Source organism: Burkholderia sp. JKS000303, from assembly GCF_002563755.1.
GTDB classification, from domain to species: Bacteria; Pseudomonadota; Gammaproteobacteria; order Burkholderiales; family Burkholderiaceae; genus Burkholderia; species Burkholderia anthina_B.
Map to the genome: position 1 here is coordinate 1093573 of NZ_PDBZ01000001.1, position 57184 is coordinate 1150756.

The 57184-nt window shown below is 66.3% G+C and carries 53 protein-coding genes (1 of these 53 cut by a window edge); 27 read left to right on the plus strand and 26 right to left on the minus strand.

The window, feature by feature from the left end; translation table 11 throughout:
• Positions 1-125: 125 nt before the first annotated feature.
• Positions 126-302, minus strand: coding sequence for a hypothetical protein (locus tag BX604_RS39335; protein ID WP_218926863.1), 177 nt, complete (start codon positions 300-302; stop codon positions 126-128).
• On the opposite strand from BX604_RS39335, the gene trpE reads away from it, so the two are divergent.
• From trpE to BX604_RS05235, 6 genes are read left to right on the plus strand one after another with little or no spacing between them, the layout of a single operon-like run.
• Positions 301-1794: an anthranilate synthase component I gene (gene trpE, locus BX604_RS05210; protein WP_098549869.1), complete on the plus strand. Its 1494-nt coding sequence runs from the start codon at positions 301-303 to the stop codon at positions 1792-1794. The genes BX604_RS39335 and trpE overlap by 2 nt on opposite strands.
• 12 nt (positions 1795-1806) lie before the next feature.
• A complete protein-coding gene (locus tag BX604_RS05215; RefSeq protein ID WP_098549870.1) occupies positions 1807-2406 on the plus strand; it encodes an aminodeoxychorismate/anthranilate synthase component II in 600 nt (199 codons plus the stop codon).
• Between the two features lie 13 nt (positions 2407-2419).
• Positions 2420-3451, plus strand: coding sequence for an anthranilate phosphoribosyltransferase (gene trpD, locus BX604_RS05220; protein WP_098552705.1), 1032 nt, complete (start codon positions 2420-2422; stop codon positions 3449-3451).
• Positions 3452-3480: 29 nt separating this feature from the next.
• Positions 3481-4266 (plus strand): indole-3-glycerol phosphate synthase TrpC, encoded by a 786-nt coding sequence (gene trpC, locus BX604_RS05225; protein WP_098549871.1) that lies wholly within the window; start codon positions 3481-3483, stop codon positions 4264-4266.
• Positions 4266-4892 carry a CYTH domain-containing protein gene (locus tag BX604_RS05230; protein ID WP_098549872.1) on the plus strand — a complete coding sequence of 209 codons (627 nt, stop codon included), beginning with the start codon at positions 4266-4268 and terminating at the stop codon, positions 4890-4892. The genes trpC and BX604_RS05230 overlap by 1 nt, the downstream gene beginning before the upstream one ends.
• Before the next feature lie 13 nt (positions 4893-4905).
• Positions 4906-5808, plus strand: a complete 903-nt coding sequence (locus BX604_RS05235; RefSeq protein ID WP_098549873.1) for a uracil-DNA glycosylase — start codon at positions 4906-4908, stop codon at positions 5806-5808.
• A 107-nt stretch (positions 5809-5915) separates the two neighbouring features.
• Here BX604_RS05235 and BX604_RS05240 read toward each other — a convergent pair whose 3' ends face one another.
• The 4 genes from BX604_RS05240 to BX604_RS05255 all read right to left on the minus strand — a co-directional run bounded on the left by BX604_RS05240 (position 5916) and on the right by BX604_RS05255 (position 10571).
• A complete protein-coding gene (locus BX604_RS05240) occupies positions 5916-6512 on the minus strand; it encodes an FMN-dependent NADH-azoreductase (protein ID WP_098549874.1) in 597 nt (198 codons plus the stop codon).
• 146 nt (positions 6513-6658) lie between these two features.
• Positions 6659-8458 carry a M61 family metallopeptidase gene (locus tag BX604_RS05245; protein ID WP_098549875.1) on the minus strand — a complete coding sequence of 600 codons (1800 nt, stop codon included), beginning with the start codon at positions 8456-8458 and terminating at the stop codon, positions 6659-6661.
• Between the two features lie 115 nt (positions 8459-8573).
• On the minus strand, positions 8574-9302 hold the full coding sequence (locus BX604_RS05250; protein WP_098549876.1) for a DsbC family protein: 729 nt from the start codon (positions 9300-9302) through the stop codon (positions 8574-8576).
• A gap of 90 nt (positions 9303-9392) precedes the next feature.
• Positions 9393-10571, minus strand: a complete 1179-nt coding sequence (locus BX604_RS05255; RefSeq protein WP_098549877.1) for a UbiH/UbiF family hydroxylase — start codon at positions 10569-10571, stop codon at positions 9393-9395.
• A 247-nt stretch (positions 10572-10818) separates the two neighbouring features.
• Here BX604_RS05255 and ychF point away from each other — a divergent pair, with 247 nt between their 5' ends.
• The gene (ychF, locus tag BX604_RS05260) at positions 10819-11913 is read left to right on the plus strand and encodes a redox-regulated ATPase YchF (protein ID WP_098549878.1); all 1095 of its coding nucleotides are present in this window, start codon (positions 10819-10821) and stop codon (positions 11911-11913) included.
• An 87-nt stretch (positions 11914-12000) separates the two neighbouring features.
• Here ychF and BX604_RS05265 read toward each other — a convergent pair whose 3' ends face one another.
• The 6 genes from BX604_RS05265 to BX604_RS05300 all read right to left on the minus strand — a co-directional run bounded on the left by BX604_RS05265 (position 12001) and on the right by BX604_RS05300 (position 18376).
• Positions 12001-12210: a lysozyme inhibitor LprI family protein gene (locus BX604_RS05265; protein WP_257146276.1), complete on the minus strand. Its 210-nt coding sequence runs from the start codon at positions 12208-12210 to the stop codon at positions 12001-12003.
• A gap of 255 nt (positions 12211-12465) precedes the next feature.
• Positions 12466-13527 (minus strand): radical SAM protein, encoded by a 1062-nt coding sequence (locus BX604_RS05275; protein ID WP_098552707.1) that lies wholly within the window; start codon positions 13525-13527, stop codon positions 12466-12468.
• Positions 13528-13566: 39 nt separating this feature from the next.
• Positions 13567-14436 (minus strand): alpha/beta hydrolase family protein, encoded by an 870-nt coding sequence (locus tag BX604_RS05280; RefSeq protein ID WP_098549879.1) that lies wholly within the window; start codon positions 14434-14436, stop codon positions 13567-13569.
• A gap of 391 nt (positions 14437-14827) precedes the next feature.
• Positions 14828-16219 (minus strand): GABA permease, encoded by a 1392-nt coding sequence (gabP, locus tag BX604_RS05285; protein WP_098549880.1) that lies wholly within the window; start codon positions 16217-16219, stop codon positions 14828-14830.
• A 460-nt stretch (positions 16220-16679) separates the two neighbouring features.
• Positions 16680-17024 carry an MmcQ/YjbR family DNA-binding protein gene (locus tag BX604_RS05295; protein WP_098552709.1) on the minus strand — a complete coding sequence of 115 codons (345 nt, stop codon included), beginning with the start codon at positions 17022-17024 and terminating at the stop codon, positions 16680-16682.
• An 89-nt stretch (positions 17025-17113) separates the two neighbouring features.
• Complete coding sequence (locus tag BX604_RS05300) at positions 17114-18376, minus strand: MFS transporter (protein WP_098549881.1); 1263 nt, start codon at positions 18374-18376, stop codon at positions 17114-17116.
• Positions 18377-18569: 193 nt separating this feature from the next.
• Between BX604_RS05300 and gcvA the strand changes: the two genes are divergently transcribed.
• The 3 genes from gcvA to ettA all read left to right on the plus strand — a co-directional run bounded on the left by gcvA (position 18570) and on the right by ettA (position 21753).
• Positions 18570-19487 carry a transcriptional regulator GcvA gene (gcvA, locus tag BX604_RS05305; RefSeq protein ID WP_098549882.1) on the plus strand — a complete coding sequence of 306 codons (918 nt, stop codon included), beginning with the start codon at positions 18570-18572 and terminating at the stop codon, positions 19485-19487.
• Positions 19488-19589: 102 nt separating this feature from the next.
• On the plus strand, positions 19590-19898 hold the full coding sequence (locus BX604_RS05310; RefSeq protein WP_098549883.1) for a DUF3761 domain-containing protein: 309 nt from the start codon (positions 19590-19592) through the stop codon (positions 19896-19898).
• Between the two features lie 187 nt (positions 19899-20085).
• The gene (gene ettA, locus BX604_RS05315; RefSeq protein ID WP_098549884.1) at positions 20086-21753 is read left to right on the plus strand and encodes an energy-dependent translational throttle protein EttA; all 1668 of its coding nucleotides are present in this window, start codon (positions 20086-20088) and stop codon (positions 21751-21753) included.
• 138 nt (positions 21754-21891) lie between these two features.
• Here the strand turns inward: ettA and BX604_RS05320 are convergent, their stop codons facing one another.
• From BX604_RS05320 to BX604_RS05335, 4 genes are read right to left on the minus strand one after another with little or no spacing between them, the layout of a single operon-like run.
• Positions 21892-22515 (minus strand): HAD family hydrolase, encoded by a 624-nt coding sequence (locus tag BX604_RS05320; protein WP_098549885.1) that lies wholly within the window; start codon positions 22513-22515, stop codon positions 21892-21894.
• A complete protein-coding gene (locus BX604_RS05325; RefSeq protein ID WP_098549886.1) occupies positions 22512-23063 on the minus strand; it encodes a cysteine hydrolase family protein in 552 nt (183 codons plus the stop codon). Before BX604_RS05325 ends, BX604_RS05320 begins: the two co-directional genes overlap by 4 nt.
• A 53-nt stretch (positions 23064-23116) precedes the next feature.
• Positions 23117-24931 (minus strand): aminopeptidase P family protein, encoded by a 1815-nt coding sequence (locus tag BX604_RS05330; RefSeq protein ID WP_098549887.1) that lies wholly within the window; start codon positions 24929-24931, stop codon positions 23117-23119.
• 18 nt (positions 24932-24949) lie between these two features.
• Positions 24950-25204: a hypothetical protein gene (locus BX604_RS05335; protein ID WP_098549888.1), complete on the minus strand. Its 255-nt coding sequence runs from the start codon at positions 25202-25204 to the stop codon at positions 24950-24952.
• 171 nt (positions 25205-25375) lie between these two features.
• Here BX604_RS05335 and BX604_RS05340 point away from each other — a divergent pair, with 171 nt between their 5' ends.
• From BX604_RS05340 to BX604_RS05370, 7 genes are all read left to right on the plus strand, one after another.
• Positions 25376-26137, plus strand: coding sequence for a response regulator transcription factor (locus tag BX604_RS05340; RefSeq protein ID WP_098549889.1), 762 nt, complete (start codon positions 25376-25378; stop codon positions 26135-26137).
• A gap of 26 nt (positions 26138-26163) precedes the next feature.
• Positions 26164-27462 carry a glutamyl-tRNA reductase gene (hemA, locus tag BX604_RS05345; protein ID WP_098549890.1) on the plus strand — a complete coding sequence of 433 codons (1299 nt, stop codon included), beginning with the start codon at positions 26164-26166 and terminating at the stop codon, positions 27460-27462.
• A 91-nt stretch (positions 27463-27553) separates the two neighbouring features.
• Entirely contained in the window at positions 27554-28636 is a 1083-nt protein-coding gene (prfA, locus tag BX604_RS05350; protein WP_098549891.1) for a peptide chain release factor 1, read from the plus strand.
• A 7-nt stretch (positions 28637-28643) separates the two neighbouring features.
• On the plus strand, positions 28644-29486 hold the full coding sequence (prmC, locus tag BX604_RS05355) for a peptide chain release factor N(5)-glutamine methyltransferase (RefSeq protein ID WP_098549892.1): 843 nt from the start codon (positions 28644-28646) through the stop codon (positions 29484-29486).
• Between the two features lie 67 nt (positions 29487-29553).
• Entirely contained in the window at positions 29554-29865 is a 312-nt protein-coding gene (grxD, locus tag BX604_RS05360; RefSeq protein ID WP_027783412.1) for a Grx4 family monothiol glutaredoxin, read from the plus strand.
• A gap of 13 nt (positions 29866-29878) precedes the next feature.
• Positions 29879-30475 (plus strand): UbiX family flavin prenyltransferase, encoded by a 597-nt coding sequence (locus tag BX604_RS05365; RefSeq protein ID WP_098549893.1) that lies wholly within the window; start codon positions 29879-29881, stop codon positions 30473-30475.
• A 220-nt stretch (positions 30476-30695) separates the two neighbouring features.
• Positions 30696-31487, plus strand: coding sequence for a DODA-type extradiol aromatic ring-opening family dioxygenase (locus BX604_RS05370; RefSeq protein WP_098549894.1), 792 nt, complete (start codon positions 30696-30698; stop codon positions 31485-31487).
• Between the two features lie 46 nt (positions 31488-31533).
• On the opposite strand, the gene BX604_RS05375 is transcribed toward BX604_RS05370, so the two are convergent.
• Both BX604_RS05375 and BX604_RS05380 read right to left on the minus strand, forming a co-directional pair.
• Positions 31534-32418 carry a bifunctional helix-turn-helix transcriptional regulator/GNAT family N-acetyltransferase gene (locus tag BX604_RS05375; protein ID WP_098549895.1) on the minus strand — a complete coding sequence of 295 codons (885 nt, stop codon included), beginning with the start codon at positions 32416-32418 and terminating at the stop codon, positions 31534-31536.
• 164 nt (positions 32419-32582) lie between these two features.
• Complete coding sequence (locus BX604_RS05380) at positions 32583-34181, minus strand: APC family permease (protein WP_098549896.1); 1599 nt, start codon at positions 34179-34181, stop codon at positions 32583-32585.
• A gap of 421 nt (positions 34182-34602) precedes the next feature.
• Between BX604_RS05380 and BX604_RS05385 the strand changes: the two genes are divergently transcribed.
• Positions 34603-34806: a cold-shock protein gene (locus tag BX604_RS05385; RefSeq protein WP_006477070.1), complete on the plus strand. Its 204-nt coding sequence runs from the start codon at positions 34603-34605 to the stop codon at positions 34804-34806.
• A 124-nt stretch (positions 34807-34930) separates the two neighbouring features.
• On the opposite strand, the gene BX604_RS05390 is transcribed toward BX604_RS05385, so the two are convergent.
• The 3 genes from BX604_RS05390 to BX604_RS05400 form a co-directional block, all read right to left on the minus strand.
• Positions 34931-36181 (minus strand): Hsp70 family protein, encoded by a 1251-nt coding sequence (locus tag BX604_RS05390; RefSeq protein ID WP_098549897.1) that lies wholly within the window; start codon positions 36179-36181, stop codon positions 34931-34933.
• A gap of 196 nt (positions 36182-36377) precedes the next feature.
• Positions 36378-36983 carry a nitroreductase family protein gene (locus BX604_RS05395; RefSeq protein WP_098549898.1) on the minus strand — a complete coding sequence of 202 codons (606 nt, stop codon included), beginning with the start codon at positions 36981-36983 and terminating at the stop codon, positions 36378-36380.
• A 157-nt stretch (positions 36984-37140) separates the two neighbouring features.
• The gene (locus BX604_RS05400; RefSeq protein WP_098549899.1) at positions 37141-38424 is read right to left on the minus strand and encodes an MFS transporter; all 1284 of its coding nucleotides are present in this window, start codon (positions 38422-38424) and stop codon (positions 37141-37143) included.
• A gap of 219 nt (positions 38425-38643) precedes the next feature.
• Here BX604_RS05400 and BX604_RS05410 point away from each other — a divergent pair, with 219 nt between their 5' ends.
• Positions 38644-39267, plus strand: coding sequence for a TetR/AcrR family transcriptional regulator (locus BX604_RS05410; protein ID WP_098549900.1), 624 nt, complete (start codon positions 38644-38646; stop codon positions 39265-39267).
• Between the two features lie 76 nt (positions 39268-39343).
• A complete protein-coding gene (locus BX604_RS05415; RefSeq protein WP_098549901.1) occupies positions 39344-39916 on the plus strand; it encodes a DUF1415 domain-containing protein in 573 nt (190 codons plus the stop codon).
• Positions 39917-39971: 55 nt separating this feature from the next.
• On the opposite strand, the gene BX604_RS05420 is transcribed toward BX604_RS05415, so the two are convergent.
• From BX604_RS05420 to BX604_RS05430, 3 genes are all read right to left on the minus strand, one after another.
• Positions 39972-40862, minus strand: a complete 891-nt coding sequence (locus BX604_RS05420; protein ID WP_098549902.1) for a class I SAM-dependent methyltransferase — start codon at positions 40860-40862, stop codon at positions 39972-39974.
• A gap of 89 nt (positions 40863-40951) precedes the next feature.
• Positions 40952-42085 carry a methyltransferase gene (locus BX604_RS05425; protein ID WP_098549903.1) on the minus strand — a complete coding sequence of 378 codons (1134 nt, stop codon included), beginning with the start codon at positions 42083-42085 and terminating at the stop codon, positions 40952-40954.
• Positions 42086-42214: 129 nt separating this feature from the next.
• On the minus strand, positions 42215-42709 hold the full coding sequence (locus BX604_RS05430) for an LEA type 2 family protein (RefSeq protein ID WP_098549904.1): 495 nt from the start codon (positions 42707-42709) through the stop codon (positions 42215-42217).
• A 641-nt stretch (positions 42710-43350) separates the two neighbouring features.
• Here BX604_RS05430 and BX604_RS05440 point away from each other — a divergent pair.
• Entirely contained in the window at positions 43351-45528 is a 2178-nt protein-coding gene (locus BX604_RS05440) for a M1 family metallopeptidase (RefSeq protein ID WP_098549905.1), read from the plus strand.
• A 115-nt stretch (positions 45529-45643) separates the two neighbouring features.
• Here BX604_RS05440 and BX604_RS05445 read toward each other — a convergent pair whose 3' ends face one another.
• Positions 45644-46564 carry a LysR family transcriptional regulator gene (locus BX604_RS05445; RefSeq protein ID WP_098549906.1) on the minus strand — a complete coding sequence of 307 codons (921 nt, stop codon included), beginning with the start codon at positions 46562-46564 and terminating at the stop codon, positions 45644-45646.
• A 159-nt stretch (positions 46565-46723) separates the two neighbouring features.
• Here BX604_RS05445 and BX604_RS05450 point away from each other — a divergent pair, with 159 nt between their 5' ends.
• Positions 46724-47701: a quinone oxidoreductase family protein gene (locus BX604_RS05450; protein WP_098549907.1), complete on the plus strand. Its 978-nt coding sequence runs from the start codon at positions 46724-46726 to the stop codon at positions 47699-47701.
• A gap of 23 nt (positions 47702-47724) precedes the next feature.
• Positions 47725-47877 (plus strand): DUF1427 family protein, encoded by a 153-nt coding sequence (locus tag BX604_RS05455; RefSeq protein WP_098552711.1) that lies wholly within the window; start codon positions 47725-47727, stop codon positions 47875-47877.
• A 23-nt stretch (positions 47878-47900) separates the two neighbouring features.
• On the opposite strand, the gene BX604_RS05460 is transcribed toward BX604_RS05455, so the two are convergent.
• Positions 47901-48929, minus strand: coding sequence for a transporter (locus BX604_RS05460; RefSeq protein ID WP_098552713.1), 1029 nt, complete (start codon positions 48927-48929; stop codon positions 47901-47903).
• 205 nt (positions 48930-49134) lie between these two features.
• On the minus strand, positions 49135-50094 hold the full coding sequence (locus BX604_RS05465; RefSeq protein ID WP_098549908.1) for a phage tail protein: 960 nt from the start codon (positions 50092-50094) through the stop codon (positions 49135-49137).
• Positions 50095-50215: 121 nt separating this feature from the next.
• Here BX604_RS05465 and BX604_RS05470 point away from each other — a divergent pair, with 121 nt between their 5' ends.
• From BX604_RS05470 to BX604_RS05485, 4 genes are all read left to right on the plus strand, one after another.
• Positions 50216-51061, plus strand: a complete 846-nt coding sequence (locus tag BX604_RS05470; protein WP_098549909.1) for a M15 family metallopeptidase — start codon at positions 50216-50218, stop codon at positions 51059-51061.
• Between the two features lie 301 nt (positions 51062-51362).
• Positions 51363-55313, plus strand: a complete 3951-nt coding sequence (gene tssM / locus BX604_RS05475) for a type VI secretion system membrane subunit TssM (protein WP_098549910.1) — start codon at positions 51363-51365, stop codon at positions 55311-55313.
• Positions 55310-56299: a type VI secretion system-associated protein TagF gene (tagF, locus tag BX604_RS05480; protein ID WP_098549911.1), complete on the plus strand. Its 990-nt coding sequence runs from the start codon at positions 55310-55312 to the stop codon at positions 56297-56299. Before tssM ends, tagF begins: the two co-directional genes overlap by 4 nt.
• Before the next feature lie 4 nt (positions 56300-56303).
• Positions 56304-57184: the 5' portion of an OmpA family protein gene (locus BX604_RS05485; protein ID WP_098549912.1), read on the plus strand. 70 nt of this gene lie beyond the right edge of the window; the window shows 881 of its 951 coding nt (coding positions 1-881); its start codon is at positions 56304-56306; its stop codon lies off the right edge, out of view.

The window sequence follows — 57184 nt, forward strand, 5'->3', positions numbered from 1 at the left end:
GGGAGCCTGGCCCTGGCGTCGCTGGTCGCGCTAACCTCTTCGATGAGGTACGCTGAAGCACGTCTTCAGCGCCGTTTTTTATCTCGCTGCGCATCCGCGCGCCGACCGTCGCACCACCTCGAGTTCTACCGCACCCGAACGCTTGCGTTCAGGATCGGCCGCAGGCTCGCGACGTTCACGCCCGGAATGCCGGCCGGCAACAGGCACTTCTCGATCGACCGCCCTTTCGCCGACGGCAGCCCGCACAGCGTCAAGTGATCCCTGGCGCACTCCGCCGCTCGTCCCGAACAGGACTGGAACATGACCGAACTCGAATTCCAATCGCTTGCGAACGAAGGCTACAACCGCATCCCGCTGATCGCGGAAGCGCTCGCCGACCTCGAAACGCCGCTGTCCCTCTACCTGAAGCTGGCCCAGCCCGAACGCACGGGCGCCAACTCGTTCCTGCTCGAATCGGTGGTCGGCGGCGAACGCTTCGGCCGCTATTCGTTCATCGGCCTGCCCGCACGCACGCTCCTGCGCACCCGCAACGGCGTGTCCGAAGTGGTACGCGACGGTCAGGTCGTGGAAACGCACGACGGCGATCCGTTCGAATTCATCGAGTCGTTCCAGGCGCGCTTCAAGGTGGCGCAGCGCCCTGGTCTGCCGCGTTTCTGCGGCGGCCTCGCAGGCTATTTCGGCTACGACGCGGTGCGCTATATCGAGAAGAAGCTCGCGAACACCGCGCCGCGCGACGATCTCGGCCTGCCCGACATCCAGCTGCTGCTGACCGAGGAAGTCGCGGTGATCGACAACCTCGCCGGCAAGCTCTATCTGATCATCTACGCAGACCCGGCCCAGCCTGAAGCCTATACGAAGGCGAAGCAGCGCCTGCGCGAGCTCAAGCAACGCCTGCGCACGACCGTGCAGCCGCCGGTGACGTCGGCGAGCGTGCGCACCGAGACGTTCCGCGAGTTCAAGAAGGAAGACTATCTGGCCGCGGTACGCCAGGCGAAGGAATACGTCGCGGCCGGCGAGCTGATGCAGATCCAGGTCGGCCAGCGACTGACGAAACCGTACCGCGACAATCCGCTGTCGCTGTATCGCGCGCTGCGTTCGCTGAACCCGTCGCCGTACATGTACTACTACAACTTCGGCGACTTCCACGTGGTCGGCGCGTCGCCGGAAATCCTGGTGCGCCAGGAAAAGCGCGGCGACGACCAGATCGTCACGATCCGTCCGCTCGCCGGCACGCGTCCGCGCGGCAACACACCCGAGCGCGATGCGGAACTCGCGACCGAGCTGCTCAACGATCCGAAGGAGATTGCCGAGCACGTGATGCTGATCGACCTCGCGCGCAACGACGTCGGCCGCATCGCCGAAATCGGTTCGGTGCAGGTGACCGACAAGATGGTGATCGAGAAGTACTCGCACGTGCAGCACATCGTCAGCTCGGTGGAAGGCAAGCTGAAGCCCGGCATGACGAACTACGACGTGCTGCGCGCGACGTTCCCGGCCGGCACGCTGTCCGGCGCGCCGAAGGTGCGCGCGATGGAGCTGATCGACGAGCTCGAGCCGATCAAGCGCGGGCTGTACGGCGGTGCCGTCGGCTACCTGTCGTTCTCCGGCGAGATGGATCTCGCGATCGCGATCCGCACGGGCCTGATCCACAACGGCAACCTGTACGTGCAAGCGGCAGCCGGCATCGTCGCCGACTCGGTACCCGAATCCGAATGGCAAGAGACCGAGAACAAGGCGCGCGCGGTGCTGCGTGCGGCGGAACAGGTCCAAGACGGCCTCGATAGCGACTTCTGACGGAGACTGACCATGCTGCTCATGATCGACAACTACGACTCGTTCACCTACAACCTGGTCCAGTACTTCGGCGAACTGGGCGAGGACGTGCATACGTACCGCAACGACGAAATCACGCTCGACGACATCGCGCGCCTGAATCCCGACACCATCTGCCTGTCGCCGGGCCCGAGCAACCCGCAGCATGCGGGCATCACGCTCGACGTGCTGCGCGAATTCGCGGGCAAGAAGCCGATCCTCGGCGTCTGTCTCGGCCATCAGGCGATCGGCGAGGCATTCGGCGGCCGCGTCGTGCGCGCGAAGACCATCATGCATGGCAAGGTGAGCCGGATCGAAACGGATTGCCGTGGCGTGTTCGCGGATCTGCCGAAGCATTTCGACGTCACGCGCTATCACTCGCTCGCGGTCGAACGCGAATCGCTGCCCGACTGCCTCGAGGTATCCGCGTGGACCGACGACGGCGAAATCATGGGCGTGCGTCACAAGACGCTGCCGATCGAAGGCGTGCAGTTCCACCCGGAATCGATTCTCTCCGAGCACGGCCATGCGCTGCTCGAGAATTTCCTGAAGCAGCATCGTGCAGCGGCCCACGCGGCCGCGCCGGCCGCCTGACGGGAGACGCACGATGACGATTACCCCGCAGGAAGCGCTGCAACGCACGATCGAACACCGCGAAATCTTCCACGACGAGATGCTGCACCTGATGCGGCTCATCATGCGCGGCGACATGTCGCCCGTGATGGCGGCCGCGATCATCACCGGGCTGCGCGTGAAGAAGGAGACGATCGGCGAGATCGCCGCCGCCGCGACCGTGATGCGCGAATTCGCGCACCACGTCGAGGTGCAGGACAACTCGAACTTCGTCGACATCGTCGGCACGGGCGGCGACGGTTCGCACACGTTCAACATCTCGACCGCGTCGATGTTCATCACCGCAGCGGCCGGCGCGAAGGTCGCGAAGCACGGCAACCGCGGTGTGTCGAGCAAGTCCGGCAGCGCCGACGTGCTCGAGGCGCTCGGCGTGAACATCGACCTGCAGCCCGACCAGGTGGCCGCGTCGATCGCCGAAACCGGCATGGGCTTCATGTTCGCGCCGAACCATCATCCGGCGATGAAGAACATCGCGGCCGTGCGCCGCGAGCTCGGTGTGCGGACGATCTTCAACATCCTCGGCCCACTGACCAATCCGGCCGGCGCGCCGAACCAGCTGATGGGCGTGTTCCACGCCGACCTCGTCGGCATCCAGGTGCGCGTGATGCAGCGTCTGGGCGCGCAGCACGTGCTGGTCGTGTACGGCAAGGACGGGATGGATGAAGTGTCGCTCGGCGCCGCGACGCTGGTCGGCGAACTGCGCGACGGCAAGGTGCACGAATACGAGATCCATCCGGAAGACTTCGGGCTGCAGATGGTGTCGAACCGCACGCTGAAGGTCGAAAATGCCGAGGAATCGCGCACGATGCTGCTCGGCGCGCTGGACAACCAGCCGGGCGTCGCACGCGAGATCGTCATGCTGAACGCGGGCACCGCGCTCTATGCGGCCAACATCGCGGAATCGATCGCGGACGGCATCCAGCTCGCCCGCGAAGCGATCGCGAGCGGCAAGGCGCGCGCGAAGGTCGACGAACTCGTGCGCTTCACGCAGCAGTTCAAGCGCTGACTCCCCTTACGAATCAAGCAGGAACCCACATGAGCGACATTCTCGACCGAATCATCGCCGTCAAGCGCGAAGAAGTCGCGGCGGCCATGCGCAGCACGCCGCTCGAGGCACTGAAACTGGAAGCATCGTCGCGCGACCTGCGCGACTTCGTCGGCGCGCTGCGCGCAAAGCAGGCAGCCGGCAACGCGGCGGTGATCGCCGAAGTGAAGAAGGCCAGCCCGTCGAAAGGCGTGCTGCGCGAGCATTTCGTGCCGGCCGATATCGCGCGCTCGTATGCGGCCCACGGCGCCGCGTGCCTGTCGGTGCTGACCGACGAACAGTTCTTCCAGGGCAGCGTCCGCTATCTGCAGGAAGCACGTGCGGCCTGCTCGCTGCCGGTGCTGCGCAAGGACTTCATCGTCGACGCATACCAGATCCTCGAAGCGCGCGCGATGGGCGCCGACGCGATCCTGCTGATCGCGGCCGCGCTCGACACGCCGCTGATGCAGGAACTCGAAGCGTACGCGCACTCGCTCGGCCTCGCGGTGCTGGTGGAAGTACACGACCGCAACGAGATGGAACAGGCGCTGACGCTGAAGACGCCGCTGCTCGGCATCAACAACCGCAACCTGCGCACGTTCGAAACGACGATCCAGACCACGCTCGACATGCTCGACATGATTCCGGCGGACCGGATGGTCGTGACCGAGTCGGGCATCCTGTCGCGCACCGACGTCGACACGATGCGCGCGGCGAACGTCAACGCGTTCCTCGTCGGCGAAGCGTTCATGCGCGCCGAGCAGCCGGGCGAAGAGCTCGCGCGGATGTTCTTCTGATGGCGATCGAACAGGAAATCAAGCTCGCGCTGCCGGCCGGCCAGGCCGACGCGGCGCGCCGCTTTTTCGAGACGCTGACCGGCGAACCCGGCGACGTCGTCGCACTCGCGAACGTCTACTACGACACGCCCGAGCTCGCCCTCGCCCGCTCGAAGAGCGCGGTGCGCGTGCGCCGCACGCCGCACGGCTGGCTGCAGACGTTCAAGACGGTCGGCAGCGCGCAAGCCGGCCTGCATCGCCGCCATGAATGGGAACTGCCGGTCGCCGGCGACGCGCTCGAAATCGACGCGCTCGTCGCCGCGTGCGACGTGCCGGAGGCCGCCACCGCGCTGCGCGACGCGGCACCCGCACTGCACGCGCTGTTCCGGACGGATTTTTCGCGTACGCTGTGGCGTATCGCAATCGCCGGCGCAACCGTCGAAGCCGCGGTGGACGTCGGCGAGATCGTCGTCCAGGCGGACCACGACACGCGCCGCGAACCGATCAGTGAAATCGAACTCGAACTGATCGACGGCCCGGAAGCGGCGCTCGCGACGCTCGCCGCCGAACTGCAGCAAGCGCTGCCGGGCCTCGCCCCCGAAAACATCAGCAAGGCGCAACGCGGCTACCGGCTGCGCGCGCAATAAACACGCATCACGCATGGCAACCCGCAAGACTCTCCGCACGCCGCAGCAGGCGTCGCTGTTCGACGATCTCGTGCCGGAAACGGCGCGCGACGATGTTCCCGCTCCGGCGTCCGAGCCGCCGTCAACCGCGCGCAAGCCGGTGAAGAAAGCCGCGGCAGCCGCCCCGACTCCCGCTGCGCCCCCCGCCGCCGCGGACGTCCCGCACCTCGCCGCCCAATTCGACGCGCTGCCGGCCGTCTGGCGCGACGTGCTGAAACCCTTCACCGACAGCGACGCGTACGCGCCGCTGTGCCGCTTCGTCGACGACGAGCGCGCGGCCGGCAAGACCGTCTACCCGACCGACGTGTTCCGCGCACTGCGCCTGACGAGCCCGGACGACGTGAAGATCGTGATCCTCGGCCAGGACCCGTACCACGGCGACGACCGCGGCACGCCGCAGGCGCATGGCCTTGCGTTCTCGGTGCCGCCGGCGGTCCGCACACCGCCGTCGCTGCGCAACATCTTCAAGGAAATCGCCGCGAATTTCGGCCACGACACCCCGCGCCACGGTTGCCTCGACACCTGGGCGCGCCAGGGCGTGCTGCTGCTCAACACCGTGCTGACGGTCGAGCGCGGCGCGGCCGCGAGCCACGCGAAGCGCGGCTGGGAGCAATGCACGGACACGCTGATCCGCGAGCTCGCCGGCCGTCATCGCGGGCTCGTGTTCATGCTGTGGGGCGCGCATGCGCAGGCGAAACGCGCACTGTTCGATGTGAGCGCGCATTGCGTGCTCGAAGCGCCCCATCCGTCGCCGCTGTCCGCGCACCGCGGCTTCCTCGGTTGCCGCCACTTCGCGCTCGCGAACGACTATCTCGTCGATGCCGGCCGCCCGCCGATCGACTGGCGCCTGCCGGAAGTCGCCGAAACGCTCGCGTAACGGTTTCCCCGGCTTTCGCCGCACCATGCAAAAACGCCGCGCCCCTTTCGGAGCGCGGCGTTTTTTTCACCGGGCGACTCAACGGGTGCGACGCACCCGCATCGACCTCACACGGCAGCGATCGCTTCGCGTGCGCTGGCAAGCGCGGCGCTCTGCGCATCCGGCCCGAGGTTCAGGCCTTCGGCGTGGATGAAGTTCACGTCGGTCAGGCCGATGAAGCCGAGGAACGAGCGCAGGTACGGCGTCTGGCTGTCGTTCGGCGTACCCAGGTACTTGCCGCCACGTGCCGTCACCACGTGAACCTTCTTGCCCTTGATCAGGCCTTCCGGGCCGTTCTCGGTGTAGCGGAAGGTGACGCCGGCACGTGCGATCCAGTCGAAATACGTCTTCAGTTGCGACGACACGCCGAAGTTGTACATCGGTGCGCCGATCACGATGATGTCGGCAGCTTGCAGTTCGGCGATCAGCGCATCGCTCTTCGCGACGATCGCATTCTGTTCCGCGCTACGCTGGTCAGCCGGCGTGAAGAATGCGCCGAGCACCGATTCGTCGAGGTGCGGCAGCGCGTCGGTCAGCAGGTCGCGAACCACGACCTTCGAACCGGGGTTCGATTGTTGCAGCTTTGCCGTCAGTTCGTTGGACAGCAGCGTGGATTGCGCGCCTTGCGAGCGTGCGGCGGAATTGATTTGCAGGATGGTCGTCATGTCAGGCTCCAGTTAGGTTGCGCTTCGGTAGCGCGAGTGACGCCATTGTGCGTGGCCGCCCGATCTCGAAAAAGCGGGTTGCGGGCGACGGATTGTTGCAGCAGCAGAACAATCCATGATCCCGCCCCCAACCCGCTCTTGCGCGTTCAGCCCTTCAGCCAGGCTTCCCGGGCCTTGTGCGCGACAGCCGGCTTCGCGGCCGCCGTGAGCCGGTAGCGCGTGACTTCCGGCCCGTCCAGCTTCAGTTTCGCGGTCCGCAGCTCGTCGCGGCGGAATGCGTGGATCTCGACCTTGTCGCCCGGCCGGTAGCGCGCCAGCAGCGTGTCGAGGTTCGCGCCGGTGACGCGCAGCCCATCGAGCGCGATCAGCGTATCGCCGGCCGACAGCCCGGCGCGATGCGCGGCGCCGCCTTCATAGACAGCCGCCAGCGTGCAGTCCGCGCCGCCGCGCAGGCGCGCGCCGATAGTCGGCTTCGCGGCTGCGCCGTGCGCAAGCTCGGGCGCGAGCGTCACGCCGAACGGCGCAAGCAGGTCGCCGAGCGGCAGGTCGCGCGTGCCGTGCACGGCGTCGGCGAACAGGCGGCCGAGCGCGACGCCCGTCGCTTCCTCGATCAGCGCCTCGACTTCGTGTTCCTCGACGCCCGCCTGCTTGCCGCGGTAGAAATCGCGGCCGTAGCGTTGCCACAGCAGACGCATCACGTCGTCGAGCGACTTGCGGTTGCGGGTCTGCGCGCGAATCGCGAGATCGAACGCAAGCGCAACCAGCGAGCCCTTCGTGTAGTAGCTGACGATCGCGTTGGTCGCGTTTTCGTCCTGGCGGTAATACTTGATCCACGCGTCGAACGAGCTGTCCGCCACACTCTGCTTCAGGCGCCCGGTACCGCGCAGCACGCCGCCGACCGTACGGCCGAGCGCCGCGAAATATTCGTCCTGCGACATCAGCCCGCTCCGCACGAGCATCAGGTCGTCGTAATACGACGTGAAGCCCTCGAACAGCCACAGCAGCGACGTGTAGTTTTCCCGTGCGAGGTCGTACGGCACGAACGCGGCCGGCTTGATGCGCTTCACGTTCCACGTATGGAAGTACTCGTGGCTGCAGAGGCCGAGATACGTGCGGTAGCCTTCCGTCGTTTCAGGCCGCCCCTTCACAGGCAGATCGGTGCGGTTGCAGATCAGCGCGGTCGATGCGCGATGCTCGAGGCCGCCGTAACCGTCGCTGACCGCGAGCGTCATGAACACGTAGCGCTCCATCGGCGCTTTCTTCGATTTCGGCTCGAACAGTGCGATCTGCGCTTCGCACACCCGCTTCAGGTCGGTGCGCAGCCGCTCCATGTCGAGTTGCGTCACGCGCCCGGCGATCACGATGTCGTGCGGCACGCCGTGCGCGTCGAACGTCGCCAGCGCGAATTCGCCGATCGTCACCGGATGGTCGGTGAGCTCGTCATAGTTCGATGCGCGATACGTGCCGAAACCGTAACGCCTGGTGCCGCGCGCCTCGGGCAGCGAGGTGCCGACGCGCCACGCGCGGAACGCCGTCCCGGCCGGCTTCGCGATGTCGACTTCGCATGGCGCATCCTCGCGGCCGGCGACGCTCAGGAACACGGCCGTCGCATTGAAGAAGCCGCCCGATTCGTCGAGATAGGCGGAACGCACCGACAGGTCCCACGCGTACACGTCGTAGCGCAGCGTCAGCGCGCCGTTCACCGGCGCGGCTTGCCACGTGTTCTTGTCGGTCTTCGCGATCCGCACCTTGCGGCCGGCGTCGTTGAACGCGGCGAGCGTCACGATGTTGCGCGCGAACTCGCGCACGAGATAGCTGCCCGGAATCCACACCGGCAGCGAGAAGCGCTGGCCCTCGGGATCGGGATCGGCAACCGTCACCGACACTTCGAACAGGTGCGCGGCAAGATCTTTCGGGACAATCGAATAGCGGATCGGCTGGGTCATCGTGGCAATCGGTCGAAAATCGAACGGAATACGGCGGCGGAAACGAAGAGAGGCGCCGGCAGGTACCGCGGGCGCCCCTCGCTGGCCGGGCCATGCGGCCCGGTTTGTCGGTCGGTTACTTGCTCGACGCGAGCGCCTGGTTGAGCTGCTCGGCCGACACCGCGCCCGGCAGGCGACGGCCATCGGGCAGGAAAATCGTCGGCGTGCCCGTGACGTTCATCCCGCGACCGAGCGCGAGGTTCTTGTCGAGCGCGCTGGTATCGCAGGTGCCGGCACCGGACGGCGCGCGGTGGTCGAGCATCCAGCTCTGCCAGGTTTTCGCGCGATCGGTCGCGCACCAGATCGCCTTCGACTTCACGGTCGAATCCGGCGACAGCACCGGATACAGGAACGTGTAGACGGTCACGTTGTCGATCGACTGCAGCGTCGTCTCGAGCCGCTTGCAGTACGGGCAGTTCGGATCGGAGAACACCGCGATCTTGCGCGCGCCGTTGCCCTTGACGACCTTGATCGCGTTCGCGAACGGCAGGCTCGCGAAGTCGATCTTGTTGAGATCGGACAGGCGCGCGTCGGTCAGGTTCTTGTGCGTCTTGGTGTCGACGAGATCGCCGAGCAGCACGTAGTCGCCGGCTGCATCGCTATAGATGATTTGCGAGCCGAGGTTCACTTCGTACAGCCCCGCGACCGGCGATTTCGACACGCTCTTGATCGGCGCGTCGCTGCCCAGACGCGCTTGCAGCGTCGCTTTCAGCTTGTCGGTGGTTTGGTCGGCCTGCGCGGTACAGCCAAGCGTCGCCATCGTGACGGCCAGCGCCAGCGACGCGATGCGGATCGTTTTTTTCATCCAGTTGTTCCTTCAGCTCAATCGGAGTGCACGGCACAGTGTACGCCGTAACGGAACCCTGTCCGACCGGCAACGCGCGCGAAGGTTCGCTCAACCGAGCGCGGCCGACACGAGCCAGCGCTTCACGAGCGGTTGTGCACCGACGAACGCCATGCCAGCGTTGCGCACCGCCTTCGCGAACGAACCCGGCACCGCGAACAGCCGCTGCAGCCCGTCGGTCGCGACCATCAGCGCGCGGATGTCCTCGCGGCGCGAGCGCTCGTAGCGGCGCAACAGCACCGTATCGCCGAGGTTGCGGAAGCTTTCCTTGTTCGCGATCGCATCGGCGAGCGCCGCGACGTCGCGCAGCCCCAGGTTCATCCCTTGCCCGGCGAGTGGGTGGATCAGGTGCGCGGCATCGCCGACGAGCGCGACGCGTGGAGCGATCAGCTTGTCGACGGTCTGCAGCGCAAGCGGGAAACCGGCGGCCGGCGTCACGCATTCGAGCGTGCCGACCTGGCCGTGCGACACGCGCTCGACTTCGGCGGCGAGCTGCGCGGGATCGAGCGCGAGCAGTTCATCGGCGTGCGCCGTGTGCGCGGACCACACGAGCGACACATGGCCGTCCGGCAACGGCAGCAGCGCAATGATCTCGCCTTCATGAAACCACTGGTAGGCCGTCTCGCGGTGCGGCAGCGATGCCTTGAAGTTCGCGACGATGCCCGTCTGCCGGTAATCGCGCCGCTCGATCTTGGCCCCCATTTGGGAACGCACCCATGAATGCGCACCGTCCGCGCCGACCACGAGGTCCGCTTCGAGCACGTGCCCCGACGACAGCGTAAGCACGGCCGCGTCGTCGCGCACGTCGAAGCCCTGCGCACGCGCATCGAACCACGTGAGGTTCGGCTGGAATCGCAGCGCGGCGTCGAGCGACGCCTCGATCAGCGACGATTCGGTGATCCACGCGAGTTGCGGCACGGACGCCTGGTACGCGGAGAAATGCAGTTCCGCATGTGCATCGCCGTACACGCGCATGTCGTACACCGGCGCGAGCCGGCCGTGGTCCAGCGCCTGCCAGACCCGCAGCCGCTCCAGCAATGCCTGCGAGCTGGACGACAGTGCATAGATGCGCGTGTCGAACGCGAGATCCGCGGGGCGCGGCGTGACCGGCTGTGCCAGCAAGGCGGTCTTGTAGCCGGACTGGGTCAGCGCGAGCGCGGCCGTCTTGCCGACGAGCCCGCCGCCGACCACGGCGACGTCGAAGATAGGGTGGGCAGTCATGGCGGGCATTATAGCTGCGGGGCCAATCCCTTACGCGGCCGGACTTTGCGGGAAATCAGCAGAATCGCGGGCGCGGCCGGCAGCGCGGCGTGCCGTCGCATCGGGCGTTCGGGGGCGCGCCGGAAACCGGGGCGTCGGCACGGTACAATAGCGCCTTTGATCGTCGGCCCGCCGCGCTCCGAGCGCCGGCCGTCCCTATTTTCCCGCGCCGCCGCGCTTCGTCCGGCCGCGCCGCCCTACCCGTTCGAAGGATTCCATGAGTCTCAAATGCGGCATCGTCGGCTTGCCCAACGTCGGCAAGTCCACCCTGTTCAATGCGCTGACCAAGGCCGGCATCGCCGCCGAGAACTACCCGTTCTGCACGATCGAGCCGAACGTCGGCATCGTCGAGGTGCCCGACACGCGCCTGAAGGCGCTGTCCGAAATCGTGAAGCCCGAGCGCGTCGTGCCGGCCGTCGTCGAATTCGTCGACATCGCGGGCCTCGTCGCGGGTGCGAGCAAGGGTGAAGGCCTCGGCAACCAGTTCCTCGCGAACATCCGCGAAACCGATGCGATCACGCACGTCGTGCGCTGCTTCGAGGACGACAACGTCATCCACGTCGCCGGCAAGGTCAGCCCGATCGACGACATCGAAGTGATCAACACCGAACTCGCGCTCGCCGATCTCGCCACCGTCGAAAAGGCGCTCGCGCGTTACTCGAAGGCTGCGAAGTCGGGCAACGACAAGGAAGCGGGGAAACTCGTCGCGGTGCTCGAGAAGGTGCGTGCACAGCTTGACCAGGGCAAGGCCGTGCGCAGCCTGTCGCTGTCGGACGACGAACAGGCGGTGATCAAGCCGTTCTGCCTGATCACCGCGAAGCCGGCGATGTACGTCGCGAACGTCAAGGATGACGGCTTCGAGAACAACCCGCACCTCGACGTGGTGCGCAAGTACGCGGAAAGCGAGAATTCGCCGGTCGTCGCGGTATGCGCGGCCATCGAGGCGGAAATCGCCGATCTCGACGATGCCGACAAGGAAGCCTTCCTCGCCGACATGGGTATGGAAGAGCCGGGCCTCGACCGCGTGATCCGCGCGGGCTTCAAGCTGCTCGGCCTGCAGACCTACTTCACCGCCGGCGTGAAGGAAGTGCGCGCGTGGACGATCCACATCGGCGACACCGCACCGCAAGCGGCAGGCGTGATCCACACGGACTTCGAGCGTGGCTTCATTCGCGCGCAGACGATCGCGTTCGACGACTTCGTCACGTACAAGGGCGAACAGGGTGCGAAGGAAGCCGGCAAGATGCGCGCCGAAGGGAAGGAATACGTCGTGCACGACGGGGACGTGATGAACTTCCTGTTCAACGTCTGATGCATCGACAGACACCGCTTCTCGCAGTGTCACGGCAAACCGGAAAGGCCCGCAGAAGTAGCGGGCCTTTTTTCATTCCGGATTGGTTCATGAAGGTTGGCGGGATGCGCTCGCGGACAATCTTTTCGTCATTTCCTTCGTCGCCTCCGTTGCACAGATCGCCCGTGCTGCAGGACGCATTGACCCGTCACCCCATGCGTTACGCGCCGATTTTTCGCATGATGCGTCGCGCGCCCTCTTCCACTTCGCAATCTGCGCGTCGAGCGCATTCCTGCGCCGTGGTTGCTCGCTACGCAATCAATGATTCCCGCCGCTCTCAAACGGCTTCTTGAGCATCTCAAACTGCTCATCAACGTAAAACGGTCGAAGCGCAAATGCGATCGGGCCGGCAAATCCCGTCCAGTTCATTATGCCGTTCGATATCTTTGGAAAACCTTGACTGGACGGCATTCGCCTCCGGGGCCTTGGTGTGTCCGTCTCGCTACAGCGGATTCCGCAAGCTCGAATGCGATCAAGTTGCGCTTGTGGGCTGCCACCTGTTCGATACCAAATTCATTCCATTGCGCAAATCGATACGCCCTCGGTACGATTGCGCGGATGGTATTTCGACCAGACAAACTGACTGAAATAGGTCTCCGCAACCTCCGTCCATGTCCGGAGCCCGTCGTCCTCCTGCAGCACGTGCCTGGCGTTGACCAGCAACCAAGAAATCACCGCCTGGCTGTCACGGCATTTCGCACACTCCCCTGATGTACAGCAGCGCGCCAGCGAAACGAAGTCGGCGCGATACGCGTTGAACTTGGGCAGTACTGGCCAACCAGAAGCGAGCCGATCCGCGTTCCGCGGATGATCCTCACTTACGCTCGGGCAACTCGCGCCATCGAATACTCCCCAAGAGGTCGCCCCGCGCATCAGAGCGGCCAGATAGTAGGGATGGCTTGCGATGGTTTCAGGGTATCTCTGCTTCAAATCGAGCAACACGTTCAACAGCCGCTCCTCGCCATGTCGGCGAAGTGGGCCGTCGACGTCGTATGGGCTGTAGTAATTGAACAGCAGCCGATTTCCGTTGTCCCGAATCTTGCGTACCGTTTCCTCGATATACGCAAGACCGTCCATCGTCACTGCGTAGACGAAACCCGCCCGCTCGTCGCCCCGGTAGTTTGCCAGCGCTTTGTCAAATAAGCCCGTGAACCGCTTGCCGTTCGGACCGATCGCGCGCAACTCGTCGTCGAGCGGCCCACCACCAAATACAGAAATAGCGATGGTGATGTCTTCGAAGCCTTCATACGGGATTTTTCGAAGGCCATTCGTCGACACGGACACTTTCGGCATGTATTTCCGAAACATCCGTATCCGATCGAGATGCAATGCAGGCTCGCCACCAATCAATAACGGCGCGTTGATCCCGCGCTCCGCCTCTTCCCTCACACGCTGCTCGATACGAAGTGCATCGTTCAGTTCACGCGACGCCGTATCGAACTCATTCTCGAAGAACCAGCAGCCCTTGCAGCGCAGGTTGCATTGATTCGTGAGGTGGTAAAGCGAAGCGCGCGTCTCCTTCGCCTCGTTTCTGACTGCCTTGAAACGTGCCTTCATGTCGATTGAATCATCCATCGTGGTCTCCTGATGCGAGGATGCGAGCGACACGTACTGTCAGCGCAGCAATCCTCTGGTGAGTTCCGGCCACAACGACGAATGCTCGCGGCGGAACATGCCGACGTGTCCGACTGCTCGACCGTCGGAGTTTTCTGGATGAATCACGTGAACGCGACGCTCTGCTTTCGGCAACAGGCGCAGCCAGTCTTCGACATTGGCCGGCGTGGCGAGCGGGTCGTCAGCTGCGACCACAACGGTGACGGGCGCTGCAAACTCGTCGTAGTAGTGACGCATCACTCCTGCTCCGAATTCGTTTGCCACATATCCCGGTCGACGACACCACCGGGCCCATTGAAGTCCCACGTATGGCGGCAAGTCATCGCCCCAGCCAAGCACCCGGGCCGGAACGTAGCCGAGCAATCGCGCGGAAATAGGCACATACGCATTCGCAAGCACCAATGCCGCGAAACGCTGTGGCCAAAGGATGTTGCCGATATATCCGGACGACGCGGAGACAGCGCACAAAGAACGAACCGATGCGTGATTCGGCATTAAGCCGACTAGTTGCGCACCTGCGCTATGCCCGATCAAATGTGCGTCGCTCGCGCCGGTTTTTCCGAGGAGCCAATCAAGCGCTGCAGGCATATCGCGCTCCCCCCAGTCCTGTTTCCGCGCGCATGACTGTCGAACATGACGCGCATCGAGCGACTCACCGATTCCTCGATAGTCGAATACGAACGTGGAATAGCCGTCGCGACGTAGCCAATCCGCGAACGGGAAATAAAAAGATTGTCGAATCCCGGTGGCGGGACAGATGAGTACAGGGGAACGATCACCGTCAACTGCCGGGAAATACGTTCCACTCAATTGGTATCCGTCGTGGGCAAAGAAGGCGATGCGGACGCGAATTGTCGAGCGCTGACTCATCACCTTGACTTCAACACAGTCGATGAACGCACAGGAGTATCGATCGCCCAATCGAACGAGAAGTGCTTCCTGTTAATACAGAGCATCAACAAAGGAATCCAAATCGATTTATCCATCGACTCACCTCGGTAGCCGGAGTGATCAATGTAAGAGCAAATCGTTGCCTATGAAATCAGACGAGTTCGAATTTTGTGAGTCCAGATGTCGATGACGCGCCATGTTGCGAAACGGCCTGCATCGCCAGGGGCAAGCGCATCTGCTTACTCGTAAAAGACAAATGGCCCGATCGGCACATACCGATCGGGCCATTTTCACGACGGGAATCCCCCCGCCAGCCGGCAGCGAACGCTCAGCACAGCCGCCGCTCCATCACGTCCCCATCACGTCCCCATCACATCGCCGACACCCGCCGCCCCGCGCCCGCTTGCGCATCACGGCCGCGCTTGTTCAGCCACGAAGCAAACAGCACGATCAGCGCGAGCACGGCCGTCGCCCCCACTTCCATCCGGTGCTCCTCGCTGACGAACATCACGGTCAGCGTGCCGCAGATGAACAGGATGACCGCCCACGTGAGCCACGGGAACAGCCACATCCGCAGCGTCAGGTCGGCGCCGCTCGATTCGAGCGTCTTGCGCATCCTCAGCTGCGAGATCGCGATCACGAGATACACGAGCAGCGCAATCGCACCCGACGTCGCCAGCAGGAAGCCGAACACCTGCTCCGGCATCAGGTAGTTCGCGATCACGGTCAGGAAACCGAACGCGGTCGATGCCAGCACGGCCGCACGCGGCGTGCCGGTCGCATCGGTGCGATGCAGGAAGGCGGGCGCGTCCTTGCGCTTGGACAGCGAGAACAGCATCCGCGACGCGGTGTACAGCGCCGAATTCAGGCAGCTCGCGACCGAGACGAGCACGATCACGTCGATGATCGCCTTCGCGTTCGGAATGCCGATCAGCTCCATCGCGCGCTGATACGAGCCGTGCGTCGGCAGCAGCGGATCGTTCCACGGCACGATGGCCGCGACGACGAGAATCGAGCCGAGATAGAACAGCGTGATACGCCAGATGACCGAATTCGTCGCGCGCACGATCTGGCGTTGCGGGTTGTCCGATTCGGCGGCCGCGATCGTCACGATCTCGGTGCCGAGGAACGAGAACATCGTCGTCAGCATCGCCGCAAGCACGGCGTTCGCGCCGTTCGGCATGAAGCCGTGGTGCGCAAAGAGGTTCGACACGCCCGACACGGCCGGTGCGGGCACGATGCCAACGATCGCCGCCCCGCCGATGCAAAGGAACACGACGATCGCGACGACCTTGATCAGCGCGAACCAGAACTCGAATTCGCCGTAATTCTTGACCGAGAAGAGGTTGGTGATCGTCAGCAGCAGCGTGATGCCGAGCGCGAAGATCCAGGTCGCGACACTCGGGAACCACGCGTTGAGAATGGTCGCGGCGGCCGTCGCCTCGATCGGGATCACGAGCACCCAGAACCACCAGTACAGCCAGCCGATCGAGAAGCCGGCCCAGTGGCCGATCGCGCGATCGGCATAGGTCGAGAACGAACCGCTGTCCGGATGCGCGACGGCCATCTCGCCGAGCATGCGCATCACCAGCACGACCAGTACGCCCGCGATCGCATACGCGAGGATCGAAGCCGGGCCGGCTTCCGCGATCGCGTGGCCGGAGCCGACGAACAAGCCCGCGCCGATGACGCCGGCAATCGACATCATCGTCACGTGACGCTGCTTCAGACCCGTGCCGAGGCCTGTCTTGCTTCCACTCATGTGTCTCTCTCCAAAAAACGGTTCCGGTACGACCGGTAGTCGCTGAAGGCGGCGCGGGGAGTTGTCGTTGTTGAATCCGGCTGCCCGCCGCGCGTGCGCGGCATACGGGCATGGAGCCGGATCAAGCCTGTTCCGGTAGGCGCGCGACGCAGTCTGCGAAGCTGCGGATGCGATGCGGCGCACGGGGCGCCGGCGCATCGCGTGCGCCCTTTCCGTCGGCTGTGTCGTTCAGCCGCCTTCGAAGCGATGGAGTGTAAGCATCAAACGGTTCTTCACTAAGAACCAATTGAAGAATTTCGATGGAACCACTTGTTGCATCGATGCGAAACGATGCAACGCTTGGTCCACTCCGGCCCCCGATCGCGAGCCGCCGGAGCAAGCGATTGCCGTCGGTCGGCATCGCCGCGATCGCGTCGCGCCAATGACGCTCGCGGGTCCCGCAGCGCGCTGCACCGCGCGCTCAGTTCGCGCCGCCCGCCCCGTCGTCCTGCCACTTGGCCGGCACGATTGCGCGCCATTCTCGCAGAAGCAGGTTTTTCACGGCGTCGGGATGCGCAGCCGACAGGCGCACCAGCACGATCGGCCAGCCCGCATAGTGATCGGTCACGTAATACACGTCGGGCTCCGATTCGATCAGCCACGCGCGCTCGTCGGAGCCGACGCCCTTCACGACGAGCGTGTCGCCGTCCTCGCGCAGGCGCGCGAGCATCTTGCCCTTCACCCTGAGTGCGGGCGTGCCGTACGACGTGCCTTCCTCGACACCCCGCCACGCCAGCGCGATCCGCCGGACTTCGTCGAATGTCACGATGCGCCTCCGTGCGTCGATGATCGACGCCCCGGCCACCGTAGCGGAAATCGCGGGCAGTGCCTAGCCGACGAGCGCGCCTGATTTGCCTAGCGACCGGCCGCGCGCGCGGCGACCGATGCGCGTCCGGTAGTGGCAACGATCGCGAACGCAATCGCATTCGCGGCGGCGCTCGCCAGGATCGGCACGAGGTAGCCGCCGCCTGCGTCGTAGATGAAACCGGCCGCTGCCGGCCCGATCAGCGTGCCGAACGCGACGCTCGTGTAGAGGATGCCGATGATCGCGCTGACGTTGCGACCGCCGAAGTAGTCCATCACGACGGCGGGCAGCACCGCGACCCAGCCGCCGTAGAACACGCCGAATACGAGGGCGAACGCGGCGAGCGTCGCGACGGTGCCGGCACCCGCCCATGCGACGAGCGCGACGGCCATGCCGGCGAACATCGCGAGCAGCGACGCGCGGCGGCCGAAGCGATCGGCCAGGCCGCCGAGGAAAAAGCGCCCTGCCGTGCTGCCGACGCCGATCGCACCGAGCAGCAACACCGCCGTGGACGGCGCAACGCCGTGATCGAGCGCGTACGGCACGAGGTGCACGAACGGCACGAAGACGCCGAACGAACATACGAGGCACGCCGCGTAGAGGCTCGCGAACGGCCGCGACGTGATGGCCTCGCGCACGGTCGCGCCGGCGGACATCGCCGCGGCGGCACCGCGCCGATCCTCGCCCGCCTGCGCAAACGCCGCATCGCCATCGGGTGACAAACCCCGTCCGCGCGGGTCGTTCTCGATCAACAGCGACATGCCCGCGCCCGCCACAACGGCGATCACGGCCAGCGCGACATACGCGCCACGCCAGCCGACGTGCGCAATCAGCACGGACGCGAGCGGCGGCATCACGAGCGTACCGACGCCGATCCCTGCAACCGCGAGCCCCGACGCGAAGCCACGCCGGCGCACGAACCAGCGCTGCACTGCGCCGACGGCCGGCACGTAAGCGCAGCCGACGCCGAGGCCGACCCCCAGCCCGTACGCGACATAGACCTGCAGCAGCGTATGCGCAGCACCGGCCGCCGCAAGCCCTGCGGCCGTCAGCAGCATTCCGACGACGGCGAGCCGCCGCGAGCCGAAGCGATCGGCGAGCGGGCCGCTGACGATGCCGAAACCGAAATACAGAAAGCCGGCCAGCGAGAACACGAGCGAGATCTGCCCGCGCGACGCGGCGAAATCCCGTTGCAGCGACTCGACGAACGCGCTGAACGAGTACGCGCTGCCGAATCCGACGAACGTGACGGCGAACGCGGCCGCCACCACATACCAGCCGTAGAAAACGCGCGAGGCGCGCGGGCGGTTCATGACGTTGCTCCTGTCGGTGACGCATCGGCCGCCGGGCGGTGTCCATTTGCGTCGTGGATATAGTTCAACTATGTTGATCGCATCGGCGGCGCGAAACCTCTCCGCGGCAATACGATCTTCAGCGACAACGGTACTCGCGCATACGCATCGTCTCAAACGATATTTCGTCGGTCTTTCGATTTAGAAAAACTCAATGAAACGTTCCCGCTTGCCGCCGCTGAATGCGCTGCGCGCGTTCGAAGCGGCCGCCCGCCACCTGTCGGTGAAATCCGCGGCCGAGGAGCTGTCGGTCACGCCCGGCGCGGTGAGCCAGCTGATCCGCACGCTCGAGACGCATCTCGGCGTGGAGCTGTTCGAGCGCGTGAACCGCGGCATCCTGCTGACGGCCGCGGGCCGCGATTACCTGCCGCCCGTGCGCAACGCGTTCCGGCAGATCGCCGACGCATCGCAACGCGTGTCGGGCGCCGCCGACAGCGGCGTGCTGACGGTGAGCGTCACGCCGTTTTTCGCGTCCGCGTGGCTCGTGCCGCGCCTCGCGCAGTTCCGCGACGCGTGCCCGGACGTCGATCTGCAGATCGTCACGAGCCACGCACTCGCGGATTTCTCGCGCGACGGCGTCGACGTCGCGATCCGCCACGGCCTCGGCCGTTACGTCGGACTGTGCAGCGAACGTCTGCTGACGGTGGAGATCGTCGCGCTCGCGGCGCCCGAACTCGTCGCGCGGCTGGGCATGCCGGCGACGCCCGCCGACCTGACCGGTTGGCCGCACCTGCACGACGCCGAGCGCAAGGGCTGGCACATCTGGTTCGACGCACAGCGGATCGACGATTTCGGTCCGCCGCGCGGCCCCGCGTTCGACGATTCCGGCCTGCTGCTGCAGGCGATCCTCGCCGGCCAGGGCGCCGGGCTGCTGCCTGCGGCGATGGTGCGCAACGAGCTCGCGAGCGGCCGGCTCGTGCAGCTTGCCGATATCGCATGGCTCGACGATTTCGCTTACTACCTCGTCTATCCGCCGCATCACGCGGAACGCACGAAGGTCGCCGCGTTCCGCCGGTGGATTCTCGACGCCGCGCAGGCCGACGGCGCCGCCTCGATGACGGACACGGCGTAGCGGCACTGCACCGCACGGCGGCGGCAACGACAGGCTGCCGATCGGCTAACATGCGGCGCGGGCCGCCGGCCCGCAATCGACAAGAACATGCGGAGAGAGACCATGCCTGCCCTGCTGCGCCGCGCGACGCACATCGCGACCCTGGCGGCCGCGCTGTTCGTCGCATGCGCCGCGCTGCCGACGTCGGCACACGCGTATCGCGCGTCGCCCGGCTACGGCAACGAGGCCGACCTCGACCGGCACGACACGTATCGCAATCGCGACGGCGACACCGTGCATGCGCCGGCCCATTCGAAATCGGGACGCGTGCCCGACGGCGCGAGCGCGCGCTGCCGCGACGGCACGTACAGCTTCAGCCGCCATCGGCGCGGCACCTGTTCGGGGCACGGCGGCGTCGCCACGTGGCTGTGAACGCGGGCCGGCCGAATGGCCAGTGCGGTGTCAGCGGCAGCCGGCGGCGAAGTACAATACGCGCTCGCGTCGCCGTACGCGGCGATGACGCCGCGCCCTGCGCGGCACGCTCCGTATCGAATCACCCGATGCCGCCACGCCCGCGCGCTGCGCGGCAGCCTCAACCATTTCTGACTTTCATATCCAAATGGCCCAATACGTTTTCACGATGAACCGGGTCGGCAAGATCGTGCCGCCCAAGCGCCAGATCCTGAAGGACATCTCGCTGTCGTTCTTTCCCGGCGCGAAGATCGGCGTGCTCGGCCTGAACGGCTCGGGCAAGTCGACGCTGATCCGCATCATGGCGGGCGTCGACAAGGACATCGAAGGCGAAGCGACGCCGATGCCGAACCTGAACATCGGCTACCTGCCGCAGGAGCCGCAGCTCGATCCGACGAAGACGGTGCGCGAAGCCGTCGAGGAAGGCCTCGGCGACCTGTTCCAGGCGAACAAGAAGCTCGAAGAGATCTACGCCGCGTATGCGGAGCCGGACGCCGACTTCGACGCGCTCGCGGCCGAGCAGGCGAAATACGAAGCGATCCTCGCATCGAGCGACGGCGGCAGCCCCGAGCAGCAGCTCGAAGTGGCGGCCGACGCACTGCGCCTGCCGGCATGGGACGCGAAGATCGAGCACCTGTCGGGCGGCGAAAAGCGTCGCGTCGCACTGTGCAAGCTGCTGCTCGAGAAGCCCGACATGCTGCTGCTCGACGAACCGACCAACCACCTCGACGCCGAATCCGTCGACTGGCTCGAACAGTTCCTGGTGCGCTTCCCGGGCACGGTCGTCGCCGTCACCCACGATCGCTACTTCCTCGACAACGCAGCCGAGTGGATTCTCGAACTCGACCGCGGCCACGGCATTCCGTGGAAGGGCAACTACAGCAGCTGGCTCGACCAGAAGGAAGAGCGCCTGAAGCAGGAAGAAGCGTCGGAATCCGCACGCCAGAAGGCGATCAAGAAGGAACTGGAGTGGGTGCGCCAGAACCCGAAGGGCCGTCAGGCGAAGTCGAAGGCGCGTATCGCGCGCTTCGAGGAGCTGAGCAGCCAGGAATACCAGAAGCGCAACGAAACGCAGGAAATCTTCATTCCGGTCGGCGACCGCCTCGGCAATGAAGTTATCGAGTTCAAGAACGTCAGCAAGGCGTTCGGCGATCGCCTGCTGATCGACAACCTGAACCTGAAGATTCCGGCCGGCGCGATCGTCGGCATCATCGGCCCGAACGGCGCCGGCAAGTCGACGCTGTTCCGGATGCTGACCGGCAAGGAACAGCCGGATTCGGGCGAAGTCGTGATGGGCCCGACCGTGAAGCTCGCATACGTCGACCAGAGCCGCGACGCGCTCGACGGCACGAAGACGGTGTTCGAGGAAATCTCGGGCGGCGCCGACGTGCTGACGGTCGGCAAGTACGAAACGCCGTCGCGTGCGTACATCGGCCGCTTCAACTTCAAGGGCGGCGACCAGCAGAAGATCGTCGGGAACCTGTCCGGCGGTGAGCGCGGCCGCCTGCACCTCGCGAAGACGCTGATCTCCGGCGGCAACGTGCTGCTGCTCGACGAACCGTCGAACGACCTCGACGTCGAAACGCTGCGCGCGCTGGAAGACGCGCTGCTCGAATTCGCGGGCTCGGTGATGGTGATCTCGCACGATCGCTGGTTCCTCGACCGGATCGCAACGCACATCCTCGCGTTCGAAGGCGATTCGCAGGTCACGTTCTTCGACGGCAACTACCAGGAATACGAAGCCGACAAGCGTGCGCGCCTCGGCGAGGAAGCCGCGAAGCCGAAGCGTCTGCGCTACAAGCCGATCAGCCGCTAAACGGCGCGGCCCGCGCATCCGGCGCCGCGATCACGCGGCGCCGGATGCCGAAAGCGGTCGCTTCCGGATCGGCAAAACAAAAAGCGGGCCCAGTTCACGGGCCCGCTTTTTTTCATCCTGCAATCGTTCGGCCGCCGCCTATGCGAGCGCGCCCAGTTCGCGCAAGCGCGCCTCGGTCGTCGCCGCGCTCGTGTGATGAATGCCGTGCCAGCCGAGCGCCGTCGCGGCTGCGGCGTTCTTCGCGTTGTCGTCGATGAACACGAGTTCGTGCGGCGCGATGCCCGGCAGGTGCGGATCGATCCGCGCCTGCATCGCGTGATAGATCGCCGGATCGGGTTTCACGAGCTTCACGCGCCCCGATACGACGATGTCCTTGAAGCGCCGCAGGATCGGGAAGTTGTCCCACGCATACGGAAAGGTCTGCGCGGACCAGTTCGTCAGCCCGAACAGCGGCATCCCCTGCCCGTCGAGCCGCTCGACGAGCGCGGCGCCGTCGTCGAGCACGCCGCCGATCATCTCGTGCCAGCGCGCGTAGAACGCGCGAATCAGTGCCTCGTGCTCGGGAAACTTCGCGACGAGTTCATTCGTCCCTTCGTCGATCGTCTGGCCGCCGTCCTGACGGACCACCCAGTCCATCGCGCACACGTGCGTCAGAAACCAGCGACGCTCGGCTTCGTCCGGAATCAGCTGCCGATACAGGTACTCGGGGCTCCAGTCGATCAGCACGCCACCGAAATCGAACACTACCGCCTTGATTGTCATGCGAACTCCGTGGCGAGCACGTCGGCGAGCGGACGCGGCGTCACCGCGTTGCCCGACAGCGAATTGTTTTCCCAGATGAAGTGATGATGCGCGACGATCTGCGCGGCCGACAGATGCCCGCGCTCGTTCGTCGTATGCAGATCGGACACGACGGTCGTCCGGTAGCCGAGCAGCGCCGCGCGACGTGCGGCCGAGTCGACGCAGAATTCGGTCGCATAGCCGCAGATCAGTACCGACCGGATCCCGCGGCCGTCGAGTTGCGCGGCCAGCGGCGTGTCGTGGAACGAATCGCTCACCCGCTTGCGGATGCGCCAGTCGCCGTGGTCGACGAGCAGCCCGTCGTGCAGGTCCCAGCCACGCGTGCCGGGCACGATGTCGTCATCCGCGTCGCCGTCGTGCTGCACGAAGCACACGGGCGCGTTCACCGCGCGCGCCGCCACCGTCAGCCGGTTGATCCCCGACACGACATCGTCGAGCCGGTACGTGGGCCGCGCCCGCTGCACCAGCCCGCGCTGCATGTCAACCACGATCACCGCGGTGTCCGCCATCGGTTGCCCTCTCTGCCAGGCCGACCGTCGTCCGGCCGGCGTTGCGCGTTGCGTCAGATCGGCTGCGTGCGTGCGTCGAGCCACGCCTTCGCGTCGCCGCTCACGTGCCGGCCAACGCGCTCGCGCACCGTCGCGTGATACGCGTTCAGCCACGCGCGTTCTTCTTCATGCAGCATCTCGACCAGCACACAGCGCGTGTCGATCGGGCACAGCGTCAACGTCTCGAACGCGAGGAAGTCGCCGAACTCGGTCTGCCCGCCCGCGCGGTTCACGACCAGGTTCTCGATCCGGATGCCCCACTTGCCGGGCCGGTACACGCCCGGCTCGATCGACGTGATCATCCCCTCTTCCATCGCCGTGTACGGTTCGGCCGGCGCGTAGTGCGAGATGACCTGCGGACCTTCGTGCACGTTCAGGAAATAGCCGACGCCGTGCCCGGTGCCGTGGCCGTAGTCGAGCCCGGCGGCCCACATCGGCGCACGCGCGATTGCGTCGAGCATCGGCGAGCGGATGCCGCGCGGGAACCGTGCGCGCGACAACGCCATCATCGACTTCAGCACGATCGTGAAATCGCGGCGCTGCAGGTCGCTGACGGTGCCGACCGGCACCACGCGCGTGATGTCGGTCGTGCCGGTCGTGTACTGGCCGCCCGAATCGACGAGCAGCAGCCCGTCGCCGGCGATCGTCGCGTGCGACTCGGCCGTCGCGCGGTAGTGCGGCATCGCGCCGTTCGCGTTGAAGCCGGCGATCGTCGCAAAGCTCGGCGACACGTAGCCGGGGCGGCGGGCGCGCGCGGCCGTGAGTTGCTCGTCGATCGTCAGCTCGGTGATCGTCTCGCGGGTCACGGCCTGCTCGAACCACGCGAAGAATTCGGCGAGCGCGGCGCCGTCGTGCTCCATCGTCACGCGGACGTGCTCGATCTCGGCGGACGTCTTGCGCGACTTCGCGAACGTCGACGGATTCACGGCCTCGACCAGCTTCACGCCGGCCGGCACTGCCTCGAGCGTGCCGAACGTCACGCGGCGCGGATCGATCAGCAGCGTCGCGCCGTCGGGCAGCGCTGCGAGCGACGCGCGAGCCGCATCGTATGCATGGACCTCGACGCCATCCTGCGCGAGCGACGCGGCGAGCGCCGGCGACACCTTGCCGTCGGCGACGAACAGCGTCGCGCGATCGGGACCGATCATCGCGTGCGCGACGAACACAGGGTTGAAGTTGACGTCGGCGCCGCGCAAGTTGAACAGCCATGCGAGATCGTCGAGCGTCGACACGAAATGCCATTGCGCACCCTGCGCGTGCATCGCGCGGCGCACTTCGGCGAGCTTGCTCGCGCGCGTCGCATCGGCCTGCGGCGCCACGTGCTCGAACACGGCGTCGCCGGGCAGCCCCGGCCGCTCGGGCCAGATCGCGTCGAGCAGGTCGCAATCGGTGCGCAGCGCGATGCCGCGCGCGCTCAGCGCGGATGTCAGCGCGCGGGCCGCCGCCACACCGAGCACGGCACCGTCGACGCCGACCGTCGCGCCGGTCGGCACGTTCTGCGCGAGCCAGTCGACGTGCGGCGCGCTCTGCTGGCCGCCCATCATCTTCATCAGCTGGACGCCGGTGCCCGCGAGCTGCGCCTCGGCCTGCACCCAGTAACGGCTGTCGACCCACAGGCCCGCGAAATCCGCGGTCACGACCAGCGTGCCGACCGAGCCCGTGAAACCGGACAGCCAGCGGCGCGCCTGCCAGCGTTCGGGCAGGTACTCGGACAGGTGGGGATCGGCGGACGGCACGAGATAGGCGGCCAGGTCCTCACGGACCATCGCGCCGCGCAGCAGCGCGAGGCGAGCCGGCACCGACGAGACTTCGGGGAGACGGGCATTCATGATTTCACCTGAGAGCATTCAGCGACGGGCCGACAGTGCGACCGTCACGGCTACGGCGAGGAACGCGACGCCGGTGCAGACCGGCCATTCGAGCGTCTCGCCATCGTAAAACAGTCCCGAGAGATTGCCGGCGATGCGCGCGATGACCGCACCCGCGATGCCGACCAGCACCGCGATCCACCATGCCGGCCGCCCCGTGCGCCGCATCGGATGCAACCACCGGCCAAGCAGCCCGACGGCCGCTCCCAGGACAAGGATTCCAAACCAGTTCATTCGACGCCTTCTATAAATTCAGATTCGTCCCATAGGCGTGAACGTTGCCAGCGGCTAGCATCGACTCATCCATCGAACCCTGGACCAGCCGGGCGCCGCGAACATTCGAGTGTAGGGGCCGAGCCGACGTTATGGCAAGCGCCCACCGGCAGCCGTACTGAAGAAATCCACATGCGAATCGCCCTGATCGATCCCGAGGTACGTCATGCTGCGCTCCTGAACCGCCTGCTCTTCGCCGGCGGTCACGTGTGTCATGCGTTTTCGTCCAGCGCGGCGTTCTTCGCGTGGCTAGCCAACGATACCTGCGACATGCTGATCACCGGCAGCTGGGCCGGCGATCAGCCGGCCGAGGAAGTCATTCCGCGCGCACAGGCAGTCCTGCCCGGGCTGCCGGCCATCGCCGTGATGCAGGTGCCGCGCGAAAGCGAAATCGTGTCGTGCCTGCACGCGGGTGCCGACGATTGCCTGGTGCGCCCGGTGAGCGGGCCCGAGCTGCTCGCGCGGGTCAATGCGCTGAGCCGCCGCGCCGGCGTCCGGCGACCGCCGAACCGTTCGCGCGAAATGTATGGAGAATACGCATTCGATGCGACCCACAGCATCGTGCGCTTCGACGACACGGCCGTCGCGCTCACGCCGAAGGAATTCCGCTTCGCGCAGTTGCTGTTCGCAAACCTGTCGCGGCCCGTGTCGCGCGCCCACATCCTCGAGACGGTCTGGGGCCGCCGCCGCGACATGAAGTCGCGTACGCTCGACACCCATGCGTCCCGGCTACGCAGCAAGCTACAGCTGCTTCCCGAGCATGGCTACCGGCTCCTGCCGCTGTACGGCTATGGTTATCAGCTCGATCGCGTACCGATCGAGCCCCCAAATTCGAGGCCACACCACGCTGATGCCCGGTATGCCGCGAGTGAGGAAATCGCTGAAACGCTATAATATGGGGCTAAACGATAGCCCTCGATATGCAACTCCTCACGATCGGAATCAATCACCACACTGCGCCTGTCGCCCTGCGCGAACGCGTGGCGTTTCCGCTCGAGCAAATCAAGCCGGCTCTCGTCACGTTCAAGAACGTATTCCTCGGCCCCCAGGCGCCCAACGCACCTGAAGCGGCGATCCTGTCGACCTGCAACCGCACCGAGCTCTATTGCGCGACCGACGACCGGGCCGCGCGCGAAGGCGCGATTCGCTGGCTGTCCGAGTATCACCAGATTCCCGTCGACGAACTCGCGCCGCATGTCTATGCGTTGCCGCAGTCGGAAGCGGTCCGGCACGCATTTCGCGTCGCATCGGGCCTCGATTCGATGGTGCTCGGCGAAACGCAGATTCTGGGCCAGATGAAGGACGCGGTACGCACCGCGACGGAAGCCGGCGCGCTCGGCACCTATCTGAACCAGTTGTTCCAGCGCACCTTCGCCGTCGCGAAGGAAGTGCGCGGCACGACCGAGATCGGCGCGCAGTCGGTATCAATGGCTGCCGCCGCGGTTCGCCTCGCGCAGCGCATTTTCGAAAAGGTGTCGGATCAGCGCGTGCTGTTCATCGGCGCCGGCGAGATGATCGAGCTGTGCGCCACGCACTTCGCCGCGCAAAGCCCGCGCGAACTCGTGGTCGCGAACCGCACCGCCGAACGCGGACAGCGGCTTGCCGAACGCTTCAACGGCCGTGCGATGCCGTTGTCGGATCTGCCGACCCGCATGCACGAATTCGACATCATCGTGTCGTGTACCGCGTCGACGCTGCCGATCATCGGCCTGGGCGCGGTCGAGCGTGCGGTGAAGGCGCGCCGCCATCGGCCGATCTTCATGGTCGACCTCGCGGTGCCGCGCGACATCGAGCCGGAAGTCGGCGAGTTGAAGGACGTATTCCTCTATACCGTCGACGATCTCGGCGCGATCGTGCGTGAAGGCAACGCATCGCGCCAGGCCGCGGTCGCACAGGCCGAGACGATCATCGAGACACGCGTCGAGAATTTCATGCAATGGCTCGACACGCGCAGCGTCGTGCCGGTGATCCGTCACATGCATACGCAGGCCGACGCGCTGCGCCGTGCGGAAGTCGAGAAGGCGCAGAAGCTGCTCGCGCGCGGCGACGATCCGGCCGCCGTCCTCGAAGCGCTGTCGCAGGCGCTGACCAACAAGCTGATCCACGGCCCGACGAGCGCGCTCAATCGCGTGAACGGCGCCGATCGCGATTCGCTGATCGACCTGATGCGCGGCTTCTACCAGCACGCACCGCGCTCGAACGACCCGTCCGGCCACTAGCGCCGGCCGACTGCCCTGCCACCGGCCCGTTGTTGCCTGCCGCCGGCCTATCCTTTCCGAATACCCTTGCCCGGGAGCGCCGCTCCACACCATGAAGACGAGCATGCAACGCAAGCTCGACCAGCTGTCCACCCGGCTGGCCGAACTGAACGACCTGCTGAGCCGCGAAAACGTCACGGCCGACCTCGACCAGTACCGCAAGCTGACGCGCGAACACGCGGAACTTGGCCCGGTCGTCGAACAGTACGCGCTGTGGCGCCAGTCGCGCAGCGACGAGACGGCCGCGCAGGAGCTGCTCACGGATGCGTCGATGCGCGATTTCGCCGAAGACGAGATTCGCAGCGCGCGCGAGCGCATGGTCCACCTCGAAGGCGAGTTGCAGAAGATGCTGCTGCCGAAGGACCCGAACGACGACCGCAACATCTTCCTGGAAATCCGCGCGGGCACCGGCGGCGACGAATCGGCGCTGTTCGCGGGCGACCTGTTGCGCATGTACCTGCGCTTCGCGGAGCGCCGGCGCTGGCAGGTCGAGATGATGTCGGAGAGCCCGTCGGACCTCGGCGGCTACAAGGAAGTGATCGTACGGATCGCCGGCCAGGGCGCGTATTCGCGCCTGAAGTTCGAATCGGGCGGCCATCGCGTGCAGCGCGTGCCGGCGACCGAGACGCAGGGGCGCATCCACACGTCCGCGTGTACGGTCGCGGTGATGCCGGAAGCCGACGAGATCGGCGAGATCGAAATCAATCCGGCCGACTTGCGGATCGACACGTTCCGCGCATCTGGCGCGGGCGGCCAGCACATCAACAAGACCGATTCCGCGGTGCGCGTCACGCACATCCCGACCGGCATCGTCGTCGAGTGCCAGGACGACCGTTCGCAGCACAAGAACAAGGATCGCGCGCTGAAGGTGCTCGCCGCGCGGATCAAGGACAAGCAGTATCACGAGCAGCACGCGAAGGAAGCCGCGACGCGCAAGAGCCTGATCGGCTCCGGCGACCGCTCGGAACGGATCCGGACGTACAACTTCCCGCAGGGCCGGATGACCGACCACCGGATCAACCTGACGCTGTATCGCCTCGAGGCACTCATGGACGGCGATCTCGACGAACTGATCGGCGCGCTCGTCACCGAGCACCAGGCCGAACTGCTCGCGTCGCTCGGCGACGCCGACTGAGGCCGCGATGCCCGACCTCACCGCCGACCAACTGCTGCGCGCGTCGCCGCTCGACGCGGTCGATGCGCGCGTGCTGCTCGCGTACGCGCTCGGCTGGACGCGCACGCAGCTGATCACGCGCGGCGAAGCCCCGCTCGAACCCGCCGCGATCGAGCGCTACCGCCTGCTCGAAGCACGCCGCATGTCCGGCGAGCCGGTCGCGCAGCTCATCGGCATGCGTGAATTCTTCGGCCGGCCGTTCGACGTGACGCCCGACGTGCTGATCCCGCGCCCCGAAACCGAACTGCTCGTCGAAGCCGCGCTCGATGCGATCGACGGGCTGCCGCATCCGGCCGTGCTCGATCTCGGCACCGGCAGCGGCGCGATCGCCGTGTCGATCGCGGCCGAACGCCCCGACGCGCGCGTGTGGGCACTCGATCGCTCGGCAGCCGCGCTCGACGTCGCGCAGCGCAATGCGGATAAGCTACTCGACGCGGATCGCCGCGGCGGCCCGCTGCACTGGCTGCAGAGCGACTGGTACGCGGCACTCGACCCGGCGCTCGCGTTCGACACGATCGTCAGCAACCCGCCTTACATCGCGCAGCACGATCCGCATCTCGCGCAGGGCGACCTGCGTTTCGAGCCGCTCGGTGCGCTCACCGACGACGCCGACGGCCTCAGCGCGATCCGCACGATCGTCGCGGGCGCCGGCGCCTACCTGAAACCGGGCGGCACGCTCTGGATCGAGCACGGTTACGACCAGGCCGAAGCCGTGCGCGCGCTGCTCGTGTCGCGCGGCTTCGTCGCGGTCGAGTCGCTCGCCGACCTGGCCGCGATCGAACGCACGACAGGTGGCCGCCTACCCGGCTGATGGCCGGCCCGAGCGGTTGAAATCCGCTATCATTTCGATCTAACGCCCCGCAAACGCAAGGTCAGTCATGGACACCCAACAACGTATCAAGCAAATCGTCGACGAAAACCAGGTCGTGCTCTTCATGAAGGGCAACGCACAATTCCCGATGTGCGGCTTTTCGGGCCGCGCCGTGCAGGTGCTGAAGGCCTGCGGCGTCGACCAGTTCAAGACGGTCAACGTGCTCGAGGACGACGAAATCCGCCAGGGCATCAAGGCATTCTCGAACTGGCCGACCATCCCGCAGCTGTACGTGAAGGGTGAATTCGTCGGCGGCTCGGACATCATGATGGAGATGTACCAGTCGGGCGAACTGCAGCAACTGTTCGCCGCCGCGTAACACCCGCTTTCCGATGGCATCTCCCAGCGCGCCGCCACGCCGGCTGATCGTCGCGATCACCGGCGCCACCGGCGCGGTCTACGGCGTGCGGTTGCTCGAACTGCTGCGCGCCGCCGGCGGCGTCGAAACGCATCTGCTGGTTTCGAACGCCGGCTGGCTCAACATCCAGCATGAACTGAAGCTGTCGAAGGCCGACGTCGAAAGCCGTGCGGACGTCGTGCATGCGGTGCGCGATGTCGGCGCGACGATTGCGTCCGGTTCGTTCGCGACCGACGGCATGGTGATCGCGCCCTGCTCGATGAAGACGCTCGCGAGCGTCGCGCACGGGCTGTCGGACAACCTGATCACGCGCGCGGCCGACGTCACGCTGAAGGAACGTCGCCGTCTCGTGCTGATGGTGCGCGAAACGCCGTTCAACCTCGCGCATCTGCGCAACATGACGGCCGTGACCGAAATGGGCGGCATCGTGTTTCCGCCGCTGCCTGCGTTCTACGCAATGCCGAAGACGATCGAGGAACTCGTCGACCAGACCGTCACGCGCGTGCTCGACCTGTTCGCACTCAACGCGCCGATGACGACGCCGTGGGCCGGCATCCGTCTCGCGCAGTAAGCCGCCGCACGCACCGTACGGGCGCCATCGCGCGCACATTTTCGTCGATTCAACCGCCTACCGGCCCGAACCTGCAGCCGCTAGACCACGCAGGTTTCGGCCCGCCTGGAATCGCCGCAATTATCAACATTTACGATTCAATCAAATTCTCCAGAACACGTTTATCAACATTCGGTACGCGCCTATAGTCACAGGCAATTCCTTCTTGCAGGCTTCCATCATGAACCGCTTGCCCTCGCTCTACCTGTCCCACGGCGCCCCCACGCTGCCGATCGACCCGACGCTGCCGTCCGGCGCATTCACGCACCTCGGCGCCGAGCTGCCGCGCCCGCGCGCGGTGCTGATGCTGTCCGCGCACTGGGGCACGCAGCAGCCGGTCGCGAGCATCACCGCCCACCCGGAAACGATCCACGACTTCTACGGCTTTCCGCAGGCGCTGTACGAGATCCGCTATCCGGCGCCGGGCGCACCCGACGTCGCCGAACGTGCGGCCACGCTGCTGAACGCAGCCGGCATCGCCACCGCCACGAACGAGCGCGGTCTCGATCACGGCGCCTGGGTGCCGATGCTGCTGATGTTTCCGGAAGCCGACGTGCCCGTCGCGCAGTTGTCGATCCAGCCGCGTGCTGACGCGGCCCATCACTTCGCGCTTGGCCGTGCGCTGCGGCCCCTGCGTGACGAAGGCGTGATGGTGATCGGCTCCGGCCAGATCACGCACAACCTGCGCGCGGCTGATTTCGGCGCGGCGCCGGAAGATGCGGATCCGCGTGTCGCTGAATTTACCGACTGGTTCGAGGCGAAGCTGGCCGCGCGCGATGTCGACGCGCTGCTCGACTACCGCCGGCAGGCGCCACATGCGGCGCTGATGCATCCGACCGACGAACACCTGCTGCCTGTGTTCACCGCACTCGGCGCGGCCGACGACGATTACCGGCTCGGCATCCAGTCGCTCGGCACGTACCAGCGCGTGCTCGCGATGACGAACTACGTGTTTGCGAGCGCGGCCGCGTAAACAGCTTGGGGGCTTGGTGACTCGGTAGCCAGGCTCGCTCCGCAGTTCACCCGAGCCGTTTCTCGAACCAGTGGTGCGCGTACGGCTCGTCGCTGAACGCCGCCACTTCGACGTAACCGCTCCCCCGATACAGCGCAATCGCCTCCGTCAACGCGCGGTTCGTCTCGAGCCGTACCGCGCGTGCGCCGGCCATGCGGGCCTGCGCTTCCGCCTCGGCCAGCAAACGCTGGCCGATGCCCAGACCGCGCGCCTGCGCCGCGACCCACATCCGTTTCAGTTCGGCGGGCGCGCCGCGATGGACCTTGAGCGCGACGCAGCCGACCGGCCGTCCATACAGCCGGGCCACGATCAGCGCGCCAGCCGGCGCGGTCAATTCATGCAAGTCGGCCGACAGGCTGCGCGACGGATCGAAACCCGCGTCGAAGCGGGCGTTCAACTCGGCGAAATACTGCTCGATGCACCAGCGCGCATCGTCGCTGGCCGGCGGCTCGACCTCGAAGCGCACGAACGACGCCTGCAACAGCCGCTCGACCTGCGCCATCGCGCCGAGCAGTTTCTCGCGTTGCCCGTCGGTCAGCGGCGACAGCAGGCTGGATGCGACATCGTCGGAACGCCGGTCGAGCTCGGCCCATTCGGCCAGGCCGGCGTCGGTCAGGCGCGCGTGCCGCACGCGACGGTCGCCGGTATCGGTGTCGACCGTCACGAGCCCCTGCCGCTCCAGCGCGCCGAGCAGCCGGCTCAGATAGCCCGAATCGAGCCCGAGACGCGCCCGCAGCGTGCGCAACTCGGCGCCCGCCTCGCCGATCTCCCACAACAGCCGCGACTCCCCCATCGGCCGGTCGCGCCCGAGAAACTGCGCATCGAGCGCGCCAATGCCTTCCGCGACAATCCGGTTGAAGCGCCGCACCTGTCCGATCGAATCTCCATCCATCGCCGTTCCCTCATGTCACGCGCCACGATTATCTGACTCTAGTCAGATAATCGTGCGTCGTCAAATCCGGCGACCCAAACAAAAAGCCCGCCCGAGCAATGCTCGGGCGGGCTTTTTGTTTGCGCGTCCTGCCGCCGCCGATTCCGGCGGCAGGTCAGGCGTCGTCAGGCACCGATCCCTTCGAGGATCTCGTCGTGCGACTCGCGCTCGTCGAGATACTTGGTCCGATAGCCCGTGCTCACGCCCCAGAAGTAGAACACCAGCGCGATCGCCGCGACGATCAGCATGTCCCAGCCGTACGGCAGATAGCCGAGACCGCCGAACTCCTTGCTGCCGATCACCGACAGCACGGCCATCGTCGGCAGGTAGGCGACCAGCCACCATGCAGCCTTCAGGTCGGCACTCCAGCCAGTCCAGCCCGACCGCGCCTGGAAGAAGAAGTACACCGGCAGCGCGACGACCATCAGCAGGATGATTTCGCCCGTCAGCGGCCACTTCGCCCAGTACAGGATCAGCGATGCGCAGACAAACGCGAACGGCGCGATCAGCGTCATCAACGGGATCGACAGCGGACGCTCGATGTCCTTTGCCGCACGGCGCAGCGCCATCAGGCTGATCGGGCCGGTCAGGTACGAGATGACCGTTGCGACCGAGATCACTGCCGCGAGCGAGCTCCAGCCGCGGAAGAAGAACAGGAAGATGAACGACACGAGCAGGTTGAACCACATCGCCTGACGCGGCACGCCGTAGAGCGGGTGCACGTTGCCGAACATCTTCGGCATCGTGTTGTTGCGCTCCATCGCGTAGATCATCCGCGTGGTCGTCGCCATGTAGGTCGTGCCCGTACCGCTCGGGCTGACGAACGCGTCGACGTACAGCAGGATCGCGAGCCAGTTCAGGTTCAGCGCGATCGCCAGCTCGGCGAACGGCGACTTGAAGTTGAAGTGCGACCAGCCCTGTGCGACGTCGAGCGGATTCACCGAACCGATGTACGCCATCTGCAGCAGCACGTAGATCACGAGTGCGATCAGGATCGACGAGATCACCGCGAACGGCACGCTGCGCGACGGATTGCGCGCTTCACCGGCTAGGTTCACCGGACTCTGGAAGCCGTTGAACGCGAACACGATGCCGCTCGTCGCGACCGCGGTCAGCACGGCCGACCAGCCGTACGGCGCGAAGGTCGCATTCGATGCGGTGCCGAGGTTTTCCGAGTGGAAGCTCGTCAGCATCAGGCCGAGGATCGTGAGGCCGGGGATCAGGAACTTGAAGATCGTGATCGTCGTGTTCGCACGCGCGAAGGCCTTCACGCCCCAGTAGTTGAGCATGAAGTAGATGACCACGAGCACGGCCGACAGCAGCAGCCCGGGTGTCGTCAACTCGCCGTTCACGAACAGCGCATGCGCCCATGGATACGGCCACGTGCTCATGTACTGGATCGACGCCTCGGCCTCGATCGGGATCACGGATACGATCGCAATCCAGTTTGCCCACGCGCTGATGAACCCCACCAGCGAGCCGTGCGAGTAGCGCGCGTAGCGCACCATGCCGCCCGACTCCGGGAACATCGCGCCCAGTTCGGCGTACGTCAGTGCAATCGCGAGAATCACGACTGCGCCGATGATCCAGGCGCAGATCGCCGCCGGACCGGCAATCTTCGCGGCCTTCCAGGCGCCGAACAGCCAGCCCGAGCCGATAATCGAACCCAACCCCGTCAGCATCAATGCAAACGGGCCGATGTTCCGTTGAATAGAACTCTTCACATCCTCTCCTGTGTCTCAAAAAGCATGGTCGGCCTGCGGTCCGGGATCGGCTCGGACAGCACCGCGCACGCATTCTTGGGGGGACCCGTCATCCGATCGGGGCAACCGGGTCCGCGCGGCGCGTAGTTTAACGGTTGCACCTGCAAGTTGGCGGCAAATTCGTTCGGCCCCTACAAAAAATCCGCACGGCGTGCAAGCTTTGTAAACCTGAGATCCGCAATAACCCTGACCGTATGGAAATACGGTTGACCGCGGATCCAATAAGCCGTATAAATGACTTTGCAGGATTTCAAGCGGCGAGTGAATTGGTTCTTTCGTAGTTCGCCCATCAACGGTACTCCGGTTGGTCCTATTACCCCCTTCCTTGATTTTCCGCACCCATGGGCCTCGGCCCCGTTTTATTTTTTTAGGAACAAGTAACATGGCAACCGGTACCGTCAAGTGGTTCAATGACGCAAAGGGCTTCGGCTTCATCACCCCGGAAGGCGGCGGCGACGATCTGTTCGCGCACTTCTCGGAAATCCGCGTCGAAGGCTTCAAGACGCTGCAAGAAAACCAGAAGGTTGAATTCGAAGTGAAGACGGGCCCGAAGGGTCTGCAAGCTGCGAACATCCGTCCGGTCTAAGTTCGGCGCGATATTTCGTGTAAAAAAGCCCCGCTTCGGCGGGGCTTTTTGTTTTCCGGCGCGCAAATCCTGTTGCCGCCGATAATCCAAACGGCCGTCGGCCGTGTTGGATTTTTGCACGCGCTCAGCCGAACAACCGTTGCGCGTGAATGCCGAGCCCCGTCGCGACACTGGCGAGACGATCGCCGAACACCGGCTGTGCATCCGGGAACGTGCCCGCCAGCGCACCCGACAGGAACGCGAGGCCGGTCGAGCCGCCGGTGAAATACAGCGCGCCGACGTCGCGCGGCGCAACGCCCGCGAGCCGTACCGTCTCGCGCGCGGCCTCGACGATGCGCGCGGTGTCGTCGACGCTCGCATCGACGAGGCGATCCGCATCGAACGCAATCTGCAGATCCTCTTCCACGTCGTTCAGGTCGATCATCGTCTCCCCGCCCGCCGCAACGCCGATCTTCGCTTCTTCCGCGCGCGCCATCAGCGCATGCCCGAGCCGCTGCTCGACCACGCGCGTGAGCCGGTCGTATTGCCGCACCTCGCGGTACAGGTGCTTCATCAGCTTCAGTTCGCCCAGCCGCTTCGGCGTGTAGACCGTGTTGATCAGGTGCCAGGTCGCCAGGTCGAAGTAGATGCGGTTCGGCAGCTCGCGCCCTTCGGGATCGAGCGAGCGGTAGCCGAACGCGGGCAGGATTGCCGCGAGCTCGACGCGCCGGTCGTAATCGGTGCCCGCGACGTGCACGCCGTGGTGCGCGAGCACGTCGTCCTTGCGCTCGAGGCGCGCCATCCGCTGCGGGCCGACCCGCACCAGCGAGAAGTCCGACGTACCGCCGCCGATGTCGGCCACCAGCACGAGCCGCTCGGCCTGCTGGCGCGACTCGTAGTCGAACGCGGCCGCGATCGGTTCGTACTGGAAATGCACGTCCTTGAAACCGACCGACTGCGCGGCCGCTTCGAGCTGATTCTGCGCGAGGCTGTCGGCGCGCGGATCGTCATCGACGAAGAACACCGGGCGGCCGAGCACCGCACGGCCGATCGGCGCGCCCGCGCGTGCCTCGGCCTTGCGCTTCAGGTGCGTCAGGAAGCGCGCGATGATCTCCGTGTACGCCATCGCGCTGCCGTCGCCGAGATCGGTCGTGGTCTCCGCGAGCGGCGACCCGAGGATGCTCTTCATCGAACGCATCAGGCGGCCGTCGAAACCGTCGATATAGGACGCCAGCGCCGCACGGCCGTATTCGACCGTCTGCTCGTCGCTGTTGAAGAAGATCGCGGTGGGCAGCGTCAGGTGGTCGCCCTCGACGGGCGCGAGGCGCATGCCATCGCCGTCGGGCAGCGCCACGGCGGAATTGGACGTGCCGAAATCGATCGCGCAGTAAGTCATGGGAAGGTGCCGCAGCATGGCCGGCGCGAAAACGGAAAGGACGGGCTTTTTATCATGAAGCCCGCCGGATCACAACCGGGGACGACCGCCGGTGCCGCGTAACCGGCTCGCGGATGCCGCGATCGCGCGCGGGTAGCGCGCGGCTGCGGCAGGCGCGGACGGGGGGTGCACGATGCAGGCCCGCCCGCGTGCGCGATCAGGCAGCGGCGTCGAAGCCCTTCTTCCACGCGCCCGCGTAGACGACTTCGCCGAGCGCATGACGCGTGCGCGGCGCCTTTTCGCGGTCGCGCAGCACCGGATCGAGCTTGTCGACGTTGCCATAGTGGCCGATCGAGATGAGCGCCGGGATCGCGACATCGGCCGGAATCTCGAATGCATCGCGGAACGCCTTCGGGTCGAAGCCGCTCATCTGGTGCGCGGCGAGCCCCAGCGCGTGCGCCTGCAGCACCAGCGACATCGCGGCCGCGCCCGCATCGTACAGCGCCGTCGGCGCGGGCTCGCCCTTCGACGTAAGCGTATGCGCGGTCACCGCGACCAGCACGGGCGCCGGTGCGTTCCAGCCCTGATTAAACGGCACGAGCGTCGCGAAAGCGCGCTTGAATGCGGCTTCGTCCTGCGTGCGATCGAACACGATGAAGCGCCACGGCTGCGCGTTGTAGGCGGACGGCGCCCAGCGCGCGGCTTCGAGCACCGCGTGCAGATCGGCGGCGCTGACCGGCTCGTCCGAGTACGCGCGCGGACTCCAGCGGCCCGCGATCAGGTCGTGGATCGAAACAGTGGTGGGTGCAGGTTTGACGGACATGCGGTTCCTCGCTGACATCGATGAAGGGGCGCGAACGCCCGGCGAACCGCAAGCATAACCGCTTGAGCCGCCACGCGCCCGCCGATCCCCCGCAATGCAAATCACCGATCCTGCATTGACCAGCCGCTCCCGCACGCGGCCGGCCGTGTCGCCACGCTCACGCAGCCTGCGCAGCCGCGCGGGACGGGCCGCGATTGATACGCAGCACGATCAGCGCGCCGACGATGCACAGCCCGCCCGAGATCATCGACGCGATCGTATAGGTCCCGAGGCTCGCGCGCAGCAGCCCCGCGCCGAGCGCCGCGAATGCCGCGCCGAGCTGGTGACCGGCGACGATCCAGCCGAACACGACCGGCGCGGCAGCCTTGCCGAACACATCCGTGGCAAGCCGCACGGTCGGCGGCACGGTCGCGATCCAGTCGAGCCCGTAGAACATCGCGAACAGCGGCAGCCCGAAGAAATCGATGCCGAACGCGTGCGGCAGGTAGATCAGCGACAGCCCGCGCAGCCCGTAGTACCAGAACAGCAGGACGCGGTTGTCGTAGCGGTCGGACAGCCAGCCCGACAGCGTCGTGCCGAACAGGTCGAACACGCCCATCGCGGCGAGCAGCGATGCGCCCTGCACTTCGGTCATCCCGTAGTCGCTGCACATCGCGATCAGGTGCGTGCCGACATAGCCGTTGGTGCTCGCGCCGCAGATGAAGAAGCTGAAGAACAGCAGCCAGAAATCGCGCGAGCGGCTTGCCGTCAGCAGCGCGCGGAACGCGACCGCCAGCGGGTTTTCCTTCGTCGCGTCAGGCGCGGGCGGCGCATCGGCCGGCTCGCCGTACGGGCGCAGCTGCACGTCGGCCGGCCGCTCCGGCAGCAGGAACGCGACCAGCGGAATCACGATCGCAGCCGCCACCGCCACCACCAGCACGACCGGCCGCCAGCCGTGGCGCTGCGCGATCGCCGCGAGCATCGGCAGGAACACGAGCTGGCCGGTGGCCGTGCTCGCGGTCAGGATCCCCATCACGAGACCACGCCGCGCATGGAACCAGCGGGTGACGAAGGTCGCGGACAGCGTCAGCGCGACGACGCCCGTCGAGCAGCCGACCATCAGGCCCCAGATCAGCACCATCTGCCAGCTCTGCGTCATCAGCGACGACAGCGCGACGCCCGCGCTCATCGTCACCAGCGCGGTCAGGATCGTCGGGCGCAGCCCGAAGCGCTGCATCGCCGCCGCCGCGAACGGGCCCGTCAGGCCGTACAGCGCGATATTCACCGAAATCGCCAGCGAGATCGTCGCGCGGCTCCAGCCGAGCTCGCGCTCGAGCGGCACCATCAGTACGCTCGGCGTCGCGCGCGTGCCGGCCGCCGCCAGCAGGATCAGGAAAACCACCGCCGCCGCGAGCCATCCGTAGTGGAAGCGCCCTCTGATTCGTGTCACTGCCCAGTTCATGCTCTCGTTCTCCAGTTGGCGCGCCCGGCGCGCGTGCGCCGGCACCACCCCACCACCAGGCCACCTCCGCCGCACGCTGCATCGGCTGACCTGGGGCCGACACCTGGCATTTGTCTGTCGATCCGACCGGCATTGTTACCGATCAGTCACAAGTGTGTTGCGATCGTAGTGACCAGTCGGTAACATGTCAAGCAATTCACCACGCAGTCGAGGGTCATCATGTCGGGCATCGAGGCCGCCAACAAGCCGCCGGCACGCCGCACGCGCCGGCCGATCGCCGCCGCCGCCGCGCAGGAACACCTGCTGCGCGCCGCCGAGGAGCTGTTTTACAAGGAAGGGGTGCGCGCGGTCGGCGTCGAGGCCGTCGTGGAACTCGCGGGCGTCAACAAGATGAGCCTGTACCGGCAGTTCTCGTCGAAGGACGAACTGATCCTCGCGTATCTGGAGCGGATGGACGCTTGCTTCTTCGCGCGCCTCGATTCGAGCGTCGCGAAGCACCTGGGCCAGCCGAAGGCGCAGTTGATCCAGTATTTCGTCGATCTCGCCGAGCGCGCGACGCAGAAGGACTATCGCGGCTGCCCGTTCGTCAACGTCGCGGCCGAATTTCCGGATACGTCGCATCCGGCGCGCGAGCGCGTCGCGCAGAACAAGGAACAGCTGATGAAGCGGCTCGTCGAGCTCTGCGAAGGCGCCGGCGCGCGGCAGCCGAAGACGCTGGCCGACGCGCTCGCGCTGGTGGTCGAAGGCATCTACGCGGCCAGCCAGACCTACCGGCACGGCGAAACGCCGATCGGCACCGCGCCCGCGCTGGTCACGCAGCTGATCGAAGCCGCGTGCGCGTGACGGGCGGCGCACGCCCGCGCCCGGCGTGCCCGCTACAATGCGGCCCTCACCGCTTCTCTGCCCCACCGCCTTCGCCATGACCGACACCCGCCCCGACTCGCACGACGACATCCTCGCCGCCACGCGGCACTGGCTCGCGCGCGCGGTGATCGGACTCAACCTGTGTCCGTTCGCGAAAAGCGTCTATGTGAAGGAGCAGGTGCGTTATGCGATCAGCGAAGCGACGACGCTCGAGGACGCACTGGCCGACCTCGAAACCGAACTGCGCGCGCTCGAAGCGGCGGATCCGCAGCAGGTCGACACGACGCTCGTGATCTATCCGCGCGCGTTCGCGGATTTCGTCGACTACAACAACGCGCTGTTCTTCGCCGACCGGCTGGTGCGACAACTGCGGCTCGACGGCGTGCTGCAGATCGCGAGCTTCCATCCCGAGTACCGGTTCGAAGGCAGCGAACCCGACGACATCGAAAACTACACGAACCGCGCGCCGTACCCGATCCTGCATCTGCTGCGCGAGGACAGCATCGCGCGCGCGGTCGACGCGTTTCCGGACGCGTCCGCGATCTACGAGAAAAACCAGGAAACGCTGCGCCGCCTCGGCCACGACGGCTGGCAGGAATGGATGCACCGGCCGGGCGACGACGTCTGACACGTCGCGCGAAGGCCGGCTCGCGCGCGACGGACGTGCCGCGCGTCGGCTCGGGTCAGTCCTCGGCCGACTCGACGGCCGCGCCGGCCTCGGCAGCAGGTGCCGGCACGAAGAAGCGCTCGTTCAGTTCGGCCAGCCCGAACATCCCGAGGATCTCGTTCAGCCGCTCGCCGGGCTTGCGGCGCGGCAGGTTCTTGTACTGCGCGATGATCAGCTCGTTCTTCATCGAATGCTCCCAGCCAACCAGCTCGGTCACGCTGACCTGGTAGCCGTGCGCCTCGAGCTGCAGACAGCGCAGCACGTTGGTGATCTGGCTGCCGAATTCGCGCGTGTGCAGCGGATGCCGCCACACTTCCGTCAGCGCGTTCGCGAGCGACTTGCCCTTGTTCCTGCGCAGCACGCCGGCGACTTCCGCCTGGCAGCACGGCACCAGCACGATGTGCTGCGCGCGCTTCGCGAGCGCGAAGCGGATCGCGTCGTCGGTCGCGGTATCGCACGCATGCAGCGCGGTGACGACATCGACCGTTTCGGGCAGCTTCGGCGACGTGATCGAATCGGCAACCGACAGGTTCAGGAACGACATGCCGCCGAACCCGAGCCGTGCGGCGAGTTCGGTGGAACGCGTGACGAGCTCTTCGCGCGTCTCGATCCCGTACACGTGCGACGCGAACGCCGTCGTGCCGTGCCCCGACTGCTGCTTGAAGAACAGGTCGTACAGGATGAAGCCGAGATACGACTTGCCGGCGCCGTGATCGACGAGCGTCACGCTGCCCTTGTCGGCCTGCACGCTCGCGAGCAGCGGCTCGATGAACTGGAACAGGTGATAGACCTGCTTCAGCTTGCGGCGGCTGTCCTGGTTCAGCTTGCCGTCGCGGGTCAGGATATGCAGTTCCTTCAGCAGCTCGACGGACTGCTCCGGACGGATTTCGTGGGTCTTGTTCGACATCGTGATGCGACGCCGGGCCACGGTCGGTCGACCACGGCCCGGCGGCGGGAATTCGTGAGGAATGGCGATAGTTTACCGAAAATGCGCGATCAGGCCCGCGCGCCGAGTCGCCAGAGCGACGTGACCTCGGCGCTGCGCGCCGCGTGCAGCGGATCGTCCGCGTCGGCCGCCTTCGGGTGCGCGGGGCGGATGTCTTCGCGGCCGAGCACGACGAGGCCGGCTTCGTCGATCCATTGCAGCAGCGTGTCGCGCGGCCGCAGGCCGAGATGCTCGGCAAAATCGGACAGGATCAGCCAGCCTTCGCCGCCCGGTTCGAGATGGTCGGCAAGCCCGGCGAGGAAACCGCGCAGCATGCGGCTGTCGGGATCGTAGACCGCGTATTCGATCGGTGCGCTCGGACGGGCCGGCACCCACGGCGGGTTGCAGACGACGAGCGGCGCGCGGCCGGCCGGAAACAGGTCGGCTTCGATCACGTCGACGCGCTCGGCGTGGCCGAGCCTCGCGACGTTTTCTCGCGCACACGCGAGCGCGCGCGGATCCTGGTCGGTCGCGACGATGCGCTCGATGCCGCGCGATGCCAGCACGGCCGCGAGCACGCCGGTGCCCGTGCCGATGTCGAACGCGAGCGACGTCGCCGGCAGCGGCGTGCGCGCGACCAGTTCGACGTATTCGCCACGCACCGGCGAGAACACGCCGTAGTGCGGATGGATCGGCGCGCCGCCGAGCGCCGGAATCGGCACGCCCTTCTTGCGCCATTCATGCGCGCCGACGAGGCCGAGCAGTTCGCGTAGCGACACGACCGACGGCACGCCGCCCGGCCCGTACGCTTCCTCGCACGCAGCGCGCACGTCGGGCGCGCGGCGCAGCGCAATCGTGTAATCGGCGTCCAGCGGAATCAGGAGCATCCCGAGCGTGCGGGCGCGCTGCGATTGCGCGAGCCGGTGCAGGTTGAAGGCGTCGACGCCGGCCGCGGCCTTCGCCTTCTTCGGCTTGCGTTCGACGCGACGCGCCATCGCCTGCACGAGCTGGCGCGCATTCTGGAAGTCGCCCTGCCAGACGAGCGCGGTGCCCTCGCAGGCGAGGCGGTACGCCGCATCGGCGGTCACGCGATCGTCGGCGGGCACGGCGCGCTTGGGCGGCTGCACGCCGGCTTCGGAGCGCCAGCGCGCGGCATGTTCCGCGCCGTCGGCGTCGGTCCAGTGGAAAACGGGGAAATCGGTCACGCGAGCTCTGCTACGGTTGGCTTCAGACAGGCGGCGGGATGGCGCCGCGCGGACCACACCATACCGCGCTTTGCCCGCGCGGCAAAGCGTGCGTTCCCGCCCCTTTCAGCGGGGTCGCCGCTGCGCCGCCTACCCGCCCCAGGCCGGCATCGCCGGCATGCGCAACGTGCCCGCGTCGTTGAAGTGCACGGTGCCGAGCACGCCGCCGGCGAGCCGGCCGCGCAGCGCATACGGCAACTCGCCGTTCGCGGCCGCGCCGGGGAGATTCCACGCCTGCCGCGCGGCAGCGAAAGCCGATACCGAGACGGGCACGTCGATCACGGTTTCGCCGAAGCGCGGCACGCTGCCCGTCCGGTCGCTGACCCCGCTTGCGAACGGCGTGCCGTTCAGGTCGAGCGCGACGGCGATGCCGTCGTATTCGATCGGCGCGTCGTTCGGGTTCTGCACGCGCAGCTTCAGGCTGAACCGCATCTCGAGGCCCTGCCCGACGAGCGGATCGAGCCCGACGACGGTCACGCTCACGGGCTCGCGCGTGAGCCCCGCGCAACCGCCGAGCATGAGGACGGCAGCGAACAACAGCAGCGCGGCACGCAGCGGCGCGATACGGAACAGGGCGCGTGGCACGGCAGACCTCCTCGATGTCATGATCGACGCATCATCGCTGCATTGTACCGAGCGCGCCGGGTCACACCATGATTCGTAGTTTTCGCTTATCGGCGAGATCGTTAATAGATTAAAACTACGAAAACGACAGCCAAACAGAAAGCGAATTAATGCTTTTCACCATTCAATCGCACACGAAAAACTCAATAGACGCGCCTTCTAATTTTTTCGTTTCCTTTACTCAAAACCATCAAGTATATTTACGCATCCTTCGAGCAGGCCGACAAACCTTGAAGCCGCATGACGGCGATTTTACGGAACGGCGACACGCCGTCCGTCCGTCGCGCGGCCTGGTGCGGCCGGCCCCGTGGGTCGTCGGTTCAAAGGGAGCGCGCCCGCAGCGGGCGTGCGGCCCCGTGTCGTGCGCGCGAAATCAATTCAGTACAACACGCGCACGACCATTTTTAACCGGCAAGTTAACCGATATCCGGAAAACACAGAGGGGGCAGTAAACCATGATTACCTTCACGTAGTCGGTCGACCGTCTTTTTCGAATAATCCGCCATTGGCATTTCACGTCGCCGTTGATTAACGACGAGGGATTCCTTTTGCCGGCGTTTTCGCAGCACTGAACGATTCTTTCAACAATCGAGGTTTCAGTCATGTCGATCAACATTCACAAGATGCGTTATCTGCCGCTCGTCGCCGCACTGGCACTCGCCGGGTGCGGCGGCGACGACGGCGGCATGGGCTCGGCTTCCGCGCTCAGCTCCACCGGCGCACCGCAGTCCGGCTCGACGCCCGCCACGCCGCCGAGCGCACCGCCGCCCGCCACCTCCAACGTCGACAAGAGCGTGTCGCCGGTCGAACTCCCGGACACCGTCGTCCCGGTCAACTACCGGCTATGGTTCCGTCCGAACGACGCGCTGAACGCGTTCGACGGGCGCGCCGACGTCGAGATCAAGGTGCTGAAGCCGGTCAACAACATCGTGATCGCCGGCCACCGGATCAAGTTCACGAACGGCCGCATCACGCTGCAGCCGGGCAACATCCAGCTGATCGCGACGCCGCAGGACAAGGGCGACTACTACCAGTTGCGCCCGGTCAGCGGCACGATCGCGGCGGGCAATTATTCGCTGCACATGGAGTGGTCGGGCATCATCAACTTCAAGTCGTATGACGATCCGGTCGCGAAGACCGGCGGCAGCTGCGGCGACGATCCGTATCCGGGCTGCTCGGCCGCGGAAGGCGTCTTCCGCGTCGACCTGAAGGGCACAGACGGCAAGACGAGCGGCGCGATCCTCACGCAGGGCGAAACCAACCTGGCGCGCCAGTGGTTCCCGGGCTGGGACGAACCCGCGTTCCGTCCGACCTATGAAGTGACGGCCGAAGTACCGCAGAGCTGGCGCGTCGTGTCGAACGCGGCCGAGAAGCCGTCGACCAACGTCGGCGGCGGCTACAAGCTCGTGCAGTTCGAGAAGACGCCTCCGATGCCGTCGTACCTGCTGTTCTTCGGCGGCGGCATGTTCGATACCTACGAAGACAATTTCACGAGCCCGCTGCCGGGCGGCAAGGGCGGTCTGCACCTGCGCGTGTTCACGCCGCCGGGCATGAGCGACTGGGCGAAGCCGGCGATGGACCGCACCAAGCAGGCGCTCGACTTCTATTACCGCTACACGGGCATTCCGCTGCCGCTGACGAAGTTCGACACGGTCGCCGCGAACGACGCGTTCAAGGACCAGAAGGACCTGAACTTCGGCGGGATGGAGAACTGGGGGTCGATCCTCGAATTCGCCGACGACATCCTGCCGCAGCCGGGCCAGCCGATGTCGCAGTACGGCAATGAAGTGCTGACGCACGAAGTCGCGCACCAGTGGTTCGGCGATCTGGTCACGGCCGACTGGTGGGATAACGTCTGGCTCAACGAGTCGTTCGCGACGTTCTTCGAGACGAAGACGACGATCCAGTTCTTCCCCGACCAGTTCAGCTGGCTCGACCAGGTGAAGAACAAGTACCGCGTGATCAACCGCGACATCGGCCCGAACGCGTTCCCGGTCGCACCGAACTTCAACGACTGGGCGTCGAACGATTTCGTGCTGAGCGCGAGCGCGTTCACGTACGACAAGGGCGGCCACGTGCTGAAGACGCTCGAGAACTATCTCGGCGAGCAGACATTGCGCCACGGCCTGCAGCAGTACCTGGTCGACTACTCGTTCGGCAACGGCACGCCGAAGCGTCTGTGGGATGCGCTGTCGAAGGAGAGCGGCCAATCGGTCGGCCCGATCGGCGACAGCTACGTGCGCCAGACGGGCGTGCCGCTGATCTCGCTCGACACGCAGTGCGACCTGACGAAGAACCAGACAGTCGTCACGCTGAAACAGCAGCCGTTCCCGAACAAGAACGCGTATCCGGGCCTGCAATGGACGGTGCCGATCACGCTCGCGTACGGCCAGGGTCTCGCGAAACACACGACGCTCGCGCTGAAGGACACGCAGGCGCAGACGCGAATCGAAGGCTGCACCGGCGTGGTCGCGGATCCGACCGGACTCGACTACTACGTCGTGAACTACAGCGACGCGGCCTGGAGCGGCCTGCTCACGCAGATCAACATGTCGACCGATCCGGTGCTGCTCGCGAACCTGAAGAGCGAGGCCGCGCTGCTCGTCGCGAACAACCTCGCGCCGGCTTCGCGTTCGACGTCGATCGGCTCGGTCGCCTCGCCGGCCGCGATGAAGCTGCGCCAGACGCCGAGCTTCGGCGGTATTGCGCCGGTGGAGAAGGAGCGTCCGGCGCTGCGCTACCAGGGCATGTTCAAGCCGCGCAAGACGGTGGCTCAGTAACGTTGTCGCACGACCGGCCGCACCGCGCATGCCGCGGTGCCGGCCGGCGCTTCCCGCTGTTCGACGGGCCCCGCATGCGGGGCCCGTTTTTCATTGCACGCCGTCGGTCACGTCTTCACGTCCACGCGGCATCCCACGCCGGCTGCGCGAACCACGTGACGAGGAACGCAACCAGCCGCGCCGCGCGTGCGCTACCGCGCGCCTGCTGGCGCAGCACGTGGATCGTCGCCGGCTCGGATGCTGCCGCGTAACGCGGCAGCAATGCACACAGCCGACCGTCGCGCAACGCGTCCCCCGCGAGCCACGTCGGCAGGTGCGCGATGCCGAGCCCGTCGATCGCCGCTTCGAGCAGCGCCTCGGAATGGTTGCTGCGAAACCGCGGCTGCGACGGCACGTGGCGGCGGCCGTCGAAACGCCATGCGCCCGGCGGCGGCGCACCGTGCCACGCGAGGCAATCGTGCCCGGCGAGCGCGTCGGGCGCTTCCGGTTCGCCGCGCCGCGCGACGTAATCGGGGCTCGCGCACAGCACGCGGCGTTGCGGCGCGAGCACGGTCGCGACGAAGCGCGTGTCTTCCAGCGGACCGATGCGCACCGCGAGATCGACGTCGGAGCCGAGCCGCGTGCCTTGCGGGTCGACCATGCTGTCCGTCAGCAACAGGTCGACCTGCAGCGCCGGGTGGCGCTGCATGAATGCGGCCAGCGCGGCCATCAGGTGCCGGCGGCCGAACGGCGCCGGACAGTCGACACGCAACAGCCCGCTCGGCTCGTCGTGCTGGCTGTGCAGGTCCTCCTGCAGCCCGCGCAGTTCGGCGAGCATCCGCGTCGCGCGTCCGTACAGCAGCAGCCCGGCCTCGGTCGGCCGAAGCGCGTGCGTGGTGCGATGCAACAGGCGGATGCCGAGCTGCGCCTCGAGCCGGTCGATGCGCCGCGTGACCGACGACGCGGCGACGCCCTGCCGGCGCGCGGCGGCCGAAAAGCTCTGCTGGTCGACCACGTCGACGAACAGCGCCAGATGCGGAGAAAGAAAGTCGTCCATGCCGGCTCCCGGAATTGCTATGCACTAAACGCAAAACAATCATCCGCCTTTGCGTGTTTCCGCGTCAAATCCGGCCGACTAGACTCCAGTCATCCTGTTCCATCGCTGCATGCGCCGGCCCGCCGGGCAGCGCGCCAGCCCCTCTTCACGGAGATCATCATGCGCAGCATCCGCTTCGACGCCCCCGCCCCCGACATCGAGTCGCTCGACGCACGCGTCAGGGAAATCGACCCGCCCGTGCCGGGCGACGGCCAGATGCTGATCGAGGTGCGCGCGGCCGGCGTCAATCCGAGCGACGTGAAGGCCGCGCTCGGGCGCATGCCGCATGCGGTGTGGCCGCGCACGCCCGGCCGCGACTGGGCCGGCATCGTGCGCAGCGGCCCCGACGGCTGGATCGGTGCGCCGGTGTGGGGCTCGGGCGGCGACCTCGGCGTCGGGCGCGACGGCTCGCATGCGCAATGGCTGGTGCTCGATGCCGCGCAAGTCCGCCGCAAGCCGGCCGTGCTGACGCTCGACGAAGCGGCCGGCATCGGCGTGCCGTTCGTCACCGCATACGAAGGGCTGCGGCGCGCCGGCATGCCCGAAGCCGGCGACGTCGTGCTCGTGTTCGGCGCAAACGGCAAGGTCGGCCAGGCCGCGATCCAGCTTGCAACTGCGCGCGGCGCCACGGTGATCGGCGTCGAGCGCGGCCCCGGCGCATATCGCGGCCACGCGTCCGGCGACGTGCGCGTGATCGACGCGTCGCGCGAAGCGGTGGCCGACGCGGTGCGCGCGGCGACCGGCGGACACGGCGCGGACATCGTCTACAACACGGTGGGCAGCCCGTATTTCGAGGCGGCGAACGCGTCGATGGCGATCGGCGGACGCCAGATCTTCATCTCGACGATCGACCGCAACGTACCGTTCGACATCTTCTCGTTCTATCGCGGCCAGCATACGTACGTCGGCGTCGATTCGCTGCAGCTCGGCGGCACCGCGGTCGCGAACATCCTCGATACGCTCGCGCCCGGCTTCGGCAACGGCACGTTGCGCGCGTTCCCGATCGAGGATGCATACACGTACCCGCTCGAGCGCGCGCACGATGCCTATCGTGCGGTGCTGGCCGGCGCGCGCGAGCGCGTGATCCTCAAACCGTGATGCCGCCTGGCACGGAGACCGCCATGATGAATTACCTGCTTTCGCTTGCGGTGGGCCTCGGTGTCGGCGTGCTGTACGCACTGCTGCACGTGCGCTCGCCGGCCCCGCCGCTCGTCGCGCTCGTCGGCCTGCTCGGAATGGTGATCGGCGAGCAAGCGATCACGCTGCTGCGCTGACGCGTTGCCGACGTGAAGCGGCCCTAACGATCATTGCGCCGGCGGAACGCCCACCATGCGGCGAGCCCGGTAAAGCCCGCCACCAGCAGCACCATCAGCCAGAACCCGTGCTTGTTCTCCGAGAACGGCACGCCGCCGACGTTCATCCCGAAGAAGCCTGCAACGATGTTGATCGGCAGCGCGATCACGGTCACGAGCGTCAGCGTGAAGAGCGTCCGGTTGTTCTGCTCGTCGAGCCGCGAGCCGATCTCTTCCTGCAGCAGCTTGATCCGCTCGTTGAGCCCCGACAGATCCGCAAGCACGAGCGAGAACTCCTCGGTCGACTCGCGCAACTCCTGCACGTCTTCGGCGTGCAGCCACGCGGGCGGCTTCGCGAGCAGCCGGAAGATCGACCCGGGCTCGGGCGCCAGCATGCGTTGCAGGCGCGTCAGCGTGCGGCGCATCGCACCCAGCTCGACGCGATTCGACGTGAGCCGCTGCGACAGGAAGCGATCCTCGATGCGATCGACGTCGACGCTCGTGCGCCGCATGATCTGGATCAGGAGGTCGGCCTGGTCGTGCAGCAGGTGCACGAGCAGCTCGGCCGGCGACCGGAACTGCTCGCCGTCGCGCACGCATGCGCGCAGCGTGTCGACCGAGCGCAGCGGCTTGAGCCGCGCGGTGACCATGATGCGCCGCTCGACATGGGCGAACAGCGTCGCGATTTCCGACGGCGTCAGTTCGAGATTGAACATCACGTCGTTGACGATCGCGCGCAGCGCGCCGTCCTCCTGCTCGATGCGTGTCGAGCGCGATCCTTCGTGGAGGAATTCGAAGAAGCTGTCGGGCAGCCCGAGGTGCGTGCGCATCCAACGCTCGCTCGCGCCGTGCGCGAGATTGAAGTGCAGCCAGACGAAATCGTCCGACGGCACCGCCTCGTGCTCACGACACGTATTCAGCCACGCAGCGGCCGCGTCGGCGTCGAGCATTGCGCCCGACCCGCCCGGGACGAAGCGGAATCCGCACACCATGCCGGACGTGTCGGCGCCGTAAGTCTGTACGATCAGGTCCATCGTGTCGAAGGTGATGCGGCGCGCACCGCGCCGCGCATCACGCATCGCGGCGCCGCGCCGGGAAAAGAAAGGAAACGTATGCACGACGCACGTGACACTCGCGTGACACTGTCACATCCGGCCGTGCATGCGCGGCCGGCGGCCCCAAAAGCAACGCGCCGCTCGATGGCGGCGCGTGCGCAATGAACGGGTGGCGTGATGCTGCTTACTGCCGCGTCTCGGACTGCGCGGCGGTCGGGCATGCCGGATCCTTGCCCCAGTGGCCCTCGCAGACGCGCCAGCGGCACAGCTGATCCTCGAAGAAACCCCGCGCCGAGCAGTCCTTCACGCGCGATGCGAGCGAGCCACCCGTCGCGGCCGCCGTCTTGGTCGGCCCGGCCTGCTGCGCCTTCTGCGCGGCGGCCTTCTTGTCGGCGGGCTTCGTGCGTGCGACGAGCGCAGCCAGCAGATCGGCATCCGGATCGTCCTTCCCGGACGCGCGCGCGCCGCCGGTACGGGCCGCCGTTTCGCGACGCTTCTTCGCCTGCGCGAGTTCGACCTGTTCCTTGTGATGCTTGCGGGCCTCGGCCTTCGCGTCGGCCTTGGCCTCTGCCTTGCTGCGTGCGGCGACCTTGTCGCTCTTCGCTGCGTCGGCTTTCGCGGTTTTCGTCGTAGCAACCGCGGCTGCCGTGGCTGCTGCGGCACCTGCGGTGACGGCACCCGGCGTATCGTCGGCCCCGTTCGCGAGCGCGCGCGACAAACGGCTGTTGTCCGCGCCGGACGCGGACGATGCGGACGCAACGGCTTCGGATGCGGCATCCTCGTTGACGATCGTCGCCGGTTGAACGGCGGACGCCGCCGACGCGACATTCTGTGCGACCTGCGCAGCGCCGCTGGCCGGCTCGGCCTTCGCGGTTGCCGGTGCGGGCGCAGCGGCCACGACAGCCGACTCGCCGGATTGCTGCTGCCAGCGCCATGCGCCCCAGCCACCGACGGCGATCACGAGCGCGACCACGGCCGCGATCGGCCCCTTCAGCGAACGGCGCGCCGGCTCGGCAGAGGGCGCGACACGTCCTTCCAGATCCGCGAGAATGCGCGACTGCTGACGCCCACCCTCGCCTGCCGGTTTAGTATCGGACAGCAGGCTGGGCGGGGTTTTCGAATTTGAATTTTCCGGCGCACTCATTCAGCGTCTCATTGAATCCTGGTTTAATTCACCGCGATAATATAGCCCGGCCTCTCAAAGCAGCCTGATTCTAAGAGCAAGCATTGCAAAACACAATCAATTCCAATTTCCGGGGATTTCGTTGATTGCCGTCGCACTCGTCGCCTATTTCGCCCTTGCCGTCGCGGTCGCGGCACTGTTGCTTTTACCGGGTATCCGCGCGACCGTTTTCGAATCCGTCGCCCAGTTTCACGGCCGTCTAACGCGCCGTGCGAACGATCGCGCCGCGCGTACGCGAAGTCAAATTGTTAAATCGGCAAGCGTTACCCGCGGCGCATTAAACGATGTGCAAAATTTACTGATTCGACGGCGCTTGATGATTATGGTATCGGCAGGTATTCTTGCGACGCCGCCATTGGTGGCCATTGCGTTACGCGGTCGGCAATTGTTTCAGTACGACGACACGGCGCGCGTGCCCGACGAGAAGATCGCCGCGCTGCTGCAAGGCGAGCAACTCGTCCCGCCTCCGCCGCTGCCGCCTGAAGTCTTTGCCACGAAGGAAGTCGAACAGGTGCGGCCGGCGCTGAAGGATGCGAGCCGCGACTGGAACCTGCTGGATCCCGACTTCCGCACGCGTTTGCTGCTGGTCTACAAGATCATGCACGAACAATATGGTTATGAGATGGCGCTGCTGGAAGGCTATCGGAGTCCGGAACGCCAGAACCGGCTCGCGCAGATGGGCACCAACGTGACCAACGCGGCGGCCTTCCAGAGTTATCACCAATTCGGGCTGGCGGCCGACAACGCATTCCTGCGCGACGGCAAGCTGGTCATTTCCGAGAAAGATCCCTGGGCAATGCGCGGCTACCAGTTGTACGGACAGGTTGCCGAGCAGGTCGGACTGACCTGGGGCGGCCGCTGGAAGATGATGGATCTCGGGCACGTGGAATACCATAAACCCGGTTTTAAACTGGGACGCGGCAGCTAGTCAGGGCTGCCGTACAAGAAATAATGAGGGCGGCATGGGGCTTTTTAATCACCCGGCAGGAAACTATTTGGGCGGCGCAATCGATCGGGCATTCCGTTGCGCGATTTTTTCAGGCCGCCGCTTCCGTTTTAAATCTCACAGCGTCCTTTCATTAATGCGCGCGCCTTCTCCGATGCCGCGAGCGCATTGATGCCGGCTCCCTTCATCCCGTTTGACAGCATGGCGACACATCGCGGCGCCACCCTTGCCGCTCGGCGCGCCTGCGTCGCCTCACCGAATCGCACCGGAACCTGAACGTCCTATGCAACGCATCCTCAACGTGCTGACTCATCCGCGTACGCTCTCGATTGTCGGGATCGTCGCGTTAGCGGCGATTCTCTTCATCGCGGTCGACATGCTGCAGCTACCGCTCCTGTGGGCGGCGATCGTCTTCGCGGCGATCCTCGTGCTGTGGCTCGGCGTCGCGTTGTGGCGCCGCTGGCGCGTGAAGCGCGCGAACCAGCAGCTCGGCCAGGTGCTGGAAGAGCAGGCGGAAACCGGCAAGATCGCCGCACCGGCAGCGGCCGCGCTCGCACCCGATGCGAAGACGGCCGATCTCGACGTGCTGCGCACGCGCCTGTCCGACGCGGTGAAGACGATCAAGACGTCGAAGATCGGTCAGGTGTCGGGCGGCTCCGCGCTGTACGAACTGCCGTGGTACATCGTGATCGGCAACCCGGCCGCGGGCAAGAGCAGCGCCGTACTGAACTCGGGCCTGCAGTTCCCGTTCGCGGACAAGAACAGCGCCGTGATCCACGGCATCGGCGGCACGCGTAACTGCGACTGGTTCTTCACGACCGAAGGGATCCTGCTCGATACGGCCGGCCGTTATTCGGTACACGAGGAAGACCGCAGCGAATGGCTCGGCTTTCTCGGCCTGCTGAAGCGCTACCGTCCGAAGGCGCCGATCAACGGCATCATCGTCACCGCCAGCATCGCCGAACTCACCGGCAACCGCCCCGAATTTGCGATCAACCTCGCGAAAAACCTCCGCCAGCGCGTTCAGGAGCTGACGGAAAAGCTCGAAGTGTTCGCACCGGTCTACGTGATGTTCACGAAGGCCGACCTGATCACCGGCTTCACCGAATTCTTCAGCAGCAGCGACAAGCACGAGTACGACCGTGTGTGGGGCGCCACCCTGCCCTACGAGCCGGATGAGAAACGCGACGTCGTCACGCAGTTCGACGAACGCTTCGAGGAACTGTACGAAGGGCTCAAGGAGATCAGCGTCGCGCAGCTGTCGCTGTCGCGCGGCAACCAGTTGTCGCCGGGCCAGCTGAGCTTCCCGCTCGAATTCTCGACGATCAAGCCGGCGCTGCGCGCGTTCCTCGCGACGCTGTTCGAAAACAACCCGTTCCAGTACAAGCCGATCTTCCGCGGCTTCTACTTCACGAGCGCACTGCAGGAAGGCGAAACCAACAGCGCCGCCGCACAGCGCATCGCGGGCCGCTTCGGCCTCGACGCGAACGCGCTGCCGAAGCCGCACAGCGCCTTCTCGAAGAACGGCTTCTTCCTGCGCGACCTGTTCTCGAAGGTGATCTTCGCCGACCGTCAGACCGTGCGCCAGTTCGCAAGCCCGACCAAGACGCGGCTGCGCTACGCGACCTTCTTCGGCTTCGTCGCCGCGCTCGCGCTCGCGCTCGGCGGCTGGACCTGGTCGACGATCGGCAACCAGCAGCTCGTCACCAACGTGCAGGCCGACCTCGACAACGTTACGCGCCTGCAGCAGGGCCGCAACGACCTGCAGTCGCGCCTGCAGGCGATGGACATCCTCGAAGACCGGATCGAACAGCTCGAGCAGTTCCGCCGCGACAAGCCGCTGTCGGTGTCGCTCGGCCTGTATCAGGGCGACCGTCTCGAACAGCATCTGCTGACCGAGTACTACAACGGCGTGCGCCAGATCCTGCTGGCTCCGGTCTCGCAGAATCTCGCGTCGTTCATGAAGGACGTGAACGCACACCCCGAACAGCTCGTGCCGATGACCCGCCCGCCCGAATCGGGCGCCGTGCAGGGCGGCGCAGTGCCGGTTTCGACGAACCCGCCGGGTGCCGCGCCGCTGGCCGGCGCCGCGCAGGGCGCGTCCGCCGCGGCCGCCGCGACGGACACCGCACAGCAACCGCCGGCTGCACCGCAGGGCGGGCTGTACAGCGATGCGTCGCCGACCAACGTGCAGGATGCGTACAACGCGCTGAAGACCTACCTGATGCTGTCCGACAAGCGTCACGTCGAACAGGCGCACCTGACCGATCAGCTCGCGCGCTTCTGGCGCGGCTGGCTCGAGACGAATCGCGGCAACATGCCGCGCGACGAGATGATCAAGAGCGCCGAGCGCATGATCTCGTTCTATCTGTCGCGCGTGAACGACGACGACTGGCCGATGATCGACGCGAACCTCGCGCTCGTCGACCAGACCCGCGAGAACCTGCGCCGCGTCGTGCGCGGCATGCCGGCCCGCCAGCGCGTCTATGAGGAAATCAAGGCACGCGCATCGACCCGCTTCGCGCCGATGACCATTGCGCGCATCGTCGGCGACGGCAACCAGGGCCTGATCGCAGGCAGCTACGCGATTCCGGGCACGTTCACGCGTGAAGCGTGGTTCGACTACGTGCAGCCGGCGATCCGCGATGCGGCGACCAAGGAACTGCAGGCGAAGGACTGGGTGCTGAACACGTCGACTCAGGACGACCTGACGCTGGAAGGCAGCCCCGAGCAGATCCAGAAGACGCTCGTCGGCATGTACAAGACCGAGTACGCGCAGCACTGGCAGAAGTTCATGCAGGGCATCGCGGTGCAGGGCTTCAGCAGCTTCGGCCAGGCCGTCGACGGGATGAACCGCCTCGGCGACCCGCAGGATTCGCCGATCCGCAAGATCCTCGAGACCGCGTACGACCAGACGTCGTGGGACAACCCGTCGCTCGCCAACGTGACGATCAAGAAGGCGCAAACGGGTGTCGTGAACTGGGTCAAGCAGCTGTTCTCGCGCTCGCGGGCCGGCCAGGTCGCGGCCGCGAACATCGACATCAACGGCAATCCGGCCGAGGTGCCGATGGGTCCGATCGGCCAGGAGTTCATCGGGCTCGCACGGATCGTCGCGACGCATGACGGCACGTCGATGCTCAAGGGCTACATGGACTCGCTGTCGAAGGTCCGGACGCGCTTCAACGTGATCAAGAACCAGGGCGACCCCGGCCCCGGCGCGCGCCAGCTGATGCAGCAGACGCTCGACGGCAACGGCTCGGAACTCGCCGATTCGCTGAAGTTCGTCGACGAGCAGATGCTGACGGGCCTCACCGATTCGCAACGCAAGTCGCTGCGTCCGCTGCTGGTGCGGCCGCTGATGCAGGCGTTCTCGGTGGTGATCCAGCCGGCCAGCGCCGAAGTCAACAAGGTGTGGAACGCGCAGGTCTACCAGCCGTTCCAGAGCTCGCTCGCGACCAAGTACCCGTTCGCGCCAAGCGCGAAGGTCGAGGCCGGCGCCGGTGAAATCGCGCAGGTGTTCGGTCCGGACGGTGCGATCGCGAAGTTCGTCGGCACGACGCTGGGCCCGCTCGCGGTGCGCCGCGGCGACACGCTCGCCGCCCGCACGTGGGGCGACATGGGCATCGGCCTCACGCCGGACTTCACGAACGGCTTCGCACGCTGGGTCGCCCCGCTCGCCGGCGGCGCCGCAGGTGGCGCGGCCGCGACGTCCGAGCCGCAGACCGTGTTCCAGATCCTGCCGCAGCCGAGCAGCGGCACGACGGAATACACGATCGCGATCGACGGCCAGCAGCTGCGTTACCGCAACACGCCGCCGCAGTGGATGAACTTCGTGTGGCCGAACCCGCAGGGCTCGCCGGGTGCGACGCTGTCCGCGACGACCTTCGACGGCCGCACGGTGCAGCTCGTCAACGAGCCGGGCCGCTACGGTCTCGAGAAGCTGATCAACTCGGCGCAGCGCAAGCGGCGTCCGGACGGCACCTTCGACCTCACGTGGACCCAGGGCAACGTGAACGTGTCGGTGACGATGCGCATCATCAGCACGTCGCAACCGACGAGCAGCGGCGGCGACCAGCCGCAACAGCAGAGCCTGCGCGGCCTGCAACTGCCGTCGTCGGTCGCCGATGCGAGCGCCGGCGCCGCACAGAACGCGACGCAGGCCGGCACGGGCACGCCGGCTGCAGCACCGGCCGTCACGGCCGCCACCGCAAACAATGCACAGGGGGCGCAATGACGCAAACCGTTCAGGCGCAGATCGCCTACTTCGGCAAGATTCCGTCGCGCGGCGACTTCGTGAAGAGCGCGCACAATCCGCAGCTGCTGCAGACGCTCGATCGCTGGATCGCGCAGGCGCTCGAACTGCTCGCGGAAGATCCGCGCTGGAAGATCGTCTACGAGGATGCGAAGCCGATGCATTTCGCGTTCCTCGGCTCGCGCAGCAAGCTCGCGATCGCGGGCCACATGGTCGCGAGCCACGACGTGTCGATGCGCCGCTTCCCGTTCCTCGGCGCGACCGCGCTCGAGGTCGACCGCCCGCTCGCGTTCCTCGCGCGCAGCCCGCTCGCGTTCGCGCGGCTGTGGTCGCGCGTCGCCGCGCAAATCCCGCCGCTGCTCGCGAAGGACGAGCCGCCCGGCGCGCTGCAGGCGCTCGGCGACACGCAGGTGCCGATCGACGTCGGCGGCCCCGGCACGTCGCATGACGGCACCTTCAACGACTTCGTCGAACACCAGTCGCTGTACGGCCTGCAACAGATGCTGCTCGAAAGCGGTCACCCCGTGCGGCTGCGCGGCGCGATGCTCGCGCTCGGCTCGCTGCTGCGGCCCGTGATGCAGAGCGGCTCGTCGCACATCGAGCGCGGCCTCACGCTGCCGCTGCCGGTCGACCCGTTCTATCGCAGCCTCGTCGCCGCGTTCTGGCTCGAGCTGATCGCGCCGTTCGTCGCGCAGGCCGACTTCGAACTCGCCATCTTCATCGGCACGATCGCCGAGCGCGAACGGCTGATCATCGGCTTCAACGGCGCGTCGTCCAAGACGCTGCTGAGCGTCGTCGATCCGCAGACCTACGCCGCCCACAACATCGACATCGACGATCCCGAGTGGATCGACGCCCATGCGCAAAACGATCACCAGATCAGCAAGCTCGTCAGCTACCTCGACCAACCGCAACTCTCGCTGCGCGTCGCCATCAACGCGTTCCGCGAAGCGTTCATCGGAGGCTGACGGGATGCAACGCACGATTCACGTCAGGCGCGCACGCGTCACGCCCTTCGCTGCCGCCCTGCTTGCCGCCGGCCTCGTCGCCAGCGGCGCGGCCTTCGCGCAGAGCACGGGCGGTGCGACCGTCACGCCGGTCGCCAACGGCACCGTCGCGGCCGCCGCGCTGCCCGCGAACACGAACGCCAGCGCCGCGCCGGCCACGGCGTCCGGCACGGTGATACGCGGCACCGCCGGCACCATCGTGCCGCCGCCCGCGAACGCAACGCCCGGCCAGGTGGTCGTCGGCGGCAAGGTGCCCGACGAGGCGACCAAGGCCGCCGTGCTGCAGAAACTGCGCGACACCTACGGCGCGGCGAACGTGGTCGACCAGATCGAGGTTGGCGACGTCGCGACGCCGCCGAACTGGAGCGCGAACGTGCAGAAGCTGCTCGGCACGCAGCTCAAGCAGATCAGCAAGGGTCAGCTGAAGATCAACGGCACGCAGATCGAGATGAAGGGCGAGGTGCACAACGAGGCGCAACGCCAGCAGCTCGCGAGCGACATGGCGAACACGCTGAACCCGACGTACACGATCAAGAACGGGCTGCGCGTGTCGGCATCCGAGCAGGGGCTGCTCGACCAGACGCTCGCGAACCGCACGATCGAGTTCGAGACCGGCAGCGCGACGCTGACGCCGCAAGGCAAGCAGATCCTCGACCAGATGGCGGCCGCGCTGTCGAAGATGCCGAACCGCACGGTCGACATCATCGGCCACACCGACAACTCGGGGAACCGGACGTCGAACATCGCGCTGAGCCAGGCGCGTGCGGATTCGGTGAAGGGCTATCTGATCACGAAGAACATCCAGCCGCAGCAGATGACGACGACGGGCGTCGGGCCGGATCAGCC

Excerpts from the sequence above, each read along its gene's own strand:
- BX604_RS05330 (WP_098549887.1), bottom strand. The coding sequence starts at position 24,931 with ATGAATGCCCGTCTCCCCGAAGTCTCGTCGGTGCCGGCTCGCCTCGCG.
- BX604_RS05370 (WP_098549894.1), top strand. The coding sequence starts at position 30,696 with ATGAACCGCTTGCCCTCGCTCTACCTGTCCCACGGCGCCCCCACGCTG.
- BX604_RS05420 (WP_098549902.1), bottom strand. The coding sequence starts at position 40,862 with ATGTCGAACAAGACCCACGAAATCCGTCCGGAGCAGTCCGTCGAGCTG.
- trpD (WP_098552705.1), top strand. The coding sequence starts at position 2,420 with ATGACGATTACCCCGCAGGAAGCGCTGCAACGCACGATCGAACACCGC.
- prfA (WP_098549891.1), top strand. The coding sequence starts at position 27,554 with ATGAAGACGAGCATGCAACGCAAGCTCGACCAGCTGTCCACCCGGCTG.
- BX604_RS05335 (WP_098549888.1), bottom strand. The coding sequence starts at position 25,204 with ATGAACTGGTTTGGAATCCTTGTCCTGGGAGCGGCCGTCGGGCTGCTT.
- BX604_RS05255 (WP_098549877.1), bottom strand. The coding sequence starts at position 10,571 with ATGCCCGCCATGACTGCCCACCCTATCTTCGACGTCGCCGTGGTCGGC.
- BX604_RS39335 (WP_218926863.1), bottom strand. The coding sequence starts at position 302 with ATGTTCCAGTCCTGTTCGGGACGAGCGGCGGAGTGCGCCAGGGATCAC.
- trpC (WP_098549871.1), top strand. The coding sequence starts at position 3,481 with ATGAGCGACATTCTCGACCGAATCATCGCCGTCAAGCGCGAAGAAGTC.
- ychF (WP_098549878.1), top strand. The coding sequence starts at position 10,819 with ATGAGTCTCAAATGCGGCATCGTCGGCTTGCCCAACGTCGGCAAGTCC.
- BX604_RS05415 (WP_098549901.1), top strand. The coding sequence starts at position 39,344 with ATGACCGACACCCGCCCCGACTCGCACGACGACATCCTCGCCGCCACG.
- tssM (WP_098549910.1), top strand. The coding sequence starts at position 51,363 with ATGCAACGCATCCTCAACGTGCTGACTCATCCGCGTACGCTCTCGATT.
- BX604_RS05340 (WP_098549889.1), top strand. The coding sequence starts at position 25,376 with ATGCGAATCGCCCTGATCGATCCCGAGGTACGTCATGCTGCGCTCCTG.
- grxD (WP_027783412.1), top strand. The coding sequence starts at position 29,554 with ATGGACACCCAACAACGTATCAAGCAAATCGTCGACGAAAACCAGGTC.
- gcvA (WP_098549882.1), top strand. The coding sequence starts at position 18,570 with ATGAAACGTTCCCGCTTGCCGCCGCTGAATGCGCTGCGCGCGTTCGAA.
- BX604_RS05390 (WP_098549897.1), bottom strand. The coding sequence starts at position 36,181 with ATGACTTACTGCGCGATCGATTTCGGCACGTCCAATTCCGCCGTGGCG.
- BX604_RS05215 (WP_098549870.1), top strand. The coding sequence starts at position 1,807 with ATGCTGCTCATGATCGACAACTACGACTCGTTCACCTACAACCTGGTC.
- BX604_RS05280 (WP_098549879.1), bottom strand. The coding sequence starts at position 14,436 with ATGAGTCAGCGCTCGACAATTCGCGTCCGCATCGCCTTCTTTGCCCAC.
- BX604_RS05400 (WP_098549899.1), bottom strand. The coding sequence starts at position 38,424 with ATGAACTGGGCAGTGACACGAATCAGAGGGCGCTTCCACTACGGATGG.
- BX604_RS05245 (WP_098549875.1), bottom strand. The coding sequence starts at position 8,458 with ATGACCCAGCCGATCCGCTATTCGATTGTCCCGAAAGATCTTGCCGCG.
- BX604_RS05455 (WP_098552711.1), top strand. The coding sequence starts at position 47,725 with ATGATGAATTACCTGCTTTCGCTTGCGGTGGGCCTCGGTGTCGGCGTG.
- BX604_RS05300 (WP_098549881.1), bottom strand. The coding sequence starts at position 18,376 with ATGAACCGCCCGCGCGCCTCGCGCGTTTTCTACGGCTGGTATGTGGTG.
- ettA (WP_098549884.1), top strand. The coding sequence starts at position 20,086 with ATGGCCCAATACGTTTTCACGATGAACCGGGTCGGCAAGATCGTGCCG.
- BX604_RS05230 (WP_098549872.1), top strand. The coding sequence starts at position 4,266 with ATGGCGATCGAACAGGAAATCAAGCTCGCGCTGCCGGCCGGCCAGGCC.
- BX604_RS05240 (WP_098549874.1), bottom strand. The coding sequence starts at position 6,512 with ATGACGACCATCCTGCAAATCAATTCCGCCGCACGCTCGCAAGGCGCG.
- BX604_RS05465 (WP_098549908.1), bottom strand. The coding sequence starts at position 50,094 with ATGAGTGCGCCGGAAAATTCAAATTCGAAAACCCCGCCCAGCCTGCTG.
- BX604_RS05395 (WP_098549898.1), bottom strand. The coding sequence starts at position 36,983 with ATGTCCGTCAAACCTGCACCCACCACTGTTTCGATCCACGACCTGATC.
- BX604_RS05325 (WP_098549886.1), bottom strand. The coding sequence starts at position 23,063 with ATGGCGGACACCGCGGTGATCGTGGTTGACATGCAGCGCGGGCTGGTG.
- prmC (WP_098549892.1), top strand. The coding sequence starts at position 28,644 with ATGCCCGACCTCACCGCCGACCAACTGCTGCGCGCGTCGCCGCTCGAC.
- BX604_RS05445 (WP_098549906.1), bottom strand. The coding sequence starts at position 46,564 with ATGGACGACTTTCTTTCTCCGCATCTGGCGCTGTTCGTCGACGTGGTC.
- BX604_RS05385 (WP_006477070.1), top strand. The coding sequence starts at position 34,603 with ATGGCAACCGGTACCGTCAAGTGGTTCAATGACGCAAAGGGCTTCGGC.
- tagF (WP_098549911.1), top strand. The coding sequence starts at position 55,310 with ATGACGCAAACCGTTCAGGCGCAGATCGCCTACTTCGGCAAGATTCCG.
- BX604_RS05460 (WP_098552713.1), bottom strand. The coding sequence starts at position 48,929 with ATGGACCTGATCGTACAGACTTACGGCGCCGACACGTCCGGCATGGTG.
- hemA (WP_098549890.1), top strand. The coding sequence starts at position 26,164 with ATGCAACTCCTCACGATCGGAATCAATCACCACACTGCGCCTGTCGCC.
- BX604_RS05375 (WP_098549895.1), bottom strand. The coding sequence starts at position 32,418 with ATGGATGGAGATTCGATCGGACAGGTGCGGCGCTTCAACCGGATTGTC.
- BX604_RS05250 (WP_098549876.1), bottom strand. The coding sequence starts at position 9,302 with ATGAAAAAAACGATCCGCATCGCGTCGCTGGCGCTGGCCGTCACGATG.
- BX604_RS05410 (WP_098549900.1), top strand. The coding sequence starts at position 38,644 with ATGTCGGGCATCGAGGCCGCCAACAAGCCGCCGGCACGCCGCACGCGC.
- BX604_RS05440 (WP_098549905.1), top strand. The coding sequence starts at position 43,351 with ATGTCGATCAACATTCACAAGATGCGTTATCTGCCGCTCGTCGCCGCA.
- trpE (WP_098549869.1), top strand. The coding sequence starts at position 301 with ATGACCGAACTCGAATTCCAATCGCTTGCGAACGAAGGCTACAACCGC.
- BX604_RS05235 (WP_098549873.1), top strand. The coding sequence starts at position 4,906 with ATGGCAACCCGCAAGACTCTCCGCACGCCGCAGCAGGCGTCGCTGTTC.
- gabP (WP_098549880.1), bottom strand. The coding sequence starts at position 16,219 with ATGAGTGGAAGCAAGACAGGCCTCGGCACGGGTCTGAAGCAGCGTCAC.
- BX604_RS05310 (WP_098549883.1), top strand. The coding sequence starts at position 19,590 with ATGCCTGCCCTGCTGCGCCGCGCGACGCACATCGCGACCCTGGCGGCC.
- BX604_RS05365 (WP_098549893.1), top strand. The coding sequence starts at position 29,879 with ATGGCATCTCCCAGCGCGCCGCCACGCCGGCTGATCGTCGCGATCACC.
- BX604_RS05320 (WP_098549885.1), bottom strand. The coding sequence starts at position 22,515 with ATGACAATCAAGGCGGTAGTGTTCGATTTCGGTGGCGTGCTGATCGAC.
- BX604_RS05450 (WP_098549907.1), top strand. The coding sequence starts at position 46,724 with ATGCGCAGCATCCGCTTCGACGCCCCCGCCCCCGACATCGAGTCGCTC.
- BX604_RS05275 (WP_098552707.1), bottom strand. The coding sequence starts at position 13,527 with ATGGATGATTCAATCGACATGAAGGCACGTTTCAAGGCAGTCAGAAAC.